This window comes from Enterobacter sp. RCC_40 (genome assembly GCF_041360735.1).
Taxonomy (GTDB): Bacteria; Pseudomonadota; Gammaproteobacteria; order Enterobacterales; family Enterobacteriaceae; genus Enterobacter; species Enterobacter ludwigii.
Map to the genome: position 1 here is coordinate 1 of NZ_JBFUPR010000002.1, position 55,463 is coordinate 55,463.

General features: G+C 54.7%; 56 protein-coding genes, 3 tRNA genes and 1 rRNA gene (1 of these 60 running past the window's edge). 41 read left to right on the forward strand and 19 right to left on the reverse strand.

Features of this window, described 5'->3' with window-relative positions:
- Positions 1-87: 87 nt before the first annotated feature.
- The 3 genes from rrf (at position 88) to dkgB (ending at position 1,301) form a co-directional block, all read left to right on the forward strand.
- Positions 88-203 (forward strand): 5S ribosomal RNA (rrf, locus tag AB6731_RS08025).
- Positions 204-258: 55 nt separating this feature from the next.
- Positions 259-335, forward strand: a tRNA-Asp gene (locus AB6731_RS08030).
- A gap of 162 nt (positions 336-497) precedes the next feature.
- Positions 498-1,301, forward strand: a complete 804-nt coding sequence (dkgB, locus tag AB6731_RS08035; RefSeq protein WP_041162925.1) for a 2,5-didehydrogluconate reductase DkgB — start codon at positions 498-500, stop codon at positions 1,299-1,301.
- A gap of 31 nt (positions 1,302-1,332) precedes the next feature.
- On the opposite strand, the gene yafC is transcribed toward dkgB, so the two are convergent.
- Complete coding sequence (gene yafC, locus AB6731_RS08040) at positions 1,333-2,238, reverse strand: DNA-binding transcriptional regulator YafC (protein WP_014168734.1); 906 nt, start codon at positions 2,236-2,238, stop codon at positions 1,333-1,335.
- A 104-nt stretch (positions 2,239-2,342) separates the two neighbouring features.
- Between yafC and AB6731_RS08045 the strand changes: the two genes are divergently transcribed.
- The 3 genes from AB6731_RS08045 to AB6731_RS08055 all read left to right on the forward strand — a co-directional run bounded on the left by AB6731_RS08045 (position 2,343) and on the right by AB6731_RS08055 (position 5,303).
- Positions 2,343-3,518, forward strand: coding sequence for an MFS transporter (locus tag AB6731_RS08045; protein WP_047356242.1), 1,176 nt, complete (start codon positions 2,343-2,345; stop codon positions 3,516-3,518).
- Between the two features lie 136 nt (positions 3,519-3,654).
- Positions 3,655-4,455 carry an endonuclease/exonuclease/phosphatase family protein gene (locus AB6731_RS08050; protein WP_025205128.1) on the forward strand — a complete coding sequence of 267 codons (801 nt, stop codon included), beginning with the start codon at positions 3,655-3,657 and terminating at the stop codon, positions 4,453-4,455.
- Between the two features lie 74 nt (positions 4,456-4,529).
- Positions 4,530-5,303 (forward strand): class I SAM-dependent methyltransferase, encoded by a 774-nt coding sequence (locus tag AB6731_RS08055; protein WP_047955072.1) that lies wholly within the window; start codon positions 4,530-4,532, stop codon positions 5,301-5,303.
- Between the two features lie 52 nt (positions 5,304-5,355).
- On the opposite strand, the gene mltD is transcribed toward AB6731_RS08055, so the two are convergent.
- Positions 5,356-6,720 carry a murein transglycosylase D gene (gene mltD / locus AB6731_RS08060; RefSeq protein ID WP_014168738.1) on the reverse strand — a complete coding sequence of 455 codons (1,365 nt, stop codon included), beginning with the start codon at positions 6,718-6,720 and terminating at the stop codon, positions 5,356-5,358.
- A gap of 68 nt (positions 6,721-6,788) precedes the next feature.
- Entirely contained in the window at positions 6,789-7,547 is a 759-nt protein-coding gene (gene gloB, locus AB6731_RS08065; RefSeq protein ID WP_279261919.1) for a hydroxyacylglutathione hydrolase, read from the reverse strand.
- Between the two features lie 32 nt (positions 7,548-7,579).
- On the opposite strand from gloB, the gene AB6731_RS08070 reads away from it, so the two are divergent.
- On the forward strand, positions 7,580-8,296 hold the full coding sequence (locus AB6731_RS08070; protein WP_020882800.1) for a class I SAM-dependent methyltransferase: 717 nt from the start codon (positions 7,580-7,582) through the stop codon (positions 8,294-8,296).
- Here AB6731_RS08070 and rnhA read toward each other — a convergent pair whose 3' ends face one another.
- Positions 8,297-8,764 carry a ribonuclease HI gene (gene rnhA, locus AB6731_RS08075; protein WP_014168741.1) on the reverse strand — a complete coding sequence of 156 codons (468 nt, stop codon included), beginning with the start codon at positions 8,762-8,764 and terminating at the stop codon, positions 8,297-8,299.
- A 64-nt stretch (positions 8,765-8,828) separates the two neighbouring features.
- Here rnhA and dnaQ point away from each other — a divergent pair, with 64 nt between their 5' ends.
- The 9 genes from dnaQ to AB6731_RS08120 all read left to right on the forward strand — a co-directional run bounded on the left by dnaQ (position 8,829) and on the right by AB6731_RS08120 (position 17,930).
- Positions 8,829-9,560, forward strand: a complete 732-nt coding sequence (gene dnaQ, locus AB6731_RS08080; protein WP_032677465.1) for a DNA polymerase III subunit epsilon — start codon at positions 8,829-8,831, stop codon at positions 9,558-9,560.
- A gap of 132 nt (positions 9,561-9,692) precedes the next feature.
- A tRNA-Asp gene (locus AB6731_RS08085) sits at positions 9,693-9,769 on the forward strand.
- 386 nt (positions 9,770-10,155) lie between these two features.
- Positions 10,156-10,875 carry a FadR/GntR family transcriptional regulator gene (locus AB6731_RS08090; RefSeq protein ID WP_014168746.1) on the forward strand — a complete coding sequence of 240 codons (720 nt, stop codon included), beginning with the start codon at positions 10,156-10,158 and terminating at the stop codon, positions 10,873-10,875.
- Positions 10,872-11,885, forward strand: a complete 1,014-nt coding sequence (locus AB6731_RS08095; protein ID WP_371006137.1) for an ABC transporter ATP-binding protein — start codon at positions 10,872-10,874, stop codon at positions 11,883-11,885. The genes AB6731_RS08090 and AB6731_RS08095 overlap by 4 nt, the downstream gene beginning before the upstream one ends.
- Positions 11,882-12,964: an ABC transporter ATP-binding protein gene (locus AB6731_RS08100; protein ID WP_371006138.1), complete on the forward strand. Its 1,083-nt coding sequence runs from the start codon at positions 11,882-11,884 to the stop codon at positions 12,962-12,964. Before AB6731_RS08095 ends, AB6731_RS08100 begins: the two co-directional genes overlap by 4 nt.
- Before the next feature lie 2 nt (positions 12,965-12,966).
- Positions 12,967-14,481, forward strand: coding sequence for an ABC transporter substrate-binding protein (locus tag AB6731_RS08105; RefSeq protein ID WP_020882796.1), 1,515 nt, complete (start codon positions 12,967-12,969; stop codon positions 14,479-14,481).
- An 18-nt stretch (positions 14,482-14,499) separates the two neighbouring features.
- Positions 14,500-15,441 carry an ABC transporter permease gene (locus AB6731_RS08110; protein ID WP_020882795.1) on the forward strand — a complete coding sequence of 314 codons (942 nt, stop codon included), beginning with the start codon at positions 14,500-14,502 and terminating at the stop codon, positions 15,439-15,441.
- Positions 15,442-15,443: 2 nt separating this feature from the next.
- Positions 15,444-16,319, forward strand: coding sequence for an ABC transporter permease (locus AB6731_RS08115; RefSeq protein WP_014168751.1), 876 nt, complete (start codon positions 15,444-15,446; stop codon positions 16,317-16,319).
- Positions 16,320-16,328: 9 nt separating this feature from the next.
- Entirely contained in the window at positions 16,329-17,930 is a 1,602-nt protein-coding gene (locus AB6731_RS08120) for a gamma-glutamyltransferase family protein (RefSeq protein ID WP_020882793.1), read from the forward strand.
- A 41-nt stretch (positions 17,931-17,971) separates the two neighbouring features.
- Here AB6731_RS08120 and AB6731_RS08125 read toward each other — a convergent pair whose 3' ends face one another.
- Both AB6731_RS08125 and fadE read right to left on the reverse strand, forming a co-directional pair.
- Positions 17,972-18,742 (reverse strand): amidohydrolase, encoded by a 771-nt coding sequence (locus AB6731_RS08125; protein WP_014168753.1) that lies wholly within the window; start codon positions 18,740-18,742, stop codon positions 17,972-17,974.
- A 108-nt stretch (positions 18,743-18,850) separates the two neighbouring features.
- Positions 18,851-21,295: an acyl-CoA dehydrogenase FadE gene (gene fadE / locus AB6731_RS08130; protein WP_014168754.1), complete on the reverse strand. Its 2,445-nt coding sequence runs from the start codon at positions 21,293-21,295 to the stop codon at positions 18,851-18,853.
- Between the two features lie 239 nt (positions 21,296-21,534).
- Between fadE and lpcA the strand changes: the two genes are divergently transcribed.
- Positions 21,535-22,113, forward strand: a complete 579-nt coding sequence (gene lpcA / locus AB6731_RS08135) for a D-sedoheptulose 7-phosphate isomerase (RefSeq protein WP_014168755.1) — start codon at positions 21,535-21,537, stop codon at positions 22,111-22,113.
- 46 nt (positions 22,114-22,159) lie between these two features.
- Complete coding sequence (locus AB6731_RS08140) at positions 22,160-22,927, forward strand: class II glutamine amidotransferase (protein ID WP_014168756.1); 768 nt, start codon at positions 22,160-22,162, stop codon at positions 22,925-22,927.
- Here AB6731_RS08140 and dpaA read toward each other — a convergent pair.
- Positions 22,898-23,638: a peptidoglycan meso-diaminopimelic acid protein amidase gene (dpaA, locus tag AB6731_RS08145; RefSeq protein ID WP_014168757.1), complete on the reverse strand. Its 741-nt coding sequence runs from the start codon at positions 23,636-23,638 to the stop codon at positions 22,898-22,900. The two genes, AB6731_RS08140 and dpaA, sit on opposite strands and share 30 nt — an antisense overlap.
- A 298-nt stretch (positions 23,639-23,936) precedes the next feature.
- Here dpaA and AB6731_RS08150 point away from each other — a divergent pair, with 298 nt between their 5' ends.
- From AB6731_RS08150 to dinB, 8 genes are all read left to right on the forward strand, one after another.
- On the forward strand, positions 23,937-25,280 hold the full coding sequence (locus AB6731_RS08150; protein WP_371006139.1) for a Na(+)-translocating NADH-quinone reductase subunit A: 1,344 nt from the start codon (positions 23,937-23,939) through the stop codon (positions 25,278-25,280).
- Between the two features lie 3 nt (positions 25,281-25,283).
- The gene (locus AB6731_RS08155) at positions 25,284-26,519 is read left to right on the forward strand and encodes an NADH:ubiquinone reductase (Na(+)-transporting) subunit B (RefSeq protein ID WP_020882790.1); all 1,236 of its coding nucleotides are present in this window, start codon (positions 25,284-25,286) and stop codon (positions 26,517-26,519) included.
- On the forward strand, positions 26,512-27,306 hold the full coding sequence (locus AB6731_RS08160) for a Na(+)-translocating NADH-quinone reductase subunit C (protein WP_113656548.1): 795 nt from the start codon (positions 26,512-26,514) through the stop codon (positions 27,304-27,306). The genes AB6731_RS08155 and AB6731_RS08160 overlap by 8 nt, the downstream gene beginning before the upstream one ends.
- A complete protein-coding gene (locus AB6731_RS08165) occupies positions 27,299-27,937 on the forward strand; it encodes an NADH:ubiquinone reductase (Na(+)-transporting) subunit D (protein WP_371006141.1) in 639 nt (212 codons plus the stop codon). Before AB6731_RS08160 ends, AB6731_RS08165 begins: the two co-directional genes overlap by 8 nt.
- A 6-nt stretch (positions 27,938-27,943) precedes the next feature.
- Positions 27,944-28,540: an NADH:ubiquinone reductase (Na(+)-transporting) subunit E gene (nqrE, locus tag AB6731_RS08170; protein ID WP_014168762.1), complete on the forward strand. Its 597-nt coding sequence runs from the start codon at positions 27,944-27,946 to the stop codon at positions 28,538-28,540.
- A 10-nt stretch (positions 28,541-28,550) separates the two neighbouring features.
- Positions 28,551-29,774: an NADH:ubiquinone reductase (Na(+)-transporting) subunit F gene (nqrF, locus tag AB6731_RS08175; RefSeq protein ID WP_020882788.1), complete on the forward strand. Its 1,224-nt coding sequence runs from the start codon at positions 28,551-28,553 to the stop codon at positions 29,772-29,774.
- A complete protein-coding gene (gene nqrM, locus AB6731_RS08180) occupies positions 29,774-29,977 on the forward strand; it encodes a (Na+)-NQR maturation NqrM (RefSeq protein WP_020882787.1) in 204 nt (67 codons plus the stop codon). The genes nqrF and nqrM overlap by 1 nt, the downstream gene beginning before the upstream one ends.
- A gap of 101 nt (positions 29,978-30,078) precedes the next feature.
- On the forward strand, positions 30,079-31,137 hold the full coding sequence (dinB, locus tag AB6731_RS08185; RefSeq protein WP_014168765.1) for a DNA polymerase IV: 1,059 nt from the start codon (positions 30,079-30,081) through the stop codon (positions 31,135-31,137).
- Positions 31,138-31,191: 54 nt separating this feature from the next.
- Here dinB and pepD read toward each other — a convergent pair whose 3' ends face one another.
- A complete protein-coding gene (pepD, locus tag AB6731_RS08190; protein WP_063858385.1) occupies positions 31,192-32,649 on the reverse strand; it encodes a cytosol nonspecific dipeptidase in 1,458 nt (485 codons plus the stop codon).
- Positions 32,650-32,909: 260 nt separating this feature from the next.
- On the opposite strand from pepD, the gene gpt reads away from it, so the two are divergent.
- From gpt to crl, 3 genes are all read left to right on the forward strand, one after another.
- The gene (gene gpt, locus AB6731_RS08195) at positions 32,910-33,368 is read left to right on the forward strand and encodes a xanthine phosphoribosyltransferase (RefSeq protein WP_010427903.1); all 459 of its coding nucleotides are present in this window, start codon (positions 32,910-32,912) and stop codon (positions 33,366-33,368) included.
- 105 nt (positions 33,369-33,473) lie between these two features.
- Complete coding sequence (frsA, locus tag AB6731_RS08200) at positions 33,474-34,718, forward strand: esterase FrsA (protein ID WP_068795178.1); 1,245 nt, start codon at positions 33,474-33,476, stop codon at positions 34,716-34,718.
- A gap of 57 nt (positions 34,719-34,775) precedes the next feature.
- Positions 34,776-35,177: a sigma factor-binding protein Crl gene (gene crl, locus AB6731_RS08205; RefSeq protein WP_020882784.1), complete on the forward strand. Its 402-nt coding sequence runs from the start codon at positions 34,776-34,778 to the stop codon at positions 35,175-35,177.
- Positions 35,178-35,289: 112 nt separating this feature from the next.
- Here crl and phoE read toward each other — a convergent pair whose 3' ends face one another.
- Positions 35,290-36,342, reverse strand: a complete 1,053-nt coding sequence (gene phoE, locus AB6731_RS08210) for a phosphoporin PhoE (RefSeq protein ID WP_020882783.1) — start codon at positions 36,340-36,342, stop codon at positions 35,290-35,292.
- A 305-nt stretch (positions 36,343-36,647) separates the two neighbouring features.
- On the opposite strand from phoE, the gene proB reads away from it, so the two are divergent.
- From proB to AB6731_RS08230, 4 genes are all read left to right on the forward strand, one after another.
- A complete protein-coding gene (proB, locus tag AB6731_RS08215) occupies positions 36,648-37,751 on the forward strand; it encodes a glutamate 5-kinase (protein ID WP_020882782.1) in 1,104 nt (367 codons plus the stop codon).
- Positions 37,752-37,762: 11 nt separating this feature from the next.
- The gene (gene proA, locus AB6731_RS08220; RefSeq protein WP_014168771.1) at positions 37,763-39,016 is read left to right on the forward strand and encodes a glutamate-5-semialdehyde dehydrogenase; all 1,254 of its coding nucleotides are present in this window, start codon (positions 37,763-37,765) and stop codon (positions 39,014-39,016) included.
- 111 nt (positions 39,017-39,127) lie between these two features.
- Positions 39,128-39,203, forward strand: a tRNA-Thr gene (locus tag AB6731_RS08225).
- A gap of 153 nt (positions 39,204-39,356) precedes the next feature.
- Complete coding sequence (locus AB6731_RS08230; protein ID WP_371006142.1) at positions 39,357-40,529, forward strand: tyrosine-type recombinase/integrase; 1,173 nt, start codon at positions 39,357-39,359, stop codon at positions 40,527-40,529.
- Here AB6731_RS08230 and AB6731_RS08235 read toward each other — a convergent pair.
- Both AB6731_RS08235 and AB6731_RS08240 read right to left on the reverse strand, forming a co-directional pair.
- Positions 40,526-40,714 carry an AlpA family transcriptional regulator gene (locus AB6731_RS08235; protein WP_000189281.1) on the reverse strand — a complete coding sequence of 63 codons (189 nt, stop codon included), beginning with the start codon at positions 40,712-40,714 and terminating at the stop codon, positions 40,526-40,528. The genes AB6731_RS08230 and AB6731_RS08235 overlap by 4 nt on opposite strands.
- On the reverse strand, positions 40,711-42,102 hold the full coding sequence (locus AB6731_RS08240) for an SNF2-related protein (RefSeq protein WP_371006143.1): 1,392 nt from the start codon (positions 42,100-42,102) through the stop codon (positions 40,711-40,713). The genes AB6731_RS08235 and AB6731_RS08240 overlap by 4 nt, the downstream gene beginning before the upstream one ends.
- 38 nt (positions 42,103-42,140) lie before the next feature.
- Here AB6731_RS08240 and AB6731_RS08245 point away from each other — a divergent pair, with 38 nt between their 5' ends.
- A complete protein-coding gene (locus tag AB6731_RS08245; protein WP_371006144.1) occupies positions 42,141-42,851 on the forward strand; it encodes a hypothetical protein in 711 nt (236 codons plus the stop codon).
- A 5-nt stretch (positions 42,852-42,856) separates the two neighbouring features.
- Here the strand turns inward: AB6731_RS08245 and AB6731_RS08250 are convergent, their stop codons facing one another.
- The 4 genes from AB6731_RS08250 to AB6731_RS08265 all read right to left on the reverse strand — a co-directional run bounded on the left by AB6731_RS08250 (position 42,857) and on the right by AB6731_RS08265 (position 45,808).
- Entirely contained in the window at positions 42,857-43,126 is a 270-nt protein-coding gene (locus tag AB6731_RS08250; RefSeq protein WP_371006145.1) for a VRR-NUC domain-containing protein, read from the reverse strand.
- Between the two features lie 186 nt (positions 43,127-43,312).
- Positions 43,313-43,531, reverse strand: coding sequence for an ANR family transcriptional regulator (locus AB6731_RS08255; protein ID WP_058685317.1), 219 nt, complete (start codon positions 43,529-43,531; stop codon positions 43,313-43,315).
- Between the two features lie 4 nt (positions 43,532-43,535).
- Complete coding sequence (locus tag AB6731_RS08260) at positions 43,536-43,739, reverse strand: hypothetical protein (protein ID WP_070518152.1); 204 nt, start codon at positions 43,737-43,739, stop codon at positions 43,536-43,538.
- 5 nt (positions 43,740-43,744) lie between these two features.
- On the reverse strand, positions 43,745-45,808 hold the full coding sequence (locus tag AB6731_RS08265; protein ID WP_371006146.1) for a DNA polymerase: 2,064 nt from the start codon (positions 45,806-45,808) through the stop codon (positions 43,745-43,747).
- Between the two features lie 22 nt (positions 45,809-45,830).
- Between AB6731_RS08265 and AB6731_RS08270 the strand changes: the two genes are divergently transcribed.
- Entirely contained in the window at positions 45,831-46,355 is a 525-nt protein-coding gene (locus AB6731_RS08270) for a hypothetical protein (RefSeq protein ID WP_371006148.1), read from the forward strand.
- Between the two features lie 15 nt (positions 46,356-46,370).
- On the opposite strand, the gene AB6731_RS08275 is transcribed toward AB6731_RS08270, so the two are convergent.
- The 4 genes from AB6731_RS08275 to AB6731_RS08290 form a co-directional block, all read right to left on the reverse strand.
- The gene (locus AB6731_RS08275; RefSeq protein WP_129693993.1) at positions 46,371-46,919 is read right to left on the reverse strand and encodes a DUF2815 family protein; all 549 of its coding nucleotides are present in this window, start codon (positions 46,917-46,919) and stop codon (positions 46,371-46,373) included.
- A gap of 14 nt (positions 46,920-46,933) precedes the next feature.
- Entirely contained in the window at positions 46,934-48,235 is a 1,302-nt protein-coding gene (locus AB6731_RS08280; RefSeq protein WP_371006150.1) for a DUF2800 domain-containing protein, read from the reverse strand.
- A 2-nt stretch (positions 48,236-48,237) separates the two neighbouring features.
- A complete protein-coding gene (locus tag AB6731_RS08285; RefSeq protein ID WP_371006152.1) occupies positions 48,238-49,158 on the reverse strand; it encodes a hypothetical protein in 921 nt (306 codons plus the stop codon).
- Positions 49,159-49,753: 595 nt separating this feature from the next.
- A complete protein-coding gene (locus AB6731_RS08290; protein ID WP_111969790.1) occupies positions 49,754-50,377 on the reverse strand; it encodes a LexA family transcriptional regulator in 624 nt (207 codons plus the stop codon).
- Between the two features lie 120 nt (positions 50,378-50,497).
- Here AB6731_RS08290 and AB6731_RS08295 point away from each other — a divergent pair, with 120 nt between their 5' ends.
- The 6 genes from AB6731_RS08295 to AB6731_RS08320 all read left to right on the forward strand — a co-directional run.
- Positions 50,498-50,710, forward strand: a complete 213-nt coding sequence (locus AB6731_RS08295; RefSeq protein WP_001619025.1) for a helix-turn-helix domain-containing protein — start codon at positions 50,498-50,500, stop codon at positions 50,708-50,710.
- Positions 50,711-50,713: 3 nt separating this feature from the next.
- Positions 50,714-52,891: a VapE domain-containing protein gene (locus tag AB6731_RS08300; RefSeq protein ID WP_371006154.1), complete on the forward strand. Its 2,178-nt coding sequence runs from the start codon at positions 50,714-50,716 to the stop codon at positions 52,889-52,891.
- Between the two features lie 300 nt (positions 52,892-53,191).
- Positions 53,192-53,467, forward strand: coding sequence for a hypothetical protein (locus AB6731_RS08305; protein ID WP_001619027.1), 276 nt, complete (start codon positions 53,192-53,194; stop codon positions 53,465-53,467).
- A 277-nt stretch (positions 53,468-53,744) separates the two neighbouring features.
- Positions 53,745-54,164, forward strand: coding sequence for a hypothetical protein (locus tag AB6731_RS08310; protein WP_371006156.1), 420 nt, complete (start codon positions 53,745-53,747; stop codon positions 54,162-54,164).
- 13 nt (positions 54,165-54,177) lie between these two features.
- Complete coding sequence (locus AB6731_RS08315) at positions 54,178-54,408, forward strand: hypothetical protein (RefSeq protein WP_371006158.1); 231 nt, start codon at positions 54,178-54,180, stop codon at positions 54,406-54,408.
- A 3-nt stretch (positions 54,409-54,411) separates the two neighbouring features.
- Positions 54,412-55,463: the 5' portion of a portal protein gene (locus tag AB6731_RS08320; protein WP_371006159.1), read on the forward strand. 574 nt of this gene lie beyond the right edge of the window; 1,052 of the gene's 1,626 nt are visible here — the first part of the coding sequence; it begins with the start codon at positions 54,412-54,414; its stop codon lies beyond the right edge, outside the window.

A 55,463-nucleotide genomic window follows, 5' to 3' on the forward strand; every position in this document is an offset into this window, starting at 1 on the left:
AATGAACCGTGAGGCTTAACCTTACAACGCCGAAGATGTTTTGGCGATGAGAGACGATTTTCAGCTGATACAGATTAACAGAATTTGCCTGGCGGCTTTAGCGCGGTGGTCCCACCTGACCCCATGCCGAACTCAGAAGTGAAACGCCGTAGCGCCGATGGTAGTGTGGGGTCTCCCCATGCGAGAGTAGGGAACTGCCAGGCATCAAATTACGTAGTAAGCCGGTGCATAAATCCGGTGGTTACAGCAGTCTTCGGTGGAGCGGTAGTTCAGTCGGTTAGAATACCTGCCTGTCACGCAGGGGGTCGCGGGTTCGAGTCCCGTCCGTTCCGCCACTTATTAAAAGCCCTGAGTTAACGCTCAGGGCTTTTTTCATATCTGTCGTATCATTATTGCCAAATCAGCAAAAATCCTCTGCGTTAAACGCTCTTTTTCTGCATAACGGCAGCAGCGATAATCCTCCTCAGTTAACAATCATTATGAATAACGAGGATTACATGACTATCCCTGCACTGGGTCTGGGCACTTTCCGCCTGAAAGACGACGTTGTTATCGCATCTGTTAAAACTGCACTTGAGCTTGGCTATCGCGCAATTGATACGGCGCAGATTTATGATAACGAAGCTGCCGTTGGTCAGGCTATCGAAGAGAGCGGCGTAGCGCGCAGCGAGCTTTTCATCACCACCAAAATCTGGACTGAAAACCTCAGCAAAGACAAATTGATCCCCAGCCTGAAAGAGAGCCTGGAAAAACTGCGTACCGACTATGTGGATCTGACGTTGATCCACTGGCCATCACCGAACGATGCCGTGTCAGTCGAGGAGTTCATGCAGGCATTGCTTGAAGCGAAAGAGCAGGGCTTAACGCGTGAAATAGGTATTTCTAATTTCACCATCCCGCTGATGGAAAAAGCCATTGCCGCCGTGGGGGCAGAAAACATTGCAACCAATCAGATTGAACTCTCTCCCTACCTGCAAAACCGCAAAGTCGTGGACTGGGCAAAACAGCACGGCATCCACATCACCTCATATATGACCCTGGCCTACGGTAAAGCACTGAAAGATGACGTGATTAATCGTATCGCAGAGAAACATAGCGCAACGGCTGCACAGGTGATTCTGGCATGGGCGATGGGTGAAGGTTACGCCGTGATCCCCTCTTCAACCCGACGTGAAAACCTGGCCAGCAACCTGTTAGCGAGGGATCTCCAGCTGGACGCCGAAGACAAAAAAGCGATCGCTGCCCTGGAATGCAACGATCGTCTGGTCAGCCCTGAAGGTCTGGCACCTGACTGGGATTAATATTGACCCTTTCCTCTGTAACCTGAAACCCTCACACAGCTCCCCCGGGAGCTGTTTTTATATGTTCGCTCAGGAAATCGATAAAGGCGCGTATGCGCGTACTTACCGCTCTGTCACTGTAATAAACTGCACTAAAAGGCATCTCCACAGGCAGACGTTTATCTGCCATCAGCTCTACAAGCTCACCGCGTGCAATTTCTTTATCAATCATATAGTCCGACAAACAGGCGATCCCATTCCCTTCGAGGCAAAGCTGCTTCAGCGTTTCTCCACTGTTGGACGATAACCCACTGGTGATTTCATGCAGTTGACCATCATGACAGGCCACAGGCCAGGTGTTCAGCGATACGGGCTCCGTGAAGCCCAGGCACAGGTGCTGCTTCAGTTCTTCAACCGTCTCTGGTTTGCCATGCTCTGCGATGTATTGCGGTGATGCGACTATCTTGCGGTAGCTGGCAAAAAGAGGGCGGGCCCGCAAGCTCGAGTCGGTCAGCGTGCCGGCCCGGATCGCCACATCCACTTTCCGCTCGATGAGATTGATAAACGTCTCTGAGGAAACTAACGAGAGCGTCATCTCCGGATAGCGTTCGCGGAAAGGCTTGATCAGCGGCATCAGAAAATGAAGAACAACCGGTGTTGCCGCATCAATGCGCAGCAATCCGCGTGGCGTGCTACGGGTTTCCATAATCTCTGTTTCTGCCGCCGCCATCTCCTGCAGGACGGACTGCACACGGCGGAAGTAACGCTCGCCTTCCTCCGTCAGGCTTAGCTGACGCGTCGTTCGGTTGAGAAGACTGACGCCGAGCTTCATCTCCAGTTTTTTCACCGAGCGGCTGATGGCTGAATTAGCCTGCCCCAACTGCTCGGCCGCACGGCTAAAACTGCCGCTTTCGACGACGGCGACAAAAATTGTCAGCTCTTCCGACGTTGCTTTCATTGTTGCACCACCTGCAAAATTCTATTGATATTTTGACCATTTTTGTTATTTAAGCACTGGCGCATACTGCCTGTCATCTTAATCCTGATGATATGGAGTTATTTATGCCACTGGCGCTACTTGCCCTGACGATCAGTGCCTTTGCAATTGGCACGACCGAATTTGTTATCGTAGGACTGGTGCCTACGATAGCTAACCAGCTTTCAATCTCGCTGCCTTCTGCCGGCCTGTTGGTTTCTATCTATGCGCTCGGGGTTGCCATCGGCGCCCCCGTCCTGACCGCGTTGACGGGACGTTTCCCGCGTAAGCCACTGTTGGTTGCGCTGATGGTGTTATTCACCGCTGGCAATATTCTGGCCTGGCAGGCGCCGGACTACACCACGCTGGTGATTGCCCGGCTACTGACCGGTCTCGCTCACGGTGTGTTCTTCTCCATTGGTTCAACTATTGCAACCAGCCTGGTACCAAAAGAGAAAGCAGCATCCGCCATCGCGATTATGTTCGGTGGTCTGACCGTCGCTCTTGTCACCGGTGTACCGTTAGGAACGTTTATCGGACAGCACTTTGGCTGGCGCGAAACCTTCCTTGCCGTCTCTTTACTGGGGGTGATTGCCCTGGTTGCCAGCTTGCTGTTGGTACCGTCGACTATTGCAGGACGTGCGAGTGCCAGCCTGAGCGATCAGCTGAAGGTACTCACGCATCCGCGTTTGCTGATCATCTACGCCGTCACAGCGCTCGGCTATGGAGGGGTATTCACGGCTTTCACCTTCCTGGCTCCGATGATGCAGGACCTGGCAGGCTTCTCACCCAGTGCAGTGAGCTGGATTTTGCTGGGGTATGGTATCTCCGTCGCCATCGGTAATATCTGGGGAGGGAAGCTTGCGGACAAGCATGGTGCAGTGCCGGCCCTGAAGTTTATCTTCGTAGCACTGGTTGTTCTGCTGATGATTTTCCAGTTCACGGCATCGATGCAATACGCCGCACTCATAACGGTACTGGTGATGGGGATCTTCGCCTTTGGTAACGTGCCAGGCCTGCAGGTTTACGTGGTACAAAAAGCCGAACTTTATACACCCAACGCGGTAGATGTCGCATCGGGCCTGAATATTGCCGCGTTCAATATTGGGATTGCGCTGGGTTCTATCATTGGTGGGCAAACCGTTGAACATTTCGGATTAACCCAAACGCCATGGATTGGTGCGGTGATTGTTCTGGTCGCTTTCCTGCTGATTAGCCTGAGTGGGCGCCTTGATAAACCCGCTCGTGTAGTGCTGGGATAACATCAGTAAGTGCTTGCTTACAAAACTGGAAAGCGGTTTATCTGAAATTGCGTTGAAAGTGTAACCTAAAGTCCCTATAACATTAGAACCAGTCCGTTTTCCGGGCTGGTTCATGTTACAGAGGCCGTTTCCAAAAGTGCGAAAAAATACCTATGCCATGCGTTATGTTGCCGGAATGCCCGCGGAGAGGATCTTGCCTCCGGGGTCGTTTGCGAGCATAAGTCAGGCATTACCTGCCGGGACACCCTTAAGCAGCGATGAAAAAATCCGGGTGCTGGTGTGGAACATCTTTAAACAACAGCGCGCTGAGTGGTTATCGGTACTCAAGAATTTTGGGAAAGACGCCCATCTGGTGCTGTTGCAGGAGGCGCAAACCACCCCCGAGCTGGTAAGGTTTGCTACGACTCACTACCTTGCTGCTGACCAGGTTCCCGCGTTTGTCTTGCCGCAACATCCTTCTGGCGTGATGACCCTCTCTTCGGCTCATCCGGTCTATTGCTGCCCGCTGCGCGAACGCGAGCCGATTCTGCGTCTGGCGAAATCGGCGCTGGTAACGGTCTACCCGCTGCCGGACACGCGCATGCTGATGGTTGTGAATATCCACGCGGTCAACTTCAGCCTGGGCGTGGATGTGTATAGTAAGCAGTTACTTCCGATCGGTGACCAGATCGCCCATCACAGCGGGCCCATCATTATGGCCGGGGATTTTAATGCCTGGAGCCGTCCGCGCATGAATGCGCTGTATCGCTTTGCACGCGAAATGTCGCTGCGTGAAGTTCGTTTTAGCGATGACCAGCGCAAGAAAGCGTTTGGTCGTCCTCTCGATTTTGTCTTCTATCGTGGTCTGAACGTTCACGACGCCTCTGTTCTGGTGACGCGTGCCTCCGATCACAATCCTCTACTCGTTGAATTCAGTCCCGGCAAACCTGATAAATAATGGTATGTCAGGTCTGCCGTGGGGCAGGCCATTCGGGTGCTGCCCTTTATTTTAAACAACAAAAGGACAGTACGATGACAACAACACACTCCCATCATGACAACGTAGAAAAACAGTTTGGCTCCCAGGCAAATGCTTATCTGAGCAGTGCCGTGCACGCGTCTGGCCGTGATCTGGTCCGTCTCGGTGAACGCCTGGCGGCAGTGCCGCACGCGCACGTCCTGGACTTAGGCTGTGGTGCCGGGCATGCCAGCTTCACGGCAGCACAGCAGGTGGCGCAGGTCACGGCCTATGATTTATCCAGTCAGATGCTGGAGGTGGTTGCAGAGGCCGCAAAAGCCAAAGGGCTGAACAACATCACGACGCGTCAGGGCTATGCCGAATCCTTACCCTTTGAAGATGCCTCATTTGAAGTTGTTATCAGCCGTTATTCTGCCCATCACTGGCATGATGTCGGCCAGGCATTACGTGAAGTTAAACGCGTTCTGAAGCCGGGCGGGGTCTTTATCATTATGGATGTGATGTCGCCGGGACATCCGGTGCGTAATATCTGGCTGCAGACGGTTGAAGCGCTGCGCGACACCTCGCATGTGCAAAACTACTCCAGCGGGGAGTGGTTAGCGCTGATTACTGAAGCGGGGCTGATCACACGTGCATTGATAACGGACCGCTTGCCGCTGGAGTTCAGCTCGTGGATTGCTCGTATGCGCACGCCGGAAGCGTTAAGCCAGGCCATTCGGTTGTATCAGGATAGCGCGTCGGCGGAAGTGAAGGCGTACTTTGAATTGCAGGATGATGGATCATTTACCAGCGATACCATCATGGCTGAAGCGCAAAAAGCAGCGTAAAGAAAAAAGGCACCGAGGGGAATCGGTGCCTTTTTATCGTTAGGTCGTGTCATCAGGAGTCTGGCGTGGCGCTGTTTTTCACAAACAACGTTAGCTGGTCGCCTGGTTTCAGATTGTCAGTATCATTGTTCCAGCGCATCACATCCTTGATATTTACGCCGTGTCGTTTTGCGATACTGGACAGTGAATCACCTTTACGCACACGATAGGTAATGCTATCGCTGTTGCTGGCGAGACGCTGTGCACTGTTACCTGCACCCACCGTCAGAGTCTGACCCACTTTCAGGCCTGAGCTGCGCAGATTATTCCACTGCTGCAGATCGTTTGCCGTCACGCCAAGACGTGAGGCAATGCCCGAAAGCGTATCACCTGACCGAACCTTATAGCTGCGGCTGTTCACGGATGATGCATCCGCGATCAGCGTTGACTGAACGGCGGCAATTTCACCCGATGCTAAAGACTCACGTAACTGCTCAGCATGTTTCTGCGGAACCATTACATACTGCGGACCACTGGCCCCCAGCGTTGAGCCTTTAACGCCAGCATTAAAGGTTTTCAGTTTACTTACCGACATACCCGTCATATCAGCAACCTGTTGAATATCAACCGGATTGCTGAGGCGAACACGCGCCAGTGCACGACTTTCGTCTGGTGTTGGCAGTTGTACACCGTAACGCTTGCTGTTCTTGAGAATATCGCTCAATGCCAGCATTTTCGGTACGTAAATCTTCGTTTCCTGTGGCAGTGAGAGCGACCAAAAATCGGTGGATTTACCCCGTGCTTTATTCGCTTTCATTGCCTTCAGTACACGACCTTCGCCACTGTTATACGCTGCGACCGTTAACAGCCAGTCGCCGTCGAACATCTTATTAAGACGTTCCATCATGTCGAGAGCGGCTGTCGTTGAAGCGACAACATCACGACGCGCATCATAGTTGCGGGTCTGTTTCAAACCATAGTTTCGCCCGGTGCTCGGAATGATTTGCCAAATGCCTGCGGCATTGGCGCCAGACGTCGCGTGTGGGTCAAAAGCGCTCTCCACTATGGGTAGGAGTACCAGCTCCATCGGCATGTTACGTTTCTTAACTTGCCCGGCTATCCAGTACATATACGGCTCTGCCCGTAAAGTTACATCGTGGAGATAGCTCTTATTTCTTAAATACTTTTGCTTCTGTTCGCGAATCCGGTTGTTTTCCGGAATTCCCATCTTTAGCTCGTCGCCAATAGAGGTCCACAAGTCTTCATCCTGTGCGAAAGACGTCCCATCGTCCATCCATCGCGCTGAACTTGTAAACTTCCCTGCTTCCCCTTGACCAGCTGCAGAAAGGCTCTGTGCGTGCTGTTGTACGTTGCTGCCGTTCTGCGACTGGCAACCTACAAGCAGGACAGAGGCGAGTAATATCGCTTTTGCCTTCATGTGTGTGTCAATAGTTGCTTAAAAGACGAGCGATGATAACGGCGAAATTTTGAAAAGGCAACCCGCAATTATCTGAAGTTATCTTTCTTTGACCTTAACCATGCAAATCGTTGTTCTGGTTGTGACAAATTTGTTTCTTTGTTAATTTCATCAATTAAATCAATATCATCTGTTCGTAAAAATAAATTAGTTTTACGCTCATTTTTCAGAATTACGGGGAGTGTTTTTTGGTTTTTTGCACGTAACTCCTTCACTTTGTGATAATAATCTTGAATCGCCCGATCCTCTGGCAAGATGCTCGCCGCAAACTTCATATTTCCTAATGTATACTCATGTGCGCAACAAATAAGGGTATCGTCAGGTAATGCGCTAATCTTCTGTAATGACTGGTACATCTGGGCTGGGGTGCCCTCAAAAAGCCTTCCGCAGCCTCCGGAGAACAGCGTGTCGCCGCAAAAAAGATAAGGTTTACTGTAGAAACAAAGATGTCCCAAAGTGTGACCTGGTGTAGCAAATACAGAAAACTCCCACTCGCGTATGAGGATATTTTCACCTTCTTCGACTACCTGCGTTGTTCCCTTATCATGTGTCTCTGCCGGTCCGTAAACCACCAGATGCGGGAATTGGGCACGAAGGTCAGCAACGCCGCCGGTGTGATCGTTATGATGATGGGTCAGAAGGATGGCCTCTGGTTGCCAGCCGTTCTCTTTTATCGCGTCTGATACAGGAGCCGATTCTCCAGGATCGACAATAATGCACCGACGCTCGTCATCGACTAAAACCCAGATGTAATTGTCCTGAAAGGCGGGAATACTGATAAGATTCATAAATTACCTCTTATAGCGTGGTGGGTGTGTTGATGAAACCGGCAAGGATACCTCAGATTGTCCCGGCACCTGAACGTTGGGCCGAATTGCCCTGGGGTGAATACTATCGCGAGAACCTGGAACAGCAGCTTAAACCCTGGCTCGCGAAAATGTATGGTTTTCACTTGCTTAAGATTGGCAATCTCAGCGCGGAAATCAATACCGAAAGCTGCGCTATCTCACATCAGGTTAATGTCTCTCTTGGCGCATCGCCGGTTCAGGTGAAAGCGGATCCTTTACATCTGCCGTTTGCGGAAAAGTCCGTTGATGCCTGCCTGCTGGCACACACATTGCCCTGGTGCAGCGATCCTCATCGCCTGCTGCGCGAGGCCGACCGCGTCCTGATTGATGATGGCTGGCTGATACTCAGCGGGTTCAATCCGCTGAGTCTGATGGGGCTGCGCAAGCTGGTTCCGGTGCTTCGCCGGACACCGCCGTATAACAGCAGGATGTTCACGATGATGCGCCAGCTTGACTGGCTTTCACTGCTGAACTTTGAGGTGCTCTGCTCGGGCGGTTTTCAGGTACTTCCCTGGGCGCGGCAGGGGGGCGTTGTTCTGAGCACCCATCTGCCGGCATTAGGCTGCATGCAGTTTATTGTCGCGCGTAAGCGAACCATCCCCCTTACGCTTAATCCGATGAAGCAGAGTAAATCAAAATCGCCCATTCGCCAGACCGTGGGCGCCACGCGGCAGTACAGAAAACCCTGATCAGGATTCGGGCTGATAGCCTGTGTCTTCATGAGCGGGGTTGGATGCTGCTGCCCGTGCCAGTTCGTCACATCGTTCGTTTTCGGGGTGGCCTGCGTGACCTTTAACCCATTCCCATTTAATCTCGTGCTGGCCCAGCGCAGCATCAAGACGTTTCCAGAGATCGACGTTTTTGACCGGCTTTTTATCTGCCGTTTTCCAGCCGCGTTTTTTCCAGTTGTGGATCCACTGGGTGATCCCCTGGCGTACGTACTGACTGTCAGTGCTCAACACCACATCGCAGTGTTCTTTTAGCGCTTCCAGCGCCACAATGGCGGCCATCAACTCCATGCGGTTGTTGGTGGTCAGAAAATAGCCTTCGCTAAAAGTTTTTTCATGCTCGCGATAGCGCATAATCGCGCCATAACCGCCAGGCCCTGGGTTGCCGAGGCAAGATCCATCGGTGAAAATTTCTACCTGTTTACGCATCTCTGGTAGACTTCCTGTATTTGAAACGTTCAGTTAAACGATAAGTCTGACATAAATGACCGCTATGAGCACTGCAATTACTCGCCAGATTGTCCTCGATACCGAAACCACCGGTATGAACCAGATCGGCGCGCACTACGAAGGGCACAAGATCATCGAGATCGGTGCCGTTGAAGTGGTGAACCGTCGTCTTACGGGGAACAACTTCCATGTCTACCTCAAACCCGACCGGCTGGTGGACCCAGAAGCGTTCGGCGTGCACGGTATCGCCGATGAGTTCTTGCTGGATAAACCGACCTTCGCGGAAGTGGCAGACGAGTTTCTGGAATATATCAAAGGCGCCGAGCTTATCATTCACAACGCGTCGTTCGATATCGGCTTTATGGACTATGAGTTCAGTAAGCTCCATCGTGATATTCCGAAAACGAACACGTTCTGTAAGGTGACCGATAGCCTGGCGCTGGCGAGGAAAATGTTTCCTGGCAAGCGTAACAGCCTGGATGCGCTCTGTTCTCGCTATGAAATAGATAACACCAAGCGAACGCTGCACGGCGCATTGCTCGATGCCCAGATCCTGGCGGATGTCTACCTCGCGATGACCGGTGGTCAGACGTCCATGAAGTTCAGCATGGAAAATGAATCGCAGCAGACGCAGGGGGAAGCGGGGATTCAACGTGTTGTTCGCCAGGCCAGTCGTTTGCGGGTGGTTTTAGCCAGTGATGAAGAGTTACTTAACCATGAATCCCGTCTTGATTTAGTGCAGAAGAAAGGCGGAAGCTGCATGTGGCGGGCCTGAAAAAGGGCCAGAATGCCTGTAAAATCATCGTTTGGGTGAATTTTGCAGCAAACGATTCAAAACGTGAGAAAAAGCGTTGACGAGTCCGGAGGCAAACCGTAATATGCGCCTCGTTCCCCCAGCGGGAACAGTGGAGCGGTAGTTCAGTCGGTTAGAATACCTGCCTGTCACGCAGGGGGTCGCGGGTTCGAGTCCCGTCCGTTCCGCCACTATTCAGAAGGCCTGAATCAGAAATGATTCAGGCCTTCGTCGTTTCTGTGTCTGCAAATCTTCTTTATCCGCCCCCCTGTCTTTATTAACAAAAAGTTAATATCTGTGGTGCAATTAATTAACATTTGATCAATGATAGTGCGCAATTTGCACCGTATTTGTGCATTTTTCCACCGATTGTCTTTTTGGCAGCGGAGCTGATGTGTAATTTTGTAAAAAATAATTCACAGAAAATCATTCGCTTATCTCCATCCCTTCAGAAAGTTCATGAACCAATGCTTTATTGGTTCGTTTATTGCTTAATCATTAGCACGGTAAGTAGCACGTCATATCAATAACTTATCGTTAATAAAAATAAAGTAATGATGATAGCGAGCGAACCAATATGGAAAAACCGTCACGGTTTCTGGCCAATTCCAGCACCGCGCTTGAGCAGCTGCGCGGACTGATCAACCAGCATGAGTCAACACCAGGCACTCCGCTGCCCACTGAACGTGAGCTGTCGGAGACTCTCGGCGTAGGACGACGTGAAGTACGTCGTGCGCTGGATGTGCTGGAAGAGGAGGGGCGGATCTGGCGTAAACAGGGCAAAGGGACCTTTATAGGCCCGTCTGCACCTGTTGAACCTCTGGCCCTTCAGGGATTGGTTCAGCAAACCAACCTTCTGGAAGTCATGGAAGCTCGTCTTCAGCTCGAACCCGGCTTAGCCCGGCTTGCGGCACTGCGTGCCACCAGGGAAAACCTCGCGCTTATGCAGCGCATGCTGGAACGCATTGATAAGGTCAGCCCGGACGACCGCGATCTCAACGAACTCTGGGATAGCGCATTTCACCGCGCCATTGCCGAGGCTGCCGGTAATCGCCTGATGCTTGGCCTGTTTGATGCCATTGATGCCGTCAGACGTGAACCGGGCTGGCAGCATTTGCGCGAATTAGCCCGTACACCCGAGCGGGTTGATCACTACAACGACCATCATCAAAAAATCATGTCTGCGATTATCCATCGCCAGCCTAATGAAGCAGCGGCCGCCATGCGCGAACACCTGCTTAGCCTGCAGTCAGCCCTGATTCAGGCTATTCACCTTGAGGACGACTTCACGCTATGACGACGATCCCGTTTAAGGACCCCACGCCTGTACTGCGGCTGCAAAATCTTAACGTAACGTTCGCCGGCTCTCCGGTGAGCGTGCTTGATGGTATTTCACTGACGGTCAACGCGGGAGAAACGCTGGCGCTGGTGGGGGAATCCGGTTGCGGGAAAAGTATCACCTCATTAGCGCTGATGGGCTTACTGCCCGCCAGCGCACAGATCGTCAGCGGCGAGATGCAGTTCCGTCGTCACGACTTACGAAAGCTTTCACCGCGGGAATATGCCGATCTTCGCGGCAGCGAACTGGCAATGATTTTCCAGGAGCCAATGACCTCGCTCAACCCTGCCTTCACGCTGGGAGACCAGCTCAGTGAAGCGGTGATGCGCCATCAGAAACTTTCTCGTGCAGAGGCGATGAAGGTTGCGCTGCAGATTCTGGAGAAGGTGCAGATCCCGGCAGCAGAAATGCGCCTGAAAGCGTATCCGCACCAGCTTTCCGGGGGGATGCGTCAGCGCGTGATGATTGCGATGGCGCTGATTAACCATCCACGTTTGCTGATTGCCGACGAGCCGACAACCGCGCTGGATGTGACCATTCAGGCGCAGATCCTCGCGCTGCTTAATACCCTCAAAGAAGAGACCGGTACGGCGGTGTTAATGATCACCCACGATCTGGGCGTGGTGGCGGAAGTCGCGCAGCAGGTGGCGGTAATGTATGCCGGACAGGTGGTAGAGCAGGGGAGCGTGGAGGCCATTTTTGCCGACCCGCAACACCCGTACACCATAGGACTGATGGGCTCGATTCCGTCCCTCGGCGCGCGTAAAGGCGCGCTTTCCACTATTCCCGGAGCCGTTCCGCTGCCGGAATCCATGCCCAAAGGGTGCCGGTTCGCTACCCGCTGCCCCTTCGCGCAAACGCGGTGTCATGACGAAAAGCCGTTGCTGACGGCGATGGGGACCGACCATCAGGTGGCCTGCTTCCGCGTGCCGCTGGAACAACATATTGCGCTGGGAGAAATTGCATGACGACGCCCATTCTTGAAGCCCGGGACCTGAGCAAGCTTTTTCCCGGCCCTAAAAAACTGTTTACCCCAGCACGTTTTGTCACCGCGGTCGATCGCGTCTCCCTCTCCGTCATGCCTGGTGAAACGCTGGCGATTGTGGGTGAGTCCGGATCCGGAAAATCGACGCTGGGCCGTCTTCTTCTGCGGCTGCTGGCGGCCAGCGAAGGACGCGTATTTTATCAGGGTGAAGAGATCACTCACGCCTCGGGAGCACGTCTGAACCAGCTGCGACGGGAGCTGCAGATCATCTTTCAGGATCCTTTCGCATCGTTAAACCCGCGCATGACGGTCGAGCAGATCGTCGGTGAGCCGCTGTGGCTACACCAGTCGATGAAGAAAGCCGACAGGCAATATCGGGTGGCGGAACTGCTTAAAACCGTAGGGCTGCCAGCGGCCTGGGCACAACGTTATCCGCACGAATTTTCCGGAGGGCAGCGTCAGCGAATCGGTATTGCGCGCGCGCTGGCCTCCGGGCCAAAGCTGTTGCTGGGGGACGAGCCGGTCTCCGCGCTGGATGTCTCGGTTCAGGCGCAGGTGGTCAACCTGCTGGAAAGTCTGAAGCATCAGCTGGGGCTGACAATGGTGATTGTTGCCCATGGCCTGGCGGTGATTCGCCATATGAGTGACCGCGTGGCGGTGATGTATCTCGGGCAAATTGTTGAGCTTGCGACAGTCGAGGAAATCTTTGATGCCCCGCTACACCCCTATACGCAGGCGTTAATCGCCTCCGCCCCCCAGATGCAGCCAGGCGCGCCGCGCGTGGCACCTCTGCTGCAGGGGGATTTACCGAACCCGGCCAGCCCACCGTCAGGCTGCCGTTTCCATACCCGTTGTCCGTATGCCACGGATGAATGTCGCCAGGTCGAGCCGATCAATCAGGTGCTGGACGGGGGACGCCAGATTGCCTGCCATCGCTGGCAGGAGATTAACCGCGATCGCAGTGTTATCCAGATAGCACCGCCATCCGCAGCCTTTCTGCGCCGCCGCGCGCTGTTTGAACACGCGGCCACTCACTCCTCCCTTCCTTCAAGGAACTCATGATAATGACAATGCGTAATTCTCTTTTGACCGTACTGGGAAGTGTTATGTTGCTTGGCGCGGCGCTGCCCGCCCATTCTGAAAGCGTACTGCGAATTGGTCTGGGGGCGGATCCGGACATGCTCGATCCGCATCTTGCGCGCACCTATTATGGCCGTTTCGTCTTTGCGTCTCTGTGCGACCGGCTGGTGGACGTGGATGAGCATCTGAAAGTGGTTCCCGGCCTGGCGAAATCGTGGGCCTGGAGTGACGACGGCAAAACGCTGACCATGGATCTGCGTGAAGGTGTGACCTTCCATGACGGTGAAAAATTTGACGCCGCCGCGGCAAAATACAACCTCGACCGCGCGCTGACGTTAAAAGGTTCGCTGCGTAAAAGTGAAATCTCGTCCGTTGAGTCCGTTGAGGTGACAGGCCCGATGCAGATTGCCCTGCATCTGAAAACACCTGATGCCGCACTGCTGATGCAGCTTACCGATCGCGCCGGGGCGATGATGGCACCCGACGCCGCGAAAAAGCCTGACTTTGCCGCCCATCCTGTCTGCTCTGGCCCCTATAAGTTCGACAGCCGCGTCTCGCAGGACCGTATCGTTTTGACGCGTTTTGACAACTACTGGAACAAAGGCGCTTACCACTTCGACAAAATTATTTATCTGCCGATCCCGGATGCTTCCGTGCGTCTGGCTAACCTGCGTGCAGGGGATCTTGATCTGACGGAAGGCATTGCCGCAAGCGACGTGAAAACCGTAGAAGCCGACAGCAAACTGGCGCTGGCGAAGGTGACCGGTCTGGGTTATCAGGGCATTACCTTCAATATCAATAACGGCAAGGTCCCGGCGAACGATCCGTTTAAGGATGCCCGCGTGCGTGAGGCATTTTCACAGGCAATCGATCGCGATGCGTTAAATCAGGTGGTCTTCGAGGGGCTGTACACCCCGGCAAACCAGGCGTTTTCTACCGTAAGTCCGTATCACGTTAACCTGCCGGTGCCACCACGCGATGTCGACAAAGCCAAAGCGCTGTTGAAAGCGGCAGGCGTCACTACGCCGCTGAATGTCAATCTGCTGGTGCCCAACAACCCAACTTCACAGCAGGTCGGTCAGGTACTGCAGGCGATGGTCGCAGAGGCTGGCTTTAACCTGAACCTGCAAATGACCGAGTTCGCCACGCTGCTCGACCGTCAGCAAAGCGGTGATTATCAGCTGAGCTTCTCTGGCTGGTCGGGTCGTCCGGATCCGGATGGCAGCATCTACGGCTTCATTAACAGCAAAGGCACCCTTAACGACGGCCGTTACAGTAACGCGCAGGTGGATGAATGGCTGACGCAGGCGCGCCTGAGCAACGACAAAGCCGTCCGTCAGCCGCTGTACGACAAGGTGGTGAAACAGCTGCAGACGGATATGCCCATCGCCTACCTCTATTTTGAACCGCGTATTTTTGGTCTGAACAAGAGCGTGCAGGGCTTTAAACCGTATCCGGACGGCATTGTGCGTCTGGCTGGCCTGACGCTGGCGAAATAACTGGCCTGAGGAGAACCCATGCTGGAACTGATTTGCAAACGTCTGCTGCTGGCCATCCCGACCTTACTGTTGGTGAGTATGATGGTGTTCGGCCTGCAAAAACTGCTGCCCGGCGATCCGCTGATCGCCATGGCCGGGGAGGAGCGCGATCCGGCGGTGATCGCCCAGCTGCGTGCTGAGCTCAATCTCGATGCGCCCATCCCTGTGCAGTACTTCAACTGGCTGACGCGCGCGCTGCAGGGCGATCTTGGTGTCTCCTTACGCACTCACGAGCCGGTCACCCAGCTCATTGCCAGCAAACTGCCGGTGACGCTGGAGCTGTCGCTGCTGGCGATGATCATCGCGCTGGTGTTTGGCATCAGCATGGGGATCCTCGCGGCGGTCAACAAAAACAGCTGGGTCGATCACGGTGCCAACTTTGTGGCGATCTCGGGGATCTCGATACCGCATTTCTGGCTCGGGATCCTGTTGATTCTGGTCTTCTCGGTCAATCTGCAATGGCTGCCAGCGTCGGGATTCGTGCCGTTTAGTGAAGATCCGATCCAGAACCTGCGTACGCTGTTGTTGCCTGCCTCGGTACTGGGAACGGGGCTGGCGGCCACGCTGATGCGCCATACCCGCGCCTCCATGATCGCGGTAATGAAGGCCGATTACATCCGCACCGCACGGGCTAAAGGGCTGTTGCCAAAGGCGGTGATTTTAAAGCATGCGTTTCGCAATGCGCTGGTTCCGGTGATCACCCTGACCACGCTGCTGTTCGGCGAACTGCTGGGTGGCGCGGTACTGACCGAACAGGTCTTCACCATTCCAGGGTTCGGCAAGATGATCGTCGATTCGGTCTTTAACCGTGACTATGCGGTGGTGCAGGGGGTGGTGCTTATCGTGGCGATCGGTTTCCTGCTGCTGAACCTGCTGGCCGACGTGCTTTACGTTCTTATCAACCCGAAAATGCGAGGTTAAGCATGGCGGAACTGACAACTCAAACCATTGCCGCGGTTCAGCCCCGTGCGCAGAACCGTGTACTGAAGAAATTTCTCGCCAATAAAAGCGCGGTGATGGGTGCCGTAGTGGTGGGCTTTTTTGTGCTGGTGGCACTGCTGGCGCCGTGGATCGCGCCTTTTGATCCGGTGAAAGCCAATTTCCTGGCGGTGCGTAAAGCGCCTTCGGCGATGTACTGGTTTGGGACCGATGAACTGGGCCGCGATATTTTGTCCCGCATTATCTGGGGGGCGAGAACGTCGTTGATGGCTGGCTGTATGTCGGTGGTGATCGCCGTGGTCATTGGCGTTCCGCTGGGGCTGGTGGCGGGTTACTTCCAGAAGATGTGGGATGGCGTGATCTCGCGTTTTATTGAAGCGCTGCTGGCCTGTCCGTTCCTGATCATGGCGATCGCGCTCGGGGCGTTTCTGGGCCCAAGCCTGACCAACGCCATGATCGCCATTGGCCTCTCCGCAATGCCGATCTTCGCCCGCCTGACGCGCGGCCAGGTGATCGCTATTCGCAACGAAGAGTATATCGACGGCGCGAGGGCGATTGGCCTGCCGGATCGCTGGATCATCATTAAGTATGTGCTGCCCAATGTGATGTCTCCGATTCTGGTACAGGCCACGCTGGCCATTGCCTCGGCAATCATTGCTGAAGCCAGTCTGTCGTTTCTGGGGTTAGGCCAGCAGCCGCCGAACCCGTCATGGGGCTCAATGCTTAATACCGCGAAAGGTTTCCTTGAGCAGGCTCCGTGGATGTCTGTATTCCCCGGTGTGGCGATTTTTCTTGCCGTGCAGGGCTTTAATTTACTCGGCGACGGGCTGCGCGATGCGCTCGATCCGCGCCATGACTAAGGAGTCATGATGACCAAAGCGCTTGATTTCACTTCCGGTTACGATTCACGACGCCCGCCGATGATGGGTCACAACGCCGTGGCGACATCTCAGCCGCTGGCGGCCCAGGCGGGAATGAAAATGCTGCAGCTCGGCGGGAACGCGGTTGATGCGGCGGTTGCAACCGCCATGGCGTTGACGGTGGTTGAACCCACCGGCAACGGTATTGGCAGCGATGCCTTTGCCATCGTCTGGGATGGTGAAAAACTCCACGGCCTGAACGCCTCTGGCCGCTCGCCTGCCAGCTGGCATGCGGATCTGTTTGCCGGTAAAACCGCGGTGCCGGAAATTGGCTGGGACGCCGTCACCGTGCCGGGTGCGGTATCGGGCTGGGTGGCGCTGGCAGAACGTTTTGGCACGCTGCCGCTCACTACGCTGGCGCAACCTGCCATCGAGTATGCGCGTAACGGTTTTCCGGTCTCTCCGTTGATTGGGCATCTCTGGCAGCGGGGTTATAACAAGCTGAAAGATCAGCCAGGCTTTAGCGCCTGCTTTGCACCGGAAGGGCGTGCTCCCCGGGTCGGCGAGATCTTCCGTAACCCGGCGCAGGCTCATTCGCTGGAGCTGATTGCCAGAACCAACGGTGAAGCGTTTTACCGCGGCGAGCTGGCGCAGAAAATTGCCGCTTTCGCGAAAGAGCATGGCGCGCACCTGACGGCAGAGGATTTGGCCAATCATCGTGTGGACTGGGTAGAACTGCTGTCGCGTGATTTTGCCGGTGGTTCGGTGCAGGAGCTGCCGCCAAACGGGCAGGGCATCGCCACGCTGATTGCGCTCGGTATTCTGGAGCAGTGTGGAATTGAAAAACATCATCCGGATTCCGTGCAGTCGCTTCATCTGTCTATTGAAGCGATGAAACTGGCGCTGGCGGATCTCGATCGCTACGTCGCTGATGAAGAACACATGGAGTTCGCGGCCCAGGCGTTGCTGAGCGATCGTTACCTGGCGTCGCGCGCGGCGCTTATCGACCCCGATAACGCCTCCGATTTCGTCTACGGTTCGCCGACGCAGAGCGGCACGGTCTACCTGAGCGCTGCAGATTCCAGCGGTATGATGATCTCCTTTATTCAGTCCAACTATATGGGCTTTGGATCCGGGATTGTGGTGCCGGAGACCGGGATCAGTCTGCAAAACCGCGGCTGTGGCTTTGTGCTGGATCCAAACCATCCGAATGCGCTGGCGGGCAGTAAGCGTCCGTTCCACACCATCATTCCGGGCTTTGCGATGGACGGCAACGGTAAACCGCTGATGTCCTTTGGCGTCATGGGCGGCCCAATGCAGGCGCAGGGGCATATGCAGATGGCGCTGCGCATCATGCTGCACGGGCAAAACCCACAGGCGGCAATTGATGCGCCTCGCTGGCGCGTGGTGCAGGGCAGGGAAGTGATCGTCGAATCGACGTTCGATCGCAATACTATCGCCGCACTGCGTGAGCGCGGGCACCAGATCGTGGTGGAAGATCCGCTCCAGGATTATAACTTCGGCGGCGCGCAGGTGATTTATCGTATGCCGGAAGGGCACTATGTGGCGGCGACAGAGAGCCGCAAAGACGGGCAGGCGCTGGTGAGTTAATGATGTCCCCTCCCTCTTCCTGTGAGAGGGAGGGGAAACCGTTATCCAATGCTAAACGGATCCGCATCCTGCCAGGCCGGAAACTTCTCGCGATATTCCTTCAGGGCCGTCAGTGACAACTCAGCATCAATGCGCGTTGCCTGATGCGGCTCGGCGGTGGCAATAATTTCACCCTGCGGGTTCACCACCCGGCTATCCCCCCGATAATGATGCCCGTTGCCATCGGTCCCCACGCGGTTACAGCCGACCACATACGCCTGGTTTTCAATGGCGCGTGCGACCAGCAGCGACTGCCAGTGCAGGGAGCGCGGGGCAGGCCAGTTGGCGACATACAGCGCCAGGTCGTAATCGTTGCGGTTGCGTGACCACACCGGGAAGCGCAGGTCGTAGCAAACCAGCGGCAGAATACGCCAGCCGCGCCATTCGAACACCACGCGCGCATCACCCGCTTCATAGTGATGATGTTCATCTGCCATGCGGAACAAATGGCGTTTATCATAGAAATGCACTTTCCCTTCCGGCTCGACCAGCAGGAAGCGGTTGACCGGCCCGCGTTCGGTTTGCAGCGCAGCGCTGCCGGCAATCAGCGCATTGGTTTGCTGCGCTTTGGCGTGCATCCAGGCGACCACCTCTTGCTGTGGCATTGACTGTTGCGCCGCTTCCATGGCGAAGCCGGTAGTGAACATCTCCGGCAGGACAATCACATCACGCCCGGTAATGCCTTCCAGTTGACGATCAAAGTGGCGCAGGTTGGCAGGGCCGTCCATCCACACTAAAGGTTGCTGCAAAATCGAAATCTTCAGACCAGGCACAATTCAGACTCCTCAAACGACCACTTTTTGACACTGTAGCACGACATAAAGAGAAAATGTGGCAATAAAAAACCCCGCGCGTGGCGGGGTTTGTAGAAGCGAAACGTGTTATGCAGCTTCAGGTTTGCGGACCTTCTCCGGCAGCTTTACCGGCTGTGTCGCCAGCTCATCCGGGTCGAAATCATCCACGTTAATGCTGCGCAGACGGCTCTCTTCGGCTTTCACCAGCAGAGCGGCTTCATCATTGTTGATGATCCCGCCCGTCAGGGCCTGTTTCGCCAGTTCATCCAGGCGGGTGAACGGCAGGTTTTTGCCCAGCTGTTTACAGATCTTCTGGTGGATGGGATCGGCAGCCATCACGTCCAGCAGCGCTTCTTCCAGCAGACCAACCGGGTTATGCGGCGTGGGAGCCAGATACTGACCGCGGCCGATACGGGAACGGGTTGCGCTCGGTACCTGCAGGATCTTCGCCACTTTGTGATCCAGTTTGTCAGACGGCGCCAGATGATGACGACCGGTCGGGAAGATCACCACGCGAAGGGCACCTGCAACAAAGCGGTTCGGGAAGTTCGCCAGCAGATCGTCAATGGCCTGTTCCGCCTGATACATCGCATCCTGAACACCCCAGTGAACCAGCGGCAGATCGGCTTCCTGACGGCCTTCATCGTCGTAGCGTTTCAGGACCGCAGAGGCGAGGAAGATTTGGCTCAGCACATCACCCAGACGGGCAGAGATACGCTCACGACGCTTCAGGCTACCGCCCAGCACCGCCATAGAAACATCTGACAGCAGAGCGAGGTTGGCGCTCAGACGGTTAAGATGCTGGTAATAACGCTTGGTCGCATCACCGGTTGGCGTGGCGCTGGTAAGACCGCGCGTCAGACCCAGCCAGAAGCTGCGCACTTTATTACTGCCCACGTGACCGATATGTTTGAACAGCAGCTTGTCGAAGGCATCCACGTCGTTATTCTGCGCGGCGGCCATCTCTTCCAGCACATAAGGATGGCAACGGATTGCCCCCTGGCCGAAGATCATCATGCTGCGGGTCAGGATGTTTGCCCCTTCAACGGTGATGGCAATCGGTGCGCCCTGGTAGCCGCGCGCCAGGAAGTTGCCCTCGCCGAGCATAATGCCTTTACCGCCCGCGATATCCATTGCATCAATGATTGACTGCTGTGCGCGGTGGGTACAGTGATACTTCACGATAGCTGACAGCACGGCCGGTTTTTCGCCCAGCATAATGCCGTAGGTAATCAGGGAGGCGGCAGCATCCATCACGTAGGCGTTGCCTGCGATACGTGCCAGCGGCTCTTCGATCCCTTCCATCTTGCCGATAGAGATTTTGAACTGACGGCGGATATGGGCGTATGCACCAATCCCCATCGCGACAGATTTCAAACCACCGGTCGAGTTCGACGGCAGGGTAATACCGCGGCCAACCGACAGACATTCCACCAGCATGCGCCAGCCCTGACCGGCCATTTTTGGACCACCGATGATGTAATCAATCGGTACAAAGATATCCTTGCCGCGGGTTGGGCCGTTCTGGAACGGTACGTTCAGCGGGAAGTGGCGACGACCAATTTCAACGCCTGGGGTGGAGGTTGGGATCAGCGCACAGGTAATGCCCAGATCTTCTTCACCGCCCAGCAGTTTTTCCGGATCGGAGAGCTTAAAGGCCAGGCCCAGCACGGTCGCGATAGGGGCGAGCGTAATATAACGTTTGTTCCAGGTCAGGCGCATACCCAGCACCTGTTGGCCCTGCCATTCACCCATGCAGACGACGCCGGTATCCGGGATCGCACCCGCATCGGAGCCCGCTTCCGGGCTGGTCAGCGCGAAGCACGGAATTTCCTGGCCACGTGCCAGACGCGGCAGGTAGTGATCTTTCTGCTCTTCGGTACCGTAGTGTTGCAGCAGTTCACCCGGGCCTAACGAGTTCGGCACGCCAACGGTGATCGCCAGGATCCCGGAAACGCCTGCCAGTTTTTGCAGGACGCGGGCCTGAGCGTAAGCGGAAAACTCCAGACCGCCGTACTCTTTCTTAATGATCATCGCGAAGAAGCGATGTTCTTTCAGATACGCCCACAGTTCTGGCGGCAGGTCCGCCATTTCATGGGTAATCGCGAAGTCATTTGCCATGCGGCACGCTTCTTCCACCGGACCATCAATAAAGGCCTGTTCTTCAGCGGTCAGACGCGGTTGCGGATAGTTGTGCAGCTTTTTCCAGTCCGGGTTGCCCTGGAACAGGTCGCCTTCCCACCAGGTGGTACCGGCATCAATCGCTTCTTTCTCCGTACGCGACATGGGCGGCATCACTTTACGGAAGCCTTTGAACACCGGCGCGGAGATCATCGATTTACGCATCGGCGTAAAGTTAAACGGCAGAAGAATGATAGCCAGCGGGACTAAAAGCCAGATATTCCACAGGCCAGCGACGCCAAGCGCAGCCGTCCAGGCCAGCAGAATCAGACTGCTCAGGAATAAACTCACCCGGTGATAGAACAGCACACCGAGCAGAACAACGGTTGCGAGAATGCTCAAAATCATCATAAAGAAAAGCTCCCTTGCTTGTAGGAGGTCTGACCACTTGTGATGATATGGTTGTAGTTGATGTTATTTCCTTTAGCAATGTGTTTACAAAATAATTACAACCTGGTTCACATTGTTCAGGTTTAAGCCGGCACGAAAACGCAAAACGCCAGACGATTCGCATGGCTTTAGCTTCTCGCTTTTCCCGCTATCCGGTACACTCCACTGTGTTATTTCATCAATACTGAAGGATTATCCTCATGTACCAGGATCTTATTCGTAACGAACTGAACGAAGCGGCGGAAACGCTGGCTAACTTTCTGAAAGATGATGCCAATATTCACGCTATTCAGCGCGCAGCGGTCCTGCTGGCCGACAGTTTCAAGGCCGGCGGTAAAGTGCTCTCCTGTGGTAACGGTGGTTCCCACTGTGATGCGATGCACTTTGCAGAAGAGCTGACCGGGCGTTATCGTGAAAACCGTCCGGGCTACCCGGCGATTGCGATTTCCGATGTGAGCCACATTTCCTGCGTCAGTAACGATTTTGGTTATGACTATATCTTCTCTCGCTACGTCGAAGCCGTGGGCCGTGAAGGTGACGTGCTGCTGGGTATTTCGACGTCCGGAAACTCGGCTAACGTGATCAAAGCGATTGCCGCAGCGCGTGAAAAAGGGATGAAAGTCATCACCCTGACCGGTAAAGATGGCGGTAAGATGGACGGTACGGCGGATATCGAAATCCGTGTTCCACACTTCGGTTATGCTGACCGTATTCAGGAAATTCACATCAAAGTGATCCACATCCTGATCCAGCTGATCGAAAAAGAGATGGTTAAGTAAGACTTCGCTGGGGGCATGATTGCCCCCGCTGTTGTGGAGGTGATGTATGTGCGAATTGCTCGGGATGAGCGCCAATGTGCCAACCGATATCTGCTTTAGCTTCACCGGGCTCGTTCAGCGCGGCGGGGGCACCGGGCCGCATAAAGACGGCTGGGGCATTACCTTCTACGAAGGCAAAGGATGTCGCACATTCAAAGATCCCCAGCCCAGCTTTAATTCCCCGATTGCCAGACTGGTGCAGGACTATCCCATTAAGTCCCGTTCGGTGATTGCCCACATCCGTCAGGCAAACCGTGGGGAAGTGGCGCTGGAAAATACCCACCCGTTCACCCGCGAGCTGTGGGGCCGTCACTGGACCTACGCGCACAATGGCCAGCTCTCCGGCTATAAGTCGCTGGAGACGGGCAATTTCCGTCCGGTCGGTGAGACCGACAGCGAAAAAGCGTTTTGCTGGCTGCTGCACAAGCTGACGCAGCGTTATCCGCGCACGCCCGGCAACATGACCGCCGTCTTCAAATACATTGCGTCGCTGGCATCAGAACTGCGTGAGAAGGGCGTGTTCAACATGCTGCTGTCTGACGGGCGTTATGTGATGGCGTTCTGTTCGACCAATCTGTTCTGGATCACGCGCCGCGCGCCGTTTGGCGTCGCCAAGCTGCTCGATCAGGATGTGGAAATTGATTTTCAACGAGAGACCACACCGAATGATGTGGTCACAGTGATCGCGACCCAGCCGCTGACGGGCAACGAAACCTGGCAAAAGATTATGCCAGGCGAGTGGGTCTTATTTTGTCTCGGGGACCGAGTAGTTTGATGCCAGCTGCGGCTGGACGACTTCGTGGCTCAGCGGCTTGCTGACCACATAGCGGCCATCGACAACCGAGACAACCGGCGGCTTGTGCGTCTGCTCAAAGTAGTCGTAACCCGGTTTCAGCTGTTTCCAGAAATCCGCGTAGTAGGAGTACTTGTGACGCGCCATGTTGGCATCGGTCATGCGGAACGGGTAGATGCTGACCTGAACGTTCGGCTGACCAAAGACCAGTGCGCCGGTGACAAACTGGAAAATCTCATCAATGCCGGTATCGGTCATCGCATAACAGCCGATAGACACGCATGCACCGTGGATCATCAGATATTTGCCTTCATAACCGTGGGCACGGTCATAGGCGTTCGGGAAGCCAATGTTAATGGCTTTATAGAAGCGGCTGTCAGGTTTTAGCTGGCTACGCTGAACGTTGTAAAACCCTTCCGGACTTTTGAAATCGCCCTGACGCTGTTTTGGCCCCAGACCACCGGAGTAGTTACAAATCTTGTAACTATCAAGCAGCTGATATGTCTCGCCCATTTTTACAAACAGATCGAGTGTGCGTTCTTCCTTGAAGATTTGAATATAAACCGGTGATCCCATTAACTGCTGTTTATATTCTTTGCTGACCGGCGTGGTTGAGCTATTGCTGCTGAGCAGCCCGGCAAACGATACGCACGGAATCAGGAGCATCGCAATGAACAATGCGATTTTACGCATACTACTAGTTCCTTGATAAAACTAAGACCAAATTGCCAGGACGGCAAAAGAGACCCGAAATCAGATTATTCTGTTAGGTGCGCTCACATTAGCACCGCCATAGATTTTCGCAAGAGCCGGGCGGTGAGTTTACAAATTAGTTTTACTTTATAAACCATCAAAATCGCGTTGGCTCCAGGAACTTTGCGTAATACCTCGCACTTTAGCGCCTGCAACCGAGGTTTTGGTGCCCGAAAAACAGTGAAAATGGTACACTTCGCCCCCTCTGGATTGAAGTTCATGGAAGCTTGCTAACCACATGTTTAAAATCAGAAAAGGACTTGATCTGCCGATTGCAGGCGTGCCCGAGCCGCACGTTTCGCCTGGCGCAAGTGTCCGCCATGTCGCCATTTTGGGCGACGACTACCTGGGAATGCGTCCCTCAATGCTGGTGCAGGAAGGCGATCGCGTCATTAAAGGACAGGCGCTCTTCGAGGACAAAAAAAATCCTGGCGTTATGTTTACGGCCCCCGCGAGCGGTACCGTGGTGGCAATCAATCGCGGTGAACGTCGCGTCCTGCAGTCGGTGGTTATCCGTATTGAAGGCGACGAACAACGTGAGTTTTCCCGTTTCAACGCAGCAGACCTCGCCGCCCTGAGCCGGGAAGCCGTTCAGGCACAACTGCTGGCGTCCGGCTTGTGGACGGCGTTTCGCACGCGACCTTTCAGCAAATCGCCTGTTCCGGACACGCTTCCGGCCGCTATTTTCGTCACCGCCATTGATACCAACCCGCTCAGCGCGGACCCGGAGCCCATTATTCTGGCGCAGCGTAACGCGTTTGATGCCGGGCTAACCGTGTTAACCCGTCTGACCTCGGGGAAGGTCCACGTCTGTCAGGCGGGCGGCGGCAAACTCGGGGGCCATCCGCAGGGGCAAGTTACGTTTAATACGTTTGCAGGTCCGCACCCGGCGGGGTTAGTCGGAACGCATATCCACTTCCTGGAGCCGGTGAGCCTGACGAAACAGGTCTGGCATCTGAATTATCAGGACGTGATTGCCATTGGTAAGCTCTTTACCACCGGTGAACTGTGCGCTGAACGGGTGATCGCCCTCGGCGGGCCACAGGCAGCAAATCCACGTCTGGTGAAAACGCTGCTGGGGGCGGACATTAATGAACTGCTTGCCGGTGAAACGAAAGAGGGCGAAAACCGCCTGATTTCTGGCTCGGTGCTCAGTGGCCGTCATGCGGCTGACGCGCAGGCGTATCTTGGGCGCTTCCACCTGCAGGTCAGTGTGGTTCTGGAAGGTCGCGAGAAAGAGCTGTTCGGCTGGGTTCTGCCGGGCGCTGAGAAGTATTCAGTGACCCGCACTACCCTTGGGCACTTCCTGCGTCGCAAACTCTTTAATTTCTCGACCAGCACCCACGGCGGAGAGCGCGCCATGGTTCCGATTGGCAACTACGAGCGCGTTATGCCGCTGGATATTCTGCCAACTCTGCTGCTGCGCGATCTACTGGCCGGCGACACCGACAGTGCCCAGGCGCTGGGGTGCCTCGAGCTTGACGAAGAAGATCTGGCGCTCTGTACCTATGTCTGTCCGGGAAAATACGAATATGGACCGGTATTGCGCGAGGTGTTAACCCGCATTGAGCAGGAAGGATAACTGATGGGCTTAAAACACCTCTTTGAAAAAATAGAGCCGCACTTTACGCACGGGAAGCTCAGGAAGTACTACCCGCTGTATGAAGCAACGGCGACCATCTTCTATACGCCGGGACTGGTCACAAAAGGGGCGGCACACGTCCGCGATGCTATCGACCTCAAACGAATGATGATTCTGGTCTGGTTTGCGGTCTTCCCGGCCATGTTCTGGGGTATGTACAACGTTGGTCTGCAGACCATTCCGGCGCTGCATCATTTATATGATGCCCCACAGCTGGCTCAGGTTATCCAGTCGGACTGGCACTACCGCCTGGCCCAGACGTTGGGCGTCAGCTTTGCAGCCGATGCCGGCTGGATAAGCATGATGACGCTGGGAGCCGTATTCTTCCTGCCAATCTACATCACGGTGTTTATCGTGGGGGGCTTCTGGGAAGTGCTGTTCGCCATCATTCGCAAACATGAGATCAACGAAGGCTTCTTCGTGACGTCGATTCTGTTTGCCCTGATTGTTCCACCGACGCTGCCGCTCTGGCAGGCGGCACTGGGGATCAGTTTTGGCGTGGTGATTGCCAAGGAGATCTTCGGTGGCACCGGGCGCAACTTCCTCAACCCGGCGCTGGCCGGGCGAGCTTTCCTGTTCTTTGCGTATCCGGCGCAAATCTCTGGCGACCTGGTGTGGACGGCCGCGGATGGGTTCTCGGGTGCGACGCCGCTTTCGCAGTGGGCCGCGCACGGGGGCGAAACGCTGGTTAACAACGCCACGGGCCAACCCGTGACCTGGCTGGATGCCTTTATTGGCAACATTCCCGGCTCTGTTGGGGAAGTTTCCACGCTGATGATTTTACTCGGTGGCGCCATCATTCTCTTCGGACGCGTCGCGTCGTGGCGCATTGTCGCAGGGGTAATGATTGGCATGGTGTTAACAGCCACGATGTTTAATTTCATCGGTTCCGCCACCAACCCGATGTTCTCCATGCCCTGGTACTGGCATCTGGTGCTGGGTGGGTTCGCTTTCGGCATGATGTTCATGGCCACCGATCCTGTCTCTGCGTCCTTTACCGACAAAGGTAAATGGAGCTATGGCGTGCTCATTGGTGCGATGTGTGTCCTGATTCGTGTGGTCAACCCGGCTTATCCGGAAGGGATGATGTTGGCCATTCTGTTTGCCAATCTGTTTGCGCCGCTCTTCGACTATCTGGTCGTGCGCGCCAACATTAAGCGGAGGAAAGCGCGTGGCTGAAAGCAAAAATAACGACAGCATCGGCAAAACGCTGCTGGTGGTGCTGGTCCTTTGCCTGGTCTGTTCCATTGTCGTGGCTGGCTCTGCCGTGGGGTTAAAACCACGGCAACAGGAGCAGCGTGCGCTGGATAAACAACGCAACATCCTGGCTGTGGCAGGGTTAATGCAGGAAGGGATGAGTACAGACGACGTGGCTGAACTCTTCGCGGAGCGCATTTCGGCGCGTCTGGTGGATTTAAAAACCGGCCAGTTGCTGGATAAAGACCCGACGAAATTTAACCAGGCACTGGCACTGAAAGACCCTCAGATGAGCCTGACGCTGGAGGCATCGCAAGATCCCGCTGGCATCAAGCGTCGCAGTAACCTCGCCGAAATTTACCTTGTGCGCGATGAGCAGAAGCGGGTGCAGGAGGTCGTGCTGCCGATATACGGCAACGGGCTGTGGTCGATGATGTACGCCTTTGTGGCACTCGATACGGATGGTCGCACGGTGAAAGGGATTACCTATTATGACCAGGGCGAAACGCCAGGGCTCGGCGGTGAGGTTGAAAACCCTAACTGGCGCGCGCAGTTTGTCGGCAAGAAAGTGCTCGACGATAACGGCCTGCCTGCCCTGAAGGTGATGAAAGGGGCTGCGCGTCCGGGTGACGAATATGCCGTAGATGGGCTTTCCGGGGCAACGCTCACGTCAAAAGGGGTGCAGCACAGTTTTGATTTCTGGATGGGCGAGCTGGGCTTTGGTCCTTTCCTGAAAAACGTACGTGAAGGAGCGCTGAACAATGGCTGATACGGGTGAACTGAAAGAAGTCAAAAAGGTGCTCATTGGCCCGCTACTGGCGAATAACCCTATTACCTTACAGGTGCTGGGAGTCTGTTCGGCGCTGGCGGTCACGACAAAACTGGAAACCGCGCTGGTCATGACCGTCGCGGTCACGCTGGTGACGGCATTTTCCAGCATGTTTATCTCCATGATTCGCCACCACATCCCGAATAGCGTGAGGATCATTGTGCAGATGGCGATCATCGCGTCGCTGGTGATCGTGGTCGATCAGCTTCTGCGCGCTTTCGCGTATGAAACGTCAAAACAGCTCTCGGTGTTTGTCGGTCTGATTATCACCAACTGCATCGTGATGGGGCGTGCCGAAGCTTATGCGATGAAAATGCCTCCGCTGGCGAGCTTTATGGACGGGATCGGTAACGGTCTCGGTTACGGCGTTATCCTGCTGATCGTTGGGTTCCTGCGCGAGCTGATCGGCAGCGGTAAGCTGTTTGGCGTCACGGTGCTGGACACGGTACAAAACGGCGGCTGGTATCTGCCAAACGGACTCTTCCTGCTGGCCCCAAGCGCATTTTTCATTATCGGTTTGCTGATCTGGCTGATTCGTACCCTGAAGCCCGAACAGCAGGAAAAGGAGTAACCGACGATGGCTCATTACCTGAGTTTATTTGTGCGCGCGGTGTTTGTTGAAAACATGGCACTCGCGTTTTTCCTGGGCATGTGTACGTTTCTTGCCGTTTCCAAAAAGGTATCGACGGCGTTTGGTCTGGGTGTTGCGGTCACGGTGGTGCTCGGCTTATCTGTACCGATTAACAACCTGGTGTACAACTTTGTGCTGCGCGACGGTGCGCTGGTAGACGGTGTCGATCTCAGCTTCCTGAACTTCATCACCTTTATCGGTGTGATTGCAGCGCTGGTACAAATCCTGGAGATGATCCTCGACAGGTATTTCCCGTCGCTATACAACGCGCTGGGGATTTTTCTGCCGTTGATCGCGGTGAACTGCGCCATCTTTGGTGGCGTCTCGTTTATGGTTCAGCGTGATTACAACTTCAGTGAATCCGTTGTGTATGGTTTCGGCTCCGGCATCGGCTGGATGCTGGCTATCGTCACCATGGCGGGGATCCGCGAAAAAATGAAATATGCCAATGTGCCTGCGGGTTTACGTGGCTTAGGGATCACCTTTATCACCACCGGGCTGATGGCGCTGGGCTTTATGTCCTTCTCCGGTGTGCAGCTATAAGGGCTAACAGATGGAAATTATTCTTGGCGTGGTGATGTTCACGCTGATTGTACTGGTGTTGTCAGGGCTGATTCTGGCGGCACGCGCGAAGCTGGTGAATTCCGGCGACGTGGTGATTGATATCAACGGTGAGCCGCAAAACCAGATCCGCACGCCGGCGGGGGATAAACTGCTCAATACGCTCTCCGGCAACGGGATCTTTGTCTCCTCAGCCTGCGGTGGCGGTGGCTCCTGCGGTCAGTGCCGCGTCACGGTGAAAGAGGGGGGCGGGGATATTCTGCCCACTGAGCTGGCGCATATCACGAAGCGTGAGGCGAAAGAGGGCTGCCGTCTGGCCTGCCAGGTCGCGGTGCGCCAGGACATGAAAATTGAGCTGCCGGAAGAGATCTTCGGGGTCAAAAAATGGGAGTGCGAAGTTATCTCTAACGATAACAAAGCGACTTTCATTAAAGAGCTGAAGCTTCGCGTGCCGGAAGGGGAAGATGTTCCGTTCCGGGCAGGGGGATACATCCAGATTGAGTGCCCGGATCACACCGTGGCGTATGCGGACTTCGACGTTCCGGATGAGTACCGTGCCGACTGGGACAAATTCAATCTTTTCCGTTTTGTGTCTGACGTTAAAGAACCGACGCTTCGCGCCTACTCAATGGCCAACTACCCGGACGAGAAGGGCATCATTATGCTCAACGTACGTATCGCCACGCCGCCGCCGAATGTGCCTGATGCACCCCCGGGCGTCATGTCGTCGTATATCTGGTCCCTGAAACCGGGAGATAAGGTGACCATCTCCGGTCCGTTTGGCGAGTTCTTTGCTAAAGAGACCGAGGCTGAAATGGTCTTTATCGGTGGTGGCGCGGGCATGGCACCGATGCGTTCGCACATTTTTGACCAGCTCAAGCGCCTCGGGAGCAAGCGCAAAATCAGCTTCTGGTACGGGGCACGCTCGTTGCGAGAGATGTTCTATGATGATGAGTTTGAGCAACTGGCGCGTGAAAACCCAAACTTCACCTTCCATGTGGCCCTCTCCGATCCGCAACCGGAAGATAACTGGACCGGTCACACGGGGTTCATCCACAACGTGCTTTATGAAAACTACCTCAAGCAGCATCCTGCGCCAGAGGATTGCGAATTTTACATGTGTGGGCCGCCAGTGATGAACGCTGCAGTCATTAAGATGCTAAAAGATCTGGGTGTGGAAGATGAGAACATCCTGCTGGATGACTTCGGGGGGTGATGATGCTGACGTTTCTGGCAACTTTCGCGGTTTTTTTGCTTGTTGTACTCGGCATGTCTCTGGGCTGGATCATAAAGCGTAAAAGCATTCAGGGCAGCTGTGGTGGTATCTCCGCGCTCGGGATGGAAAAAGTGTGCGACTGCCCCGAACCCTGCGACGCCCGTAAAAAACGCATGGCGCGCGAGGCCCGGCGGATCCTGTAGTGAGTCCGGTGTTTCCCCTCTTCCTGGAGGAGAGGGGAAACACACTTCTCAACTCTCATTTCTTTACTGTATACTTATCCAGTGATGAGTGAGGGCTTACTATGCGCAAAATAATCCATGTCGATATGGACTGCTTTTTTGCCGCAGTGGAGATGCGTGATAATCCGGCGCTGCGGGATATACCTATTGCGATTGGCGGTAGCCGTGTCCAGCGCGGTGTGATCAGCACCGCCAACTACCCTGCGCGCAAATTTGGCGTGCGCAGCGCTATGCCAACTGCCATGGCGCTAAAGCTGTGCCCTCATCTCACGCTGTTGCCCGGCCGATTTGAAGCCTACAAAGAAGCCTCCCTGCATATCCGCGAGATCTTCTCTCGCTATACCTCGCTGATTGAACCTCTGTCACTGGACGAAGCCTACCTGGATGTCACTGACAGCCTGCACTGCCACGGCTCCGCAACGTTAATGGCGCAGGAGATCCGCCGGACTATCTTCAACGAGCTAAATCTGACCGCTTCCGCGGGCGTCGCACCGGTGAAATTTCTCGCCAAAATAGCGTCTGATTTGAATAAACCCGATGGTCAGTACGTCATCACTCCGGAAGAGGTTCCGGCGTTTTTAAAAACGCTGCCGCTCGGCAAAATCCCCGGCGTGGGGAAAGTGTCTGCTGCAAAGCTGGAAAGTATGGGATTACGGACCTGTGAAGATGTACAGCGAAGCGATCTGGCCATGCTGCTTAAGCGTTTCGGTAAGTTTGGTCGCGTGCTGTGGGAGCGCAGTCAGGGAATTGATGAGCGCAGCGTGAGCAGTGAGCGGCTGCGTAAATCGGTCGGGGTTGAACGCACGCTGATGGAAGACATCCATGACTGGTCCGAGTGTGAAGTCATTATCACTGACCAACTTTATCCCGAACTGGAGCGGCGGTTAGCGAAAGTAAAACCCGATCTGCTGATTGCCCGTCAGGGCGTTAAGCTGAAGTTCAATGATTTCCAGCAGACGACGCAGGAGCATGTCTGGCCGCGACTGAATAAAGACGATCTTATCGCCACCGCGAGAAAAGCCTGGGAAGAACGGCGGGCAGGGCGGGGAGTGAGGCTGGTGGGGTTACACGTGACGCTGCTGGACCCGCAACTGGAGCGGCAGCTGGTATTGGGGTTATAGCAGGCGGATTTGTCAGCCCGGCAGGCAACGCGCTACCGGGCATCATACGGCGAATTACTTAGCAGGGATCGCTTTCAGCAGTTCAGTCAGCAGAGTCCAGTAATGACCCACGCTTTCAATATGAACCTGCTCATCCGGCGAGTGCGGACCGGTAATGGTTGGCCCGATAGACACCATGTCCATGTTCGGATACGGTTTCTTGAACAGACCACACTCCAGACCGGCGTGGATCACCTGAATGTTCGGGGTACTGTTGAACAGACGTTGGTAAGTTTCTCGCACCAGCGCCATCACCGGCGAACTGGCATCCGGCTGCCAGCCTGGGTAGCTACCTTTTGCGGAGGTGTGCGCACCCGCCAGTTTACCCAGAGACTCCAGCATGCTCACCACATACTCTTTACCGCTGTCGATAAGCGAGCGGATCAGGCAGATGATCTCCGCGCTGTCATCGCTCATGGTGACCACGCCCACGTTCAGGGAGGTTTCAACCACGCCTTTCGCGACGTCTGAGTTACGAATCACGCCGTTTGGCGTCACGTTCAGCAGCTGAACGAAGGCGTCACGAGACGGGGAGGTCAGCGCCGCTTTGTCGGTAGTCACGGACTCCAGCACCACGGTCAGGTTCTTCTCTTTCGCTGACAGTTCGTTTTTCAGGATATCCAGATACACGCTGGAAAGCTTTTTCAGCTCGTCAGCTTTTGCAGCGGGTACTGCCACGGTCGTGAAGGCTTCACGCGGAATGGCATTGCGCAGTGTGCCGCCGTTGAAATCCACCAGACGCAGATCCAGCTCAGCCGCGTGGCCAGCCAGGAAGCGTGCCAGCAGTTTGTTGGCGTTGCCCAGACCCAGGTGAATATCACCACCGGAGTGGCCGCCTTTCAGCCCTTTCAGCGTCAGCTTGAAGGTCTGGAAACCAGCAGGGATCGCTTCGCGGGACAGTGGCAGGGTCGTGATGAAATCAATCCCGCCGGCGCAGCCCATGTAGATCTCACCCTCTTCTTCAGAGTCGGTGTTGATCAGAATGTCCGCCTGCAGCCAGTTCGCCTGCAGACCGAACGCGCCGTCCATGCCTGCTTCTTCCGTCATGGTCAGCAGCACTTCCAGCGGACCGTGCTCAACGCTGTCGTCCGCCAGGACGGCCAGAGCAGACGCCATACCAATGCCGTTATCTGCACCAAGGGTCGTGCCGCGCGCTTTCACCCAGTCGCCATCGATGTAAGGCTGGATAGGGTCTTTGGTGAAGTCGTGAACGGTGTCGTTGTTTTTCTGTGGAACCATGTCCAGGTGCGCCTGCAGCACAACCGGTTTACGGTTTTCCATGCCTGCGGTCGCCGGTTTGCGGATCAGAATATTGCCAACTTGGTCGCGTTCAGCATGCAGACCTTTTTCCTTCGCCCAGCCCATAATATGTTCGGCAAGCTGTTCTTCATGGTAGGAAGGGTGGGGAATGGAACAGATTTTGGCAAAAATATCCCACAGTGGCTGTGGAGATAATTGAGACAGTTCAGACACGATAAGTCTCCTTGTCGATGCCCTGCAAAGCGAGTTGCAGGTCACAGGGTTAGCAGGTTAATAGTTACCACAAGACAGGCTTGCGAGATGCAACTGAGAATACCACTTTCTCCGGTGGCTGGTAGCATAAAGCATGTAAAAACTCAGGCTCCGGGCGCTAAACACTGGTTTTTAGTGCGTCAGATCTCTATAATCTCGCGCAACCTATTTCCCCCTCGAACACTTTTTAAGCCGTATACAAACAGGCTGGGACACTTCACATGAGCGAAAAATACGTCGTCACCTGGGACATGTTGCAGATTCACGCACGCAAACTGGCTGCGCGTCTGATGCCTTCCGAACAGTGGAAAGGCATTATTGCCGTCAGCCGTGGCGGTCTGGTACCGGGGGCGCTGCTGGCACGTGAGCTGGGTATTCGTCATGTCGATACCGTATGCATCTCCAGCTATGACCATGACAACCAGCGTGAGCTGACCGTGCTGAAACGTGCGGAAGGCGACGGTGAAGGCTTCATCGTTATCGACGACCTGGTTGATACCGGCGGTACCGCGGTGGCTATCCGCGAAATGTATCCAAAAGCCCACTTCGTCACCATCTTCGCGAAGCCAGCAGGCCGTCCGCTGGTTGACGATTACGTGATTGATATCCCTCAGGATACCTGGATTGAACAGCCATGGGATATGGGCGTGGTATTCGTACCGCCAATCTCTGGTCGTTAATTCTCTTACGCACTTATTTAACGCCCGGTGATACCGGGCGTTGTTTTTTTTAGTCTGACGCGCGTTACAATGGTCTCTATATGACGTATTCATGGAGGCAACGTAATGACGCAGGCGAATCTCACCGAGACTCTCTTCAAACCCCGTTTCAAACATCCTGAAACGTCGACGCTGGTGCGCCGGTTTAATCCGGGGACCATGCCTGCCGTCCAGTCTGCATTAGACGGTAAAAACGTGCCCCACTGGTACCGCATGATTAACCGTCTGATGTGGATCTGGCGCGGTATTGATCCCCGTGAAATCCTTGATGTGCAGGCGCGTATCGTGATGAGCGAAGCTGAGCGCACCGACAGTGAACTCTACGATACGGTCGTGGGTTATCGCGGGGGAAACTGGATCTACGAATGGTCTAAACAGGCGATGCTCTGGCAGCAAAAAGCCAGCCAGGAAGAGGACGCCACGCTCAGCGGCAAACACTGGCTGCATGCAGCCAACCTCTATGCTATTGCCGCATACCCGCATTTGAAAGGTGATGAGCTGGCCGAGCAGGCTCAGGCGCTGGCGAATCGCGCCTACGAAGAGGCCGCTCAACGCTTACCGGGCCGGATGCGCGAGCTGGAATTTACCATCCCGGGTGGCGCGCCCATCACCGGGTTCCTGCATATGCCAGAAGGCGAAGGCCCGTTCCCGACCGTTCTGATGTGCGGCGGGCTGGATTCACTGCAAATCGACTATTACAGCCTGTATGAGCGTTACTTCGCACCAAAAGGGATCGCGATGCTGACGCTGGATATGCCCTCAATTGGCTTTTCATCCAAATGGAAACTGACTCAGGACTCGAGTCTTCTGCACCAGCATGCATTAAAAGCGCTGGAAAACATTCCATGGGTTGACCACACGCGTGTTGCTGCATTTGGCTTCCGCTTTGGCGCCAACGTCGCCGTGCGTCTGGCTTACCTTGAAGCTTCACGCCTGAAGGCCGTCGCCTGTCTCGGTCCGGTGGTGCACGCTCTGCTCAGCGATCCGACCCGGCAGGGCCGCGTGCCGGAAATGTACCTTGATGTGCTGGCCAGTCGCCTTGGCATGCATGATGCATCAGACGAAGCGCTGCGCGTTGAACTCAATCGTTACTCCCTAAAAACGCAGGGGTTGCTGGGACGGCGTTGCCCTACGCCGATGATGTCAGGGTACTGGAAAAACGATCCCTTCAGTCCCGAAGAGGAGTCACGCTTAATCACTTCGTCATCTGCGGATGGCAAATTGCTTGAGGTACCGTTCAGCCCGGTGTACCAGAATTTTGACAAAGCATTGAGAGAGATCACACGCTGGATCGCGCAGAGATTGTGTTAATAGATTGCTAAATTTTGCTGGTTTGGTAAAACAGTGGCTTCACAAAAGGAGATCGCAATGACGTTACCGAGTGGACACCCGAAAAGTAGACTGATCAAGAAGTTTATGGCTCTCGGCCCGTATATTCGAGAAGAGCAGTGTGAAGAAAATCGCTTTTTTTTCGACTGCCTGGCTGTATGCGTCAACGTGAAGCCTGCACCCGAAAAACGTGAATTCTGGGGCTGGTGGATGGAAATGGAAGCGGAAGAAAAACGTTTTACGTATAGCTACCAGTTCGGCCTGTTTAATAAAGACGGCTACTGGCAAACAGCCCCAATCAAAGACCAGGAAGTGATCGACCGCCTGGAGCATACTTTGAAAGAGTACCTCGAAAAGGCAAGAGCACTGCTGGCCACCCTGGATCTGAAGCTTGAACCCGCGGATAACTTTTCCAGCGAAGCGGTTAAGCTGACGGCGTAATCGCGATATTTCTCTCTCTCTTCGCGAGGGATGGGGTGAGGGCAGTAAACCCGACCCCCTCCAGGCAAAAAAAATCCCGGCATCTGCGCCGGGATTTTTTATTTCAACAATATCAGAACTGGTAGGTCATACCCAGAGCAACGATGTCATCGCTGCTCACGCCCAGTTTATTGTCGTCATCAATCTGGTTGATTTTATAATCAACAAACGCGGACATATTCTTGTTGAAATAATAGGTCGCGCCCACGTCGATGTATTTCACCAGATCTTCGTCACCCACACCTTCGATATCCTTGCCTTTAGACTGGACATAACCCAGGGACGGACGCAGACCGAAATCGAACTGGTATTGTGCAACAACTTCAAAGTTCTGAGCCTTATTCGCAAAACCACCCGAAATTGGGGTCATATTGCGGGTTTCAGAGTACATCGCAGCCAGGTAAATATCGTTAGCGTCATATTTCAGACCGGTTGCCCATGCTTCTGCTTTTTTACCTTCACCGCGCGTCAGCAGGTTTTGTGCGTTAGTACGGTCAGAGTTGGTGTAGGCACCGCTGACGGCGAAGTCGCTGCCACCGAAGTCATAGGTCAGAGAGGTACCGAAACCGTCACCGTTCTGTTTTTTGACGTCGCGGTTTTCGTTTTTGCCCTGATACTGCAGGGTCATATCCAGGCCATCAACCGCACCGAAGAAGTCGGTGTTACGGTAGGTGGCAAGACCGCTCGCACGTTTGGTCATGAAGTTATCAGTCTGGGCTGAAGAGTCACCTCCGAACTCAGGGAACATATCGGTCCAGGCTTCAACGTCGTACAGCGCACCCAGGTTACGACCGTAATCCAGAGAGCCAATGTCTTTCAGTTTCAGACCAGCAAACGCCAGACGCGTTTTCTGTGTAGAGTCGCTTTCTGCTTTGTTACCGGCAAATTCAGCTTCCCAACGGCCATAGCCCGTCAGCTGATCGTTAATCTGTGTTTCACCTTTAAAACCGAAACGGACGTAAGTCTGGTCACCATCTTTAGCATCATCATCGCTGATGTAGTGCATTGCTTTAACTTTGCCGTATACGTCCAGTTTATTACCGTTTTTATTATAAACTTCGGCTGCGTGTACAGATGCGGAAGCCACAACGCCCATTACCACTAATGCCAGTGTGCTCTTTTTCATTTTCGATCCTGTCTTATAAACGCGCTAAAAAAATTCGCTGGACGATAAGCTCATGCTTAAGTCCCGTGAAAAAACAGAAAGGGTTTTAACGTTACGCAATGAAACTTTTATGACAAATTAAGAATAATTTTAAAAAACTGTGATTTATTATTTCGGTAATAAAACTGTCAAATTTTGCCGCTACGCTTCCTGATCCCGCGCAACAAAGTGTTTCGCGATGTGCTAAGGCAGTTGGCAACGGGGCTGACACCTGTTAAAACGTTCGTTTGACATCATTTTCCCTTATCGTTGAACGGCAGAGAATCATGAGTGACAGCCAGACGCTGGTGGTAAAACTCGGTACCAGTGTTTTAACAGGCGGATCGCGCCGCCTTAATCGCGCCCACATTGTTGAGCTTGTACGTCAGTGCGCTCAGTTGCATGCCGCAGGGCATCGTATTGTAATTGTGACCTCCGGGGCGATTGCCGCCGGGCGTGAACACCTGGGTTACCCCGAACTCCCCGCGACGATCGCCTCGAAACAGCTGCTGGCCGCCGTGGGACAAAGCCGACTCATTCAACTCTGGGAACAGCTGTTTTCTATCTATGGCATCCACGTCGGGCAGATGCTGCTGACGCGTGCGGATATGGAAGACCGGGAGCGTTTCCTGAACGCGCGCGATACGCTGCGCGCGCTGCTGGATAACAACATCGTTCCCGTCATTAACGAAAACGATGCCGTTGCCACCGCTGAAATCAAAGTGGGTGATAACGATAACCTCTCGGCGCTGGCCGCAATTCTGGCAGGCGCTGATAAATTACTGCTCCTGACCGACCAGCAGGGGCTCTTCACCGCCGACCCGCGTTCAAATCCAGATGCTGAACTGATTACCGATGTACACGGTATCGACGATGCGCTACGCGCCATCGCAGGTGACAGCGTTTCAGGCCTCGGGACCGGCGGGATGGGGACCAAGCTGCAGGCTGCTGACGTGGCATGCCGTGCCGGTATCGACACCATCATTGCCGCGGGCAGCCGTCCAGGCGTGATTGGCGACGTGATGGAAGGCATCTCCGTGGGAACCCGCTTCCACGCGCAGGCCTCCCCGCTGGAGAACCGTAAACGCTGGATCTTTGGCGCACCGCCGGCAGGCGAACTCACCGTTGATGAAGGGGCGACCGCCGCAATTCTGGAAAGAGGGAGCTCATTACTTCCTAAAGGAATTAAAAGCGTGACAGGCAACTTCTCACGTGGTGAAGTGATCCGTATCCGTAATCTCGAAGGTCGTGACATCGCCCACGGCGTAAGCCGCTACAACAGCGATGCCCTGCGCCGTATTGCGGGTCACCATTCACAGCAGATTGACGCCATTCTGGGTTATGAATATGGCCCGGTTGCCGTGCATCGTGATGACATGATTATTCGTTAAGGAGCCAGAAAATGCTGGAACAAATGGGCGCAGCCGCGAAGGCCGCCTCTTACAAACTGGCGCTCCTTTCCAGCCGCGAGAAAAACCGCGTGCTGGAAAAAATCGCTGATTATCTGGAATCGCAGTCGCAGGAGATTCTGCTCGCCAACGAGCAGGATCTGCTGGAAGCGCGTCGCAATGGCCTGAGCGAAGCAATGCTCGACCGCCTGGCGCTGACCCCGGCACGTCTGAAAGGCATCGCTGACGATGTCCGCCAGGTCTGCAATCTTGCCGATCCGGTAGGTCAGGTCATTGATGGTGGGCTGCTCGACAGCGGGCTGCGCCTTGAGCGTCGTCGCGTGCCGCTGGGCGTGATTGGCGTGATCTATGAAGCCCGTCCCAACGTTACGGTTGATGTCGCTTCCCTGTGCCTGAAGACCGGCAACGCTGCCATTCTGCGTGGCGGGAAAGAGACCTGGCGTACCAACGCCGCGACCGTAAACGTTATCCAGCAGGCGCTGGAAGAGTGCGGCCTGCCAGCAGGTGCCGTACAGGCAATCGAGAGCCCGGACCGTGCGCTGGTGAACGAGATGCTGCGCATGGATAAATACATCGACATGCTGATCCCACGCGGTGGCGCGGGCCTGCACAAGCTGTGCCGTGAGCAGTCGACCATTCCTGTGATCACGGGCGGTATCGGCGTGTGCCATATCGTGGTCGATGACAGTGCCGAGATTGAACCGGCGCTGAAGATTATCGTCAATGCCAAAACCCAGCGTCCAAGCACCTGTAATACGGTTGAAACGCTGCTGGTGCATCAGGGCATCGCCAACACCTTCCTGCCTGCGCTGAGCAAACAGATGGCCGAAAGCGGCGTGACGCTGCACGCGGATGCCAACGCGCTGGCACTGCTGAAAGACGGCCCGGCGACGGTGGTACCGGTGAAAGCGGAACAGTACGACGACGAGTTTTTGTCGCTGGATTTGAACGTGAAGGTGGTTGCGAGCCTTGACGATGCCATTGCTCACATCCGTGAACATGGTACCCAGCACTCGGATGCGATTCTGACGCGTACCCTGCGCAATGCCGATCGCTTTGTGAATGAGGTGGACTCCTCCGCCGTGTACGTGAATGCCTCAACCCGCTTCACCGACGGTGGCCAGTTCGGCCTGGGCGCAGAAGTTGCTGTCAGCACGCAAAAACTGCATGCAAGAGGCCCGATGGGCCTGGAAGCACTGACCACCTACAAGTGGATCGGCTTCGGTGATGATACGATTCGTGCGTAAATAATCATGGGTGATGCAAAAATAGCCGTTTGATTCAAAAGGGCATTGACGCATCACCCGGTTAGATTTAACCTTTTGCCCCGTGGTTACGCTCGTAACCGGCCTTTCAGGGCCGATATAGCTCAGTTGGTAGAGCAGCGCATTCGTAATGCGAAGGTCGTAGGTTCGACTCCTATTATCGGCACCATCATTTCAACCAGCACCATCCCCAATCGTCCATTTTTACTTGTTTTTCGCGGCCTTGGCTGTTTTGTTTGTCCGCCTTTATCCACCTTTCACCGTTGCAATCCAAATTTAAAACGGGTACATAATCGGGTATCTGAGTTTGAGGCGGGTACCTATGAAACTAAACGCGCGACAGGTCGAGACGGCAAAGCCTGCCGAGAAAGACTATAAGCTGCCAGACGGTAACGGGCTTATCCTGCTGGTGAAAACCAGCGGGGCGAAATACTGGCGCTATCGCTATACCTTCGCCGGTAAAGAAAAGATGCTGGCGCTCGGTGTGTACCCGGCTGTTTCGTTGGCGGCCGCTCGGGAAAAGCGGGATGAGGCCCGGCGTAACGTTGCGGCAGGTGTTGACCCAGTAAAAGTCAAAAGCCATGCCGCAGCTGCGGCAGCAAAGGCAATCACGTTTAAAGAGATTGCTACAGAATGGCACGAATTCAAGAAGCCGCGCTGGTCGCCTGGCTATGCCTCTGACATTCTCGAAGCATTCAACAAAGATATTTTCCCGGCAGTGGGTAAGCTGCCAGTTGCTGAAATCGAACCGGTCCAGATGTTGACGGCGCTGCGTAAAATTGAGAATCGCGGCGCAACCGAGAAAGCAGCCAAAACGCGCCGGTGGTGTGGTGAGGTATTCAGCTATGCAGTTGCGACCGGGCGCGCGAAGTATAACCCAGTCAGCGAACTGAACAGCGCAATGACCGGGCATAAAGGAGAGTCCTTCCCGTTCCTGACGGCTGAGGAACTACCCGATTTTCTCGCGGTGCTTGAGAGTTACAAGGGGAGCCCACTGCCCCGGCTGGGGTTGCAGATCATGATGCTGGCGGGGCTGCGTACTTACGAACTGCGGCATTCAAAATGGGAATGGGTAGATTTCGATAATCGGCTCTGGGAGATACCCGCCGAATTTATGAAGATGGATCGCCCGCACCTGGTACCGCTTTCCGATCAGCTTGTTATTTTGCTGAAAGAACTGCACGGCCTGACGGGTCGATACCTGAATATGTTCCCCGGAAGAAATGACCCGTCAAAGGTCATGAGCGAGAACACAATAAACAGGATGATCCACACACTGGGGTATAAGGGGAGGGTAGTAGGGCATGGCTTCCGGCATACGTTCAGCACCATCCTGAACGATAAAGGATTCAACTCTGACTGGGTTGAACTCCAGATCGCTCACGTGGACAAGAACAATATACGCGGGGTTTATAACCATGCCCTGTATATGGAAGGGCGTCGGGAAATGATGCAGTGGTATGCGGATTACATTGACCAGTTGCGTTTGATTTAAAGAAACTGTTTTTTCCACTCTTCGACCTCGCCGCGTACCCAGCGGGAGGTTCGGCTCCCGAGCTTCTTAGGCTTCGGAAACTCGTTATTACTGATGCGCTCATAAATGCTGGATTTTTTCAGGCCAACGGAGCGCTCAACCTCTTTGATGTTAATCAAGTCAGTGTCAGAGATAACCGGTGTCATGCTATACCTCTCTTCTTCATGGCATCGAGCAGGATGTCCTGCACTGTTCGTTTTGAGTTGCGCCGCTCCATCACCATTTCGTCCATCGTGTCGGCGGCGATAATGTGGTGGATAAACACCGGGCGGTTATGTCCGGCCTGAATCTGCCGGGTTGGCCCGATGCGTTCGATAATTTGCTGGTACTGCTCCAGATCCCACCAGTGCGAGAAAAACACCAGCATGTTGCCGCCGTCCTGCATGTTCAGGCCGTGGCCTGCGCTGGCCGGGTGCGCGAACAGCACCGGTATCTTTCCGGCGTTCCAGTCGCGCAGCGTTTGCGGATCCTGGTCGAGGTGACGACCGCGTGGGAATGCTTTAAGCAGGCGCTCAAGATCGTGTTTCCAGTGGTAGGCCACCAGCACCGGTGCGCCAGCTGCTTCGGTGAGAATACTGTCCAGCGCCTGCAGCTTCGCATCGTGCAGTTCTGACCAGCTGCCGGCGTCGTCGGTGTACACCGCGCCGCTGGCAATTTGCAGACACTTCACGGTCTTTGCCGCGGCGTTCGGCGCTTCGATGCCCTCGCCGTTTAGCTCAAGGAACATTTCCTTTTCCATTTCGCGATACTGCTGGCGTGCTTTCGGCGGCATATCCACGCGGATCACGTTATGGATGGGATCTTTGATATCGAACCAGTCGGCGGCATCAAGGGAGATAGTCACGTCGGCCAGTGCGCGCTGTATTTCGTCCTGCGAGTGTGCGAACGGCTCCAGCTTCGTCCAGCTCTGCCCCGGAAACTGAATTGAGTTGAACCAGCGAGAAGTAAACGCGCCGTAAGTGCGCCCGAGGCGCCGCCCCTGATCCACAAACCACGCTTGCCCCCACAAATCTACCAGGCCATTCGGCGCTGGCGTACCGGTGAGATTAATCCAGCGCCGGACGTGCTTATGCGCCACTTTGCCCAGGGCCGCCGCGCGCTTACCGCCTCCGCGCAGCCGGAAGGATTTCAGCCGCGTGCTTTCATCGGGGATGACAGTACCGAACGGCCAGCGTCCGCCCAGCTCTTCCACCAGCCATACCAGATTGTCGTAGTTGATGGTAAACACGCTCGCGTTGCTGTTCGCCAGCGCCGCGGCGCGCGCTTTGGCGTTACCGACAATTGGCTGCACCTCGATATTGCGCAGATGCCCCCATTTCACCGCTTCATCCGGCCATGTGCTGGCCGCCACGCGCAGCGGCGCGAGAACCAGCGCGGGTTGTGTCTCCGCTCCCGCCATGAAGAGATCCTCCAGCGTGGTGAGCGTCGCCACAGTTTTACCCATACCCATTCCCGCCCAGATGTTGCAGCGGAGAATATCGATTTCGTGGTTGATGATTAGATCTTGGTATGGCCGTGGTTTAAAAGTTATCATGAATAAATTCCTGAATCCAAAAGGTGCTTTCGAACAACATGAATGTAAAAGACTTATCACTCACAACAGTTCTTTTGGCTGCCCTTTATTTTATGGCCTTCTCTTTTTATAAAGGATACAGCTATTTTTATGGGTTTCCTGTAACTTTTATTTCTATTGGTGTTGCGGAAATAGTTAAATTTTCAGTTATCGCAGTGGGTTTGCTTTTTACATTAGTAGCTTTGTTGCATATAGATACAGAACAAGAAAAAATACCAGTGTGGGTGTATGTCTTTTTCTTCATACTAGCCTCACTACTTTCTTACTGGACGATGTATTTATACGGTGGGAGTTCGTATCTTTACGAGAATGCTAAAGGGGATGTTGTCACCCAAGCCTTACTTTTAGGCTTTTTCAGCGTGGTAGGAGTTAAAGCTTTTTCTATGTTCATTAGAAAAAGGTTAAAGATTATAAACAAAAGCCACGGAGTTATGCTTTTCGTATCTGTAGCAGTTCTTCCGTCTATTCTTGGCTGGGCTTGGGCTTACACATCAGATGAACCATTTTTTTATTCTCAAAAGTATAATGCGTATATTATAGAAAACTATAATGGTAAGTTTGTTTTGGGAAACTGTAGAAAAAATAGTGCACAATATTTGAGTGTTGAAGGAGTTGAGGGAAAACTTACTCCTTTAAGTGCCAAAGAAACACAACAGTTAAAAATATGCTTTTTAAAAGCAGCTAAGTTTAAGAGAGAGCAAAAAGGGTGAGGGGATCATAAAATCCCCTCCAAATTTTTGCTGTCCAGTACCACCACGGTAAAGCCCAGCGAGCGCAGGCGTCCGTGCTCGCGCAGCTGGTCGGCGCGTGGTGATTTGCCTGGTGCTTTACATTCAACGAAAATGAGGCGGCCGCCGGGTAGCAGGACAATCCGATCCGGTACCGAACGGCGGCCGGGAGACACAAACTTAAAGGCGACCCCGCCAGCCTTTTTCACTTCTGCGACGAGGTGCTTTTCGATAAGGCTTTCACGCTCGTAGGCCATTATTTTTCACCTTCCTGCTTTTTGCGTTTCTTCATGCAGGTGGCGCAGTTCTCAGGGTGTTCATGCCATTCGTCAATCCTGATGCCGGTGAACATCCATTTACTGCATAGAGATATGGCTTCCCCCGAATTAAAGAAATGCGCTTTTTTCGACAGGGCGGGAAAACCCCACCCTTTATTATCGATGTTAGGCATCGTCTACCGCCTTACGCTTTTCGCGCATGTTCTGCATCAGACAAAAATCAGACCGGCGTTCGCTCCAGTCCTGATTCAGTTCGTTACGTGATTCACGGTTGGCTTTGGACCAGACTTTCGCCGCCCGGTCATATTCACCGGACTGCTCAAGGCGCAAAGCCTCCCGCGCAGTCCGGTAATAAAGTGGACTGTCCCGATATTTAAATGACATGGGGTTATCCTTCTACGGGTTCGATCGGGCGGATGCTGCTCAGCACCAGACGAGTACGGACGCCGACGGCACCACCGCGGCGGCCAGTGTCTTTGTAGTAATACTCTTTTGGGCCAGCCACCCACGTTGTGGGGTTTTGATGCAGTTGCACCTGCTTTTCACCGGTGCGGGTAATAACCGTTCCGGTATGCGTTTTTATTACAGCCATTGCGATTAATCCTTACGGTAGTGGTACGCCTCAAATCCGCCAGCGTTCAGCGGGATATCGGGTGCCCATTCGGGGTTAATGGAGAGCAGCGCGGAGAGCGCTTTGTCGTTGAAATCGTCAGTGTCCGGCGCTTCGGTTATCACCTCATCGTGTACCGTCAGCACAATGCTGTAACCGGCATCCTCGATCAGCGGCATGTTTCCGGCCAGAACGTCGCGGGCGGCCGCCTGAGTGACGTTTTCCACCAGCTTTCCGCCGTAGGTTTTGAGCCGTTGCCATTTGCGCGAGTAGGAGTTAACGCCCTGATAGGTGATATTCCCCTTCTCGATGGACGGGGACGGATAGCAGAGTGCGCGCCCGGATGGCAGCTGGATGCGCAGCCATGCACCATCACGGCGGACTTTCAGATAACCGCAGTACAGCGTTTTTTGCGGTGTGGCTATTGCGGCGCGGACGGTGCGCTCGAGCTCGTACCAGAAATCGCAGGTTGCCGGGTGGGCTCTGCGCCACAGGCGTTTAAGCGAGTCACACGCGATGAATACACGCTCAGACAGGCCGTAGGTCGCCTTACGTTTAACCGATTCGTCGTACCAGCTTTTCGCCTCACGGATGACATCGCGGGGAATGTTCGGCAGCGCGGCGTTCGCCAGCTCGTCAAGGTCGAGGCCATAGACCAGGGCGAAGGTAATAAACGCCGCAACGCCACCACCAAAGCCGAGGCCCAGCTCCATCACCTTGCCTATCTGACGCTGGTATTTATCAACATCGTCCGGCGAGATATTGAAGGCGCGGGCGTAGGCAAGTTTATACAGGTCCGGCCCAGTCCCCTCGTCGTAATCCCGGAACGCGTCCAGTTTCCACTGCTCGCCGGCAAGCCAGGCAAGTTTTCGCCCTTCGATATTCGACAGGTCGCTAACCACCAGCTTTTTGCCTTCTGGTGCCATGATGCAGCCGCGCAGCGCTGAGCTGGTCAGCTCCATGATGTTATCGAACAGCAGATCGGCGCATCCGGCTTTCAGCGCCTCGATGCCCTCGTCTATCTGGTCCTGCTCAAGAGAAGGGCGGGGCAGGTTTTGGGGCTGGAACAGCCGCCCGGCCCAGCGCCCGGTTCGCGATGCGCCACAGAACTGCAGCGTGCCGCGCAGACGCCCGTCACTGCTCACACCCTTCATCAGAGATTTGTACTTACTGGTGCTGGTGGTGCTGGCCTGCAGGCGAATAGCCAGCAGCTCTTTCACCGCCGACGGCAAATCAGGATCCGCCATACGGCGCTCCAGCGTGCTGCGCTGCATGTCCGGCAGCTCCACACCGTAAGATTCAACAATGTGCTTAATCAGCGCATCACGCTGCGTGGCCGCCTGCACTTCGCCGTCGGTCATTACCTGCGTACGCTTTGCCAGGCGTTTTTGCTCGAGGTCTACCGCCTCGATCGCTGCCTGCGCGAGCTGCACATCCATGCAGACGCCGCGGTCGTTGATCTGCTGGTCGCGATGCCAGAGCGCCAGCTCTGCGCCCTTATAATTCCACTTCGGCAGGCGCTTATGCACTTCGCGCATAGCCTCGATATCCAGCCCGGCGTAAGCAACAAAGCGCCGCCATTCTTCCGGGTGGGTTTTGCTGGTGGCCCGACGCAATTTGCTGTTCTTTGGCCGGGGTTTACAGAACAGCTGGATAAGTGCTTTACCTTCTTTGTCCTTCGCCTTGTCCTGCGGGACACCGAGCACCTCGCAGAGTGCTCCCAGCGCGCCGGGGAGGCCGTGCGCAAGCGCCTGCACCATTGTGTCGCGCCATCGTGTTACGTCGGGGGCCAGACGCGGTATTGCATGGCTCAGCACCGTGCGGTCGAAGTGCGAATTGTGGAAATAAAGCAGGGTGTCGGGGTCTGCGATAGCCTTCTGAAGCCTGCCGGGGATAGTTTCGCCAGCAGTCAGATCCCAGACGCTAACCGGCTCGTCGCCGACGGCCCAGGCAAACAGCATCACTTCGACGCCTTCCGCATAAGCATGGGTGCCGTTCGTGATGGGTATTTCGCAATAGGTTTCCAGGTCGCCCCATAGTATATTGTTCATGTCTAACCTTTGGAGTTTTATAATGGAATTAACAATATCCTTTTCTACAATTCTCATGGCTGCTTTGGGGTTTTTAGGTGTTTATATACTAATGCCTTTGGCGTTAGTCATCCGAGATCACCTCATACTAATTACTATTGAAAAGAAGATTGTTAATGCCAGATTTTGGATTATGCTGGAAGATTGTCAGCGAGCTTTAGCGATGATTGACACCGTTTATAATACTCATTGGTCTTATGCAAAGAAAAATGGGGTTGAAATCTGTTCTATTAGCGGTGTTCCTGTTTCTCTGGAGAAATTTCTCAAATATCAAAAACAGCGAGAGGAATCAATTAAGATTTATAGACAGCTTAATGTAAAGGTTAAAAATAGAATTAATTGGCTTATTTGGGCCGAAAAATATTTCAAGGTTGAATTAAAGTCTGCGGATGAAATTAAAAAAGAAATGGAGGAAAGTTATAATTATGAAGTTGGTAGAATTAAACGGCAGAAACTCGATGTTATAACTTCAGATTTAACTACGCCTCCTACTCAACAGAAGGCGTAGTTATATATTTTTTTTTTAAATCAACGTGTCGGCGTCAGCGCCCTCGCTGATGTCGTCGAAGTCGTCCGGCGCTGCAACACCGCCGCCAGCGAATGCGTCACCGTCGCGCAGGAACTGGACGCCGCCCAGCGATGCGTTAACGCGTTTGCCGAAGTTGTTGTCCTGCGCCCAGATGTCGATCACCGCGTTGACGTAGCAGCCAGCATATGGACGCCCATCAGCCTGGATGAGTGGAGAACGGTCGCGATCGATGACCGCCGGGCGCGCTTTGTTGGCAGCATTCAGGAAGAAGTTGCCAGGGAAGCCTTCGTATTCGGCTTTCTCGTCACCATCATGCAGGCAGAGGTTGAGCTTTTTCTCCAGCTGGCCGTAAATGGTTTCCCACTTCTCGCCCCACTTTTCCTTCGCTACCTGTTTCAGCGCTTTGCGGATTTCTTCCAGTTGTGGATGTTTCGGATCCATCAGGAAAACAGCAGAGAAGCGCGGGTCGCCTTCGCCGTTCACGGTTTTTGCTTCGAACAGAGCAGGGAAGGCCAGGCGGACGTTGTTCAGTTTGATTTTCATGGGTATTTCCTTAATCAGATGAGGTCAGCGGCGAGCGCGTCGTCGGACACGTCGTCGAAATCGTTAACAGGGTTGATATTGAGCGCTGGGCGCGGGTCGGATTCGGGGGCGACGGTAGGCTTACCGTCAGCACGGGTGATCAGCGCTTCGACTTTCGTCCAGCGGCGAGGGCTGGCCTTTTTAATGAGCTTCTCGGCTTTTGTCGGGCTAATCAGCTTAAGGTCGAAAACCTCCTCAGTTTTATAGCGGAACTGGTCTTTCAGCAGCGCGCGGGCGGCTTCTTCATCACTCCAGGCACGATTACCCTGTTTGCCTGTCACCAGCTTAAACCCCGGTACCGAATGCCCGGCGTTCAGCTCACTGTTCACCCGGTCGCGCACAGCCTTTAGCCACGATTCGATAGCATCGGCCTGGCTGTAAATCTCCGCCAGTTCCTCGATGCTCAGAAGCGGTACGCGGGAGCTGGCATCAGCGATGATTTCACCGACCGGTTTTGTCAGGTCTTCGAAATCGCTTGCAGCAGTTTGCATGTGCTGCATTTTCTGAGCAGCGCAGACGGCTTTTGCCTTACAGAATCGGCACTGTTTTTCACCGGGGGTGAAGTTTTCCAGCGGCAGGGTTTCGACGCCTTCGCAATCGGCAATATTGAACATCACGATTACACTGGCGGCCGCTTCCTGCGCCCGTTCGCCGAACGCCTGGAGTTCTTCCACCGTCAGGGCCCACTCAGAAACGTGGTTAAGCCGTGGCTGGTGGATGAACAGGCGCACCGTCTCGAAGTCGTACAGCATGCTGAACTGTTCGAGCGCGCCCAGAGCATACAGCTGCAGCTGCTCGTTCTGCTCAGCGTCGACCCGTACACCCTTACCGTATTTCAGGTCGTGGATTTGCAGCTCGTTGCCTGCGATGATTACCCCGTCGGCGGTACCAAAGGACTCGTCTACGCCCACGATGTGAGAGAAGTCGACACGCTGCTCGACCAGCAGCTCATTGCCCTGCGACAGCGCCCAGACCGTATCGACGTAGCGGCCAACGGCTTCGACCATTTCCTCGTCTACCTGCGGGCCGGAGGTATCATCCGGGTGCTCAGCAAGAGGATAGGAGCCGAGGAACATCGCAACGTTACAACCTGCATAGTGTTCCGGGTGGCTCTGGCGGTTTCGCAGCACCTTTTCGGCAAGCGCGTGCGCTGCGGTACCTTCTAAAGCGAAGGACGTTTCTTTGTCTGGTTGAGTGGCTTCCAGCGCCAGACTGCCGGGGCAGCGCATCCAACGATGCGCTGAGGATGGGGAAAGTCGTGCATGAACGTCTGGCATAATTAACCCTCCAGCGCTTTTTCAGCCTGAGCGATCACGTCTGCGAGGTTCTCGTCAGCAACTTCGCCAAGTTTTTTGGCACCCTGTTTTTCCAGAATCGCCACCGCTTCGGCACGGTAACCACCTTTCGCCAGCTGGAGGATCATTCCTTCGGCCTGTTTACGCAGCGCCGCAAAATCGGTCTGCGCGCCTGCATTAACTCCTGCATCATCACCCGTTTCGGTACCACCTTTTGCCGCGTTTTTACGCGCAAAATCTTCCTGCAGCTGGAGGTATTCAACTTTGGTGATTTCGATATGGCCCTTTTTAAGCAGTTCGTTCAGCTTGCGTAAGGTGTGAAGCTCGCTGGCGGCGGAGCCATCGACATTTTTGCAGTAGAAGGGCCCGGTGCGTTCTTCATCCTTACCGCTGGTTTTCGGCTTCACTTCATGACGGCCGTCGGCTGGTGCGTCCAGTAAACGCTCTGCAAAATCACGGCGTGCCGCGATGGTTGGTAAATCGTCCCAGAAGCGCAGGATGTTACGTGACAGGTCAAGTAATGCTGGCTTGTTCAAATGACCTGCTCGTTTAACTCCCTGCAGGGCGCTGTCCAGGCCGTCGATCTGCACAACGCGCTTATCGCCTTCAGCGTCGCGGTAATCAACAACGCGCCGGACCATCGTTTCGCTGAGCTCCTGCGGCTCAGGGTAGAAAGCAGCCAGGGCGATAATGTCGCTGAACTCCAGATCATCCAGAGTAACCTTGCGGATAACGGTATTTTCAGCTTTGGTTTCTGGTACCGTTTCGCGGTATTCCTGTACCTGCGCCACGGTGTCCGCGCGGAGAGGTACGCCAGAGGCCAGTGCGGTGATAAGGCGTTCTAGCAGTTCGTTGTTACGGGTTACCAGCTGGTTATTTAGTTCCAGATTTGTTTCTAAGCTCATACTGCGGTCCTCGCTACAAGGAGAATGAAGGTAATAGCCAGGCCGAACGCAGTAGCGAGGGCCAGACCGGTGATAATGTCGAAATGTTTGCGGCGCCAGCGGAGCACATCGCGCCCCGTCAGCCGGTGGAGGTGTTCAGGTTTCATCGGTAGTGCTCCAAAAAAGAGCCCCTCTTGCGAGGGGCAAAGACTACACACAGCAATGCAATGGACTTAATGAAGCGCCTGAGAGACGCTTGATAAGTTCACTTCGCCCCATCATCGGGGCGTTCAACTTGCGTGACTTGTCAGCTCGCCGCGGCGGGTTCCTCTACGCTTACCGTACGCATACGGACTCGGCGCTTACCTCGATCCCATCGGGTGCCATTTCGTTTTGCCAGGAGCACAGCGGCTTACCTGTCACGCGGTTCTGTTTTTTAAAGAGCGATTACTTCTTGGGCTTAAATCTACAATTTGAGTTGTATTGTGTAAACCACAAATGTGGTATTTATTGGCGTGGGAATACCACGTTATTGATATTTAAATGAATTTAGTTTGTAAGATTTTACAAGATAGGTGGGTGGAGGGCTCTGCCGCCCTCCTTAGAAGGCAGGATTTCAACGTTTACGACGGTAAATGCGGTGCTCAATCATGACCCCTATGATCTGCAGCTTCATATCAGCGCTACGTAAAACCGGATAGTCTGGGTTAAGTGGTACCAGTTCGAAATCATCAACACCTATCCCCAACGGGCGGTATTTTTTGAATGTGGCCTCATGGCCGCCGTTCTTGGCAACCACGAATTCTCCTGGAGTAGGGCACAGGTCCGGGTCGATGATGACGATATCGCCTTCTTTAAACTCCGGTTGCATGCTGTCGCCATCGATGCGAAGCGCAAAGCATGTTTCAGGCACGTCTGCATCCGCCAGAACATATTCAAGCTCTCCTGTGAGGTCGGTAACGTCTCTTGCTTCGGTAAGGCAGCCCGCTTGAACGTAGCTCAATACAGGAATTCTTCTGGTGCTGATTTCAGCGAGCGGCATTATGTTTTTACCGTTCAAAAGCCAGTCCGGGCTGCATTTCAGTGCTTTAGCCAGATCGAGAAGGTTACGAGGTTTTCGGGTGCGTCCGCTTTCTATAGACTCAATTGATTGCTGGCTAACCCCCGCAGAGTTTGCGACTTCTGTTTGTGTCATTCCGAGTTCGAGACGGCGGGCTTTGAAGCGTGCTGCGAGAGACATTTTTAATACCTTGTAAGAGTTGAAATTATGACCTCCTATTATTAAATACAATTTTTGTTGTATTTGACAAACATGATTGGTTGTTGCTAAATACCACTAAAATTGTATGAGGTGATAACTATGACTCTGGCTACCCGATTAAAAGAGCGACGTAAAGAGCTCAAAATGACGCAGGTCACGCTGGCTGAGCTAACAGGGGTTAGTCAGCAGGCCATCAACAGGATCGAAAGCGGCGTTATCTCCCGCCCACGTTACCTTCTGGAAATATCCGTTGCGCTTGATTGCGACCCCAACTGGCTGCTGCACGGCTCACAAAACGATAAAAAGGCGTAACCCATGCCAGAGAAAAAGATCTGGGGGGCGACGCCTGACGAATGGTTCCACTTCGATCTGGTGCTGGGACGTACTGACCAGCTACTGCCGGTCGTGTGCAACCCGGGCGCGACCATATCCCCGAATAGTAAACTCAAAATGCTCGGCAAAACGCCAAGCCTGTATAACCGCGACCGTTTGGCTACCGGGATCAAGGACTGGACCGAGCACGTCGTAACCGAGCATGACTTTGCCCGCTGGTCGAACGAGCCGGATTACGGCATCTGCGTGCGTACAGGTCATGGCTGGCTGGCGCTGGACTGTGACAGCGAAGACGAAGATATCCAGGCCGATATTCGCAAAACGCTGGTGCAGCTGCTTGGTGAGCTGCCGCCGCGTCGCTGGCGCGCCAACAGCAACAAATGCCTGTACCTGCTGGCCGTTGATGGCGATTTCCGTAAACGCATCCACCGTCTGGCGGGCGATATGGGGATTATCGAGCTGCTGGCGAACGGGCAGCAGTTCGTTGCCTGCGGTACGCACAGCAGCGGCGCGCGCATTGAGTGGGACGGCGGTCTGCCGGACGAGCCCCCTGTCATAACTGCTGACCAGCTCGAAACGTTGTGGCAGCGCCTGGCGGAACAGCTGCCTGTGTCGGTCACCACCGAAGCGGGCAGCACGAAGATGCGCGACCGCTCAACCTTCACGCCCGGCGCCACGGACGATACAGCTGAATACCTTGATGCCAATGGCTGGACGCTGCTTGATGGCGCGAACGGTGAGCGCTATATCCGCTGCCCGTTTGAGGATGGCCACAGCACCGGCGGCGACCCGACCAGTACGGTTTACTTCCCGGGCGGTACCGCGGGCTTTGAGCAGGGGCATTTTAAGTGCCTGCACGCCAGCTGCGCACACCGCGACGACGGCGATTTCCTGAATGCTATCGGGATCCGCAACGACGATTTCGAAGACCTCACCAGCACCGAAGTGGCCGAGCCATTACCGTTGCCGGCGTTCGAGCGTGACAAATGGGGCCGCATCGAGGCCACCATCAGCAACGCGGCCAAAGCTGTTGTACGTCCTGACTTCGTGGACATCGATATCCGCTTTGACCAGTTCCGCGATGAAATCATGTTCGCCCAGGCAGGCTCCGGCCAGTGGCAGGCGTTCACCGATGCGGACTATGCGCGCCTGCGCATCACGATGGAAAAGCGCGGCTTTAAACCTGTAGGGCGCGAGCTCATTCGCGACGTGGTGCTGCTGGCCGCTGACGAACAACCTTTCGATTCGGCGACTACCTGGCTCAACGGGCTGGAGTGGGATGGCGTGCCGCGCATCGAATCTTTCTACCACACGCACTTCGGTACCGCCGACACGCCATACACCCGCGCAGTGTCCATGTACATGTGGACCGCGCTGGCGGGCAGGGTGCTGGAGCCCGGCGTTAAAGCCGATATGGTGCCGATCCTCGTCGGTCCGCAGGGCTGCGGTAAATCCTCCGGCGTGGAGGCTTTATCCCCCGATCCGGCATTCTTCACCGAGATCTCATTCGCTGAGAAAGACGACGACCTCGCACGCAAGATGCGCGGCCGACTTGTGGCGGAGATCGGCGAGCTGCGCGGCCTTAATACAAAAGAACTCGAATCCATCAAGGCATTCGTGACCCGCACGCATGAGAACTGGATCCCTAAATACCGGGAGTTCGCCACCCAGTTCCCGCGTCGGCTGGTGTTTGTCGGTACCACCAACGAGGACGAATTCCTCGCTGACAAAACCGGTAACCGACGCTGGCTTCCCGTTGAGGTCTCCAGCGTCGATGTGAAGGCCATTAAACGCGATTTGCTGCTGCTGTGGGCTGAGGCCCGCGAGACGTTTAAGCGCCTCGGCGGTATCCAGTTCCGCGATGCTGAGCGTCTCGGCGCGAGTGTCCATGAGCAGTACACCATTAAGGATGCGTGGCTCGAAACGGTCGAGAAATGGCTCGACACACCCGACCTGATGACGAACGACATTCCGCGAAATTGCGAATTTTTACTAACTAGTGATGTGTTGAAAGAAGCGATTGGGCTCGATTCTCGCAACATTGGGAAACGTGAAGAAATGCGAATCGGTAATGTTTTGCAAAACTGCGGATATTTACGAGATAGGCGCTTCGTAAACGGTAAACAGATACGCGTTTGGGTGAAAACTAGTACCACCTAGACCACCTCGACTTTTTAGGTGGTCTAGCGGCAACGTATTGTAATTTAAGGCGAAAACCAACCTAGACCACCTAGACCACCTTTTTACTAAGAACCCCATATATATATATAAGTCGATTTGGGGAAAGGTTAGAAAATAGCGGTCTAGGTGGTCACAGGTGGTCTAGCAATGAACATGTAATTTATTGCGGGTAGCGATATGCAAACACGATTTGATTCCATCACGGCGATTAACGAGCGCCAGAAGCTCAATAAAATCGCTCTCTATGCTCGCGCGTACGCGCGTTTTGGGGGGTGACCTATGCCAGTTGTCGCAACGTTCAAAACAGACTGGTTCCGGGTGATTAACGACATCACGCGCAGCGGCATTCCCCTGCAGGAGATTGCCAGAGAGCTCGACGTGTCGAAGTCTGCTATCATCGGCTGGAAGCAGGGCGCAGCGCCGAACCATCACACGGGTGAAGCGTTGATAGATTTCTGGTGCTACGTCACACAGCGCCCGCGTTCCGAACTGCCTGCGCAGGTTACATCACGGCGCTTTGTTTACGCCTGGCGCACGAAGCGTCTGGCCCCATGAAAACTTGCAAAAACAGGGCTTTCACTGGTTAAAAACGCTATGCAAAAACCGCCCTGTTTTATGCACGATTTATGCAGTCCATTTTCACCACTTCCGGCCAGGAAACCGCTACAAATAAACCCTTCATGCTAAATCGTTAACGAGTGCCATTTCGCTGGTGCGCGCAACGTCCATTATGTTAAATCGGCCCTGTTTTTAACAAATTTCCCATTTGGTCGGGATCCCGACCGCGACCCTGTTTCACACTTACGGCTCAATCATCACAGGAGCCAACACAATGGGCCGACCAAAGAAAACCGTCGAAGTACCGGGGCAGGAACCTGAAACGGGCGCAGAGCAGCAGACGGGCACGTCTGGCGAAGCGGTAACGCTGGCCCAGCAACGCGCTGAGCCTGAGGTAATCCAGCAGCGCGTTGCTAACCTGCTGGACGATGCCGCACTCGCAGAGCGCAATACTCTGCTGGGTACCATCAACGAGCAGGGCGCGGCCATCATCGCCCGCTTTGAAACGCTGGGTTACACCGACCTGGCTGACCAGCAGCTGACCGACAATCTCGAATTCCTCCAGCTCGTCAAAAAAGCCACCACGGCGGAGCCTGCTGCGCCGCTGGGCTACGTGACGAACGACGAGGGCAAACGCCAGCCGGTTACGGGTAAACCCGTTCTGACTGAGCACGGCTGGCACGTTCCGGGCTAAGAGGGAAATCGCTATGTGTGGAGGCGGAACTCCAAAGGTCGTACAGACCGACCCGCAGGCCGAAGCGGATGCAGCTGCCGATGCAGCGGCAAAAGCGGCAAACGCAGATGCAGCAGCGCGCAAGAAGCGCAAGAAAGGCTCGTCCCTTCTCGCCAGTGGCGCAGAGGGTGCGGCTGATTCTGGCAGCTCTCTGCTGTCCTCTGGCGCGCAGGCAGCGCAACAGAAAAACACTCTGGGGGCGTAACTGATGGATGAACTCGCCGTTAAGCTGATTAAGCGTTCCGACACGCTGAAAGCCAACCGCCAGCAGCATGAAAGCGTCTGGCGCGAGTGCTATGACTACACCTATCCGCTGCGCGGCGCGGGATTCTCTGACGAAGTGCTCGACGCTCAGAGCGCAAAACACAAGGTGGCGAAGCTACTGGACGGCACCGCCACCGACAGCGCCCGCATGCTGGCCTCTGCACTCATGTCCGGCATGACCCCGGCAAACGCGCAGTGGTTGAACCTCGACAGCGAATCGCTGCCGGACGACGCCAAAGCCTGGCTGTCTGAGTGCGCAACGCTGGTCTGGGAAAATATCCACGCGGCCAACTTCGACGCCGAGGGCTACGAGGCGAATCTCGATGTGGTGTGCGCTGGCTGGTTCGTGCTGTACATCGACGAGGACCGGGAAGAGGGCGGCTACATCTTCCAGCAGTGGCCGCTGGCGCAGTGCTATGTCACGTCCACCCGCAAAGACGGCATCGTGGACACGATATACCGCCGCTACCAGCTGACCGCAGAGCAGGCCATCAAAGAATTTGGCGCGGACAAGGTCAGCGAGAAGATCCGCGACGCGGCGAAGAAAAAGCCCGACGATAAATTTGATTTCCTGCACTGCATTTTCCCGCGCGAAACTTACATGGTTAACGCCCGCCTGGCGAAAAACATGCGCTTTGCGTCGTACAACGTCGACGTGAGCAACAAGCTGATTGTGCGCGAATCCGGCTACCACGAATTCCCGTGCTGCGTTCCGCGCTGGATGAAAATCCCTGGCGGTTCCTACGGCATCGGCCCGGTATACGACGCGCTGCCAGACTGCAAAGAGCTGAACGAAACCAAGCGCATGGAGAAAGCCGCGCAGGATCTGGCTATCTCCGGCATGTGGATTGCCGAAGACGACGGCGTACTCAACCCGCGTACGGTCAAGGTCGGCCCGCGTCGCATCATCGTGGCGAACAGCACCGAAAGTATGAAACCGTTGCTGACCGGCGCAGATTTCCAGGTTGCGTTTACCGCAGAAGACCGCCTGCAGGC

Excerpts from the sequence above, each read along its gene's own strand:
- dkgB (WP_041162925.1), top strand. The coding sequence starts at position 498 with ATGACTATCCCTGCACTGGGTCTGGGCACTTTCCGCCTGAAAGACGAC.
- yafC (WP_014168734.1), bottom strand. The coding sequence starts at position 2,238 with ATGAAAGCAACGTCGGAAGAGCTGACAATTTTTGTCGCCGTCGTCGAA.
- AB6731_RS08045 (WP_047356242.1), top strand. The coding sequence starts at position 2,343 with ATGCCACTGGCGCTACTTGCCCTGACGATCAGTGCCTTTGCAATTGGC.
- AB6731_RS08055 (WP_047955072.1), top strand. The coding sequence starts at position 4,530 with ATGACAACAACACACTCCCATCATGACAACGTAGAAAAACAGTTTGGC.
- mltD (WP_014168738.1), bottom strand. The coding sequence starts at position 6,720 with ATGAAGGCAAAAGCGATATTACTCGCCTCTGTCCTGCTTGTAGGTTGC.
- gloB (WP_279261919.1), bottom strand. The coding sequence starts at position 7,547 with ATGAATCTTATCAGTATTCCCGCCTTTCAGGACAATTACATCTGGGTT.
- AB6731_RS08070 (WP_020882800.1), top strand. The coding sequence starts at position 7,580 with ATGAAACCGGCAAGGATACCTCAGATTGTCCCGGCACCTGAACGTTGG.
- rnhA (WP_014168741.1), bottom strand. The coding sequence starts at position 8,764 with ATGCGTAAACAGGTAGAAATTTTCACCGATGGATCTTGCCTCGGCAAC.
- dnaQ (WP_032677465.1), top strand. The coding sequence starts at position 8,829 with ATGAGCACTGCAATTACTCGCCAGATTGTCCTCGATACCGAAACCACC.
- AB6731_RS08090 (WP_014168746.1), top strand. The coding sequence starts at position 10,156 with ATGGAAAAACCGTCACGGTTTCTGGCCAATTCCAGCACCGCGCTTGAG.
- AB6731_RS08095 (WP_371006137.1), top strand. The coding sequence starts at position 10,872 with ATGACGACGATCCCGTTTAAGGACCCCACGCCTGTACTGCGGCTGCAA.
- AB6731_RS08100 (WP_371006138.1), top strand. The coding sequence starts at position 11,882 with ATGACGACGCCCATTCTTGAAGCCCGGGACCTGAGCAAGCTTTTTCCC.
- AB6731_RS08105 (WP_020882796.1), top strand. The coding sequence starts at position 12,967 with ATGACAATGCGTAATTCTCTTTTGACCGTACTGGGAAGTGTTATGTTG.
- AB6731_RS08110 (WP_020882795.1), top strand. The coding sequence starts at position 14,500 with ATGCTGGAACTGATTTGCAAACGTCTGCTGCTGGCCATCCCGACCTTA.
- AB6731_RS08115 (WP_014168751.1), top strand. The coding sequence starts at position 15,444 with ATGGCGGAACTGACAACTCAAACCATTGCCGCGGTTCAGCCCCGTGCG.
- AB6731_RS08120 (WP_020882793.1), top strand. The coding sequence starts at position 16,329 with ATGACCAAAGCGCTTGATTTCACTTCCGGTTACGATTCACGACGCCCG.
- fadE (WP_014168754.1), bottom strand. The coding sequence starts at position 21,295 with ATGATGATTTTGAGCATTCTCGCAACCGTTGTTCTGCTCGGTGTGCTG.
- lpcA (WP_014168755.1), top strand. The coding sequence starts at position 21,535 with ATGTACCAGGATCTTATTCGTAACGAACTGAACGAAGCGGCGGAAACG.
- AB6731_RS08140 (WP_014168756.1), top strand. The coding sequence starts at position 22,160 with ATGTGCGAATTGCTCGGGATGAGCGCCAATGTGCCAACCGATATCTGC.
- dpaA (WP_014168757.1), bottom strand. The coding sequence starts at position 23,638 with ATGCGTAAAATCGCATTGTTCATTGCGATGCTCCTGATTCCGTGCGTA.
- AB6731_RS08150 (WP_371006139.1), top strand. The coding sequence starts at position 23,937 with ATGTTTAAAATCAGAAAAGGACTTGATCTGCCGATTGCAGGCGTGCCC.
- AB6731_RS08155 (WP_020882790.1), top strand. The coding sequence starts at position 25,284 with ATGGGCTTAAAACACCTCTTTGAAAAAATAGAGCCGCACTTTACGCAC.
- AB6731_RS08165 (WP_371006141.1), top strand. The coding sequence starts at position 27,299 with ATGGCTGATACGGGTGAACTGAAAGAAGTCAAAAAGGTGCTCATTGGC.
- nqrE (WP_014168762.1), top strand. The coding sequence starts at position 27,944 with ATGGCTCATTACCTGAGTTTATTTGTGCGCGCGGTGTTTGTTGAAAAC.
- nqrF (WP_020882788.1), top strand. The coding sequence starts at position 28,551 with ATGGAAATTATTCTTGGCGTGGTGATGTTCACGCTGATTGTACTGGTG.
- nqrM (WP_020882787.1), top strand. The coding sequence starts at position 29,774 with ATGATGCTGACGTTTCTGGCAACTTTCGCGGTTTTTTTGCTTGTTGTA.
- dinB (WP_014168765.1), top strand. The coding sequence starts at position 30,079 with ATGCGCAAAATAATCCATGTCGATATGGACTGCTTTTTTGCCGCAGTG.
- gpt (WP_010427903.1), top strand. The coding sequence starts at position 32,910 with ATGAGCGAAAAATACGTCGTCACCTGGGACATGTTGCAGATTCACGCA.
- frsA (WP_068795178.1), top strand. The coding sequence starts at position 33,474 with ATGACGCAGGCGAATCTCACCGAGACTCTCTTCAAACCCCGTTTCAAA.
- crl (WP_020882784.1), top strand. The coding sequence starts at position 34,776 with ATGACGTTACCGAGTGGACACCCGAAAAGTAGACTGATCAAGAAGTTT.
- phoE (WP_020882783.1), bottom strand. The coding sequence starts at position 36,342 with ATGAAAAAGAGCACACTGGCATTAGTGGTAATGGGCGTTGTGGCTTCC.
- proB (WP_020882782.1), top strand. The coding sequence starts at position 36,648 with ATGAGTGACAGCCAGACGCTGGTGGTAAAACTCGGTACCAGTGTTTTA.
- proA (WP_014168771.1), top strand. The coding sequence starts at position 37,763 with ATGCTGGAACAAATGGGCGCAGCCGCGAAGGCCGCCTCTTACAAACTG.
- AB6731_RS08230 (WP_371006142.1), top strand. The coding sequence starts at position 39,357 with ATGAAACTAAACGCGCGACAGGTCGAGACGGCAAAGCCTGCCGAGAAA.
- AB6731_RS08235 (WP_000189281.1), bottom strand. The coding sequence starts at position 40,714 with ATGACACCGGTTATCTCTGACACTGACTTGATTAACATCAAAGAGGTT.
- AB6731_RS08240 (WP_371006143.1), bottom strand. The coding sequence starts at position 42,102 with ATGATAACTTTTAAACCACGGCCATACCAAGATCTAATCATCAACCAC.
- AB6731_RS08245 (WP_371006144.1), top strand. The coding sequence starts at position 42,141 with ATGAATGTAAAAGACTTATCACTCACAACAGTTCTTTTGGCTGCCCTT.
- AB6731_RS08250 (WP_371006145.1), bottom strand. The coding sequence starts at position 43,126 with ATGGCCTACGAGCGTGAAAGCCTTATCGAAAAGCACCTCGTCGCAGAA.
- AB6731_RS08255 (WP_058685317.1), bottom strand. The coding sequence starts at position 43,531 with ATGTCATTTAAATATCGGGACAGTCCACTTTATTACCGGACTGCGCGG.
- AB6731_RS08260 (WP_070518152.1), bottom strand. The coding sequence starts at position 43,739 with ATGGCTGTAATAAAAACGCATACCGGAACGGTTATTACCCGCACCGGT.
- AB6731_RS08265 (WP_371006146.1), bottom strand. The coding sequence starts at position 45,808 with ATGAACAATATACTATGGGGCGACCTGGAAACCTATTGCGAAATACCC.
- AB6731_RS08270 (WP_371006148.1), top strand. The coding sequence starts at position 45,831 with ATGGAATTAACAATATCCTTTTCTACAATTCTCATGGCTGCTTTGGGG.
- AB6731_RS08275 (WP_129693993.1), bottom strand. The coding sequence starts at position 46,919 with ATGAAAATCAAACTGAACAACGTCCGCCTGGCCTTCCCTGCTCTGTTC.
- AB6731_RS08280 (WP_371006150.1), bottom strand. The coding sequence starts at position 48,235 with ATGCCAGACGTTCATGCACGACTTTCCCCATCCTCAGCGCATCGTTGG.
- AB6731_RS08285 (WP_371006152.1), bottom strand. The coding sequence starts at position 49,158 with ATGAGCTTAGAAACAAATCTGGAACTAAATAACCAGCTGGTAACCCGT.
- AB6731_RS08290 (WP_111969790.1), bottom strand. The coding sequence starts at position 50,377 with ATGTCTCTCGCAGCACGCTTCAAAGCCCGCCGTCTCGAACTCGGAATG.
- AB6731_RS08295 (WP_001619025.1), top strand. The coding sequence starts at position 50,498 with ATGACTCTGGCTACCCGATTAAAAGAGCGACGTAAAGAGCTCAAAATG.
- AB6731_RS08300 (WP_371006154.1), top strand. The coding sequence starts at position 50,714 with ATGCCAGAGAAAAAGATCTGGGGGGCGACGCCTGACGAATGGTTCCAC.
- AB6731_RS08305 (WP_001619027.1), top strand. The coding sequence starts at position 53,192 with ATGCCAGTTGTCGCAACGTTCAAAACAGACTGGTTCCGGGTGATTAAC.
- AB6731_RS08310 (WP_371006156.1), top strand. The coding sequence starts at position 53,745 with ATGGGCCGACCAAAGAAAACCGTCGAAGTACCGGGGCAGGAACCTGAA.
- AB6731_RS08315 (WP_371006158.1), top strand. The coding sequence starts at position 54,178 with ATGTGTGGAGGCGGAACTCCAAAGGTCGTACAGACCGACCCGCAGGCC.